The sequence below is a fragment of the Kitasatospora sp. NPDC028055 genome (genome assembly GCF_040637885.1).
Taxonomy (GTDB): domain Bacteria; phylum Actinomycetota; class Actinomycetes; order Streptomycetales; family Streptomycetaceae; genus Kitasatospora.
Map to the genome: position 1 here is coordinate 55,491 of NZ_JBEZXE010000005.1, position 56,447 is coordinate 111,937.

Consider the following 56,447-nt stretch of genomic DNA (forward strand, 5'->3'; position numbering starts at 1 on the left):
GCCGCCGCCGAGCGCCAGCACCCCGTCGTGTCCCTCGGCGGCCGCGCGCACGGCACGGACCTCCAGCTCGCGGAAGTGCGGCTCGCCCTCGTCGATGAAGATCTCCGGGATGGGCTTGCCGGCCAGCGCCTCGATGTCGGTGTCGGTGTCCCGGAAGCCGACGCCCAGGCGCTCGGCCAGGGCCCGCCCGACGGTGGACTTGCCACTGCCGGGCGGGCCGACCAGCACCACGACGGGCTTCGTCATCGGATGATCAGGTTGTCGAGGTAGCCCTGGACGTTGCGGCGGGTCTCGGAGACGTTGTCGCCGCCGAACTTCTCGTTCACCGCGTCCGCCAGCACCAGCGCGACCATCGCCTCGGCGACGATGCCGGCGGCCGGCACCGCGCAGACGTCCGAACGCTGGTGGTGCGCCTTGGCCGGCTCACCGGTGCGCACGTCCAGGGTCTGCAGCGCCCGCGGCACGGTGGCGATCGGCTTCATCGCGGCGCGCACCCGCAGCACCTCACCGGTGGACAGGCCGCCCTCGGTGCCGCCGGAGCGGCCGGAGGTGCGCTTGACGCCCTCGGGGGTCGGGACGATCTCGTCGTGCGCCTGCGACCCGGGGACCCGGGCCAGCTCGAAGCCGTCGCCGACCTCGACGCCCTTGATCGCCTGGATGCCCATCAGCGCGGCGGCCAGCCGCGCGTCCAGCCGGCGGTCCCAGTGCACGTGCGAGCCGAGGCCCACCGGCACGCCGTACGCGAGCACCTCGACCACACCGCCGAGGGTGTCGCCGTCCTTGTGGGCCTGGTCGATCTCGGCGACCATCGCCTTCGACGCGTCCGCGTCCAGGCAGCGCACCGGGTCGGCGTCCAGCCGGGCCTCGTCCGAGGGCAGCGGCACCACGCCGGCCGGCGCCTTGGCGGCGGCCAGCTCGACCACGTGGCTGACGATCTCGATCCCGGCCACCTCGCGCAGGTAGGCGCGGGCGACCGCGCCCAGCGCGACCCGGGCGGCCGTCTCCCGGGCGCTGGCGCGCTCCAGGATCGGCCGGGCCTCCTCGATCGAGTACTTCTGCATGCCGGCCAGGTCGGCGTGGCCGGGCCGGGGGCGGGTCAGCGCCTCGTTGCGGGCCAGGCCCGCCAGCACCTCGGGGTCGACCGGGTCGGCCGACATGACCTGCTCCCACTTCGGCCACTCGGTGTTGCCGACCATGATCGCGACCGGGCTGCCCATGGTCAGACCGTGCCGGACGCCGCCGAGGAAGGTCACCTCGTCCTGTTCGAACTTCATCCGCGCCCCGCGGCCGTAACCGAGCCGGCGGCGCGCCAGCGCGTCGGCCACCACCTCGGTGGTGACCGGTACACCGGCGGGCAGGCCTTCCAGCGTCGCGACGAGTGCGGGGCCGTGCGACTCCCCCGCCGTCAGCCAGCGCAACGTACCCAACGGAGCTCCTTCATCAGCGGGCCGGCCCACGGCACCGCCGGGGCCCGCCCGAGCGTGCCTTCTGTCCGAATCCTTTCATGCCCCGGCAGCCCCTGGGGGCACAGTCCGCGTGACGGACGGCAACCGGTCACTCCACGAAACGATTCGGCCGCGCGCGGCGGGCTCAGGGCCCGGCCAGTGCCCGCTCCCCCGCCTCGCGCATCGCCGCCAGCGGCCCGGGCGCCCGCCCGGTGAAGGCCTCGCTCTGCAGCACCGCCTGGTGGACCAGCAGGTCCAGCCCGCCGAGGACGGTCGCCCCGCGCCCCGCGCAGGCGGCGGCCAGCGCCGTCGGCCACGGGTGGTACAGCACGTCGAACAGCGCCCCCGGGGCCGCCGGCAGCGAGCCGGCGAAGTCGTCGGTCGCCCCGACCGGGGTGGTGGAGACGGTCAGCGGCCGCTCCAGCGCCTCCGCGCCGCGCTCCCAGTCCTCGGTCCGCACCGCCACGCCGAGCCGCTCGCCCAGCTCGGCCATCTCCCGGGCCCGCTCGGCGCTGCGCACGTAGACCGTCACCTCGCCGGTGCAGACCTGGGCCAGCGCGGCCAGCGCCGAGGAGGCGGTGGCCCCGGCACCCAGCACGGCGGCGGCGGACACCTCGGCGATGCCGCGCTCGCGCAGCGCGTTCACCAGCCCGGGGACGTCGGTGTTGTCCCCGGTGCGCCGCCCGTCGGCGGTGAACACCACGGTGTTCACCGCGTCCACCGCGCGGGCCGTGGCACTGACCTCGTCCAGCAGCGGGATGACCGCCCGCTTCAACGGCATGGTCAGCGACAGCCCCGCCCACTCGGCCTCGTCCAGCCCGGCGAGGAACCCGGGCAGGGCTGCCTCGTCGACCTCGAAGCGGTCGTAGCGCCAGCCGTCCAGCCCGAGCGCCGCGAAGGCGGCCCGGTGCAGGTCGGGCGAGAGCGAGTGGGCGATCGGTGAGCCGAGGACGGCCGCCCGGTGCTTGCTGGTCAACACTGCCTCTCCGTGATCTCCGTGAACGACGGTGCCGTGGCGGCTACTTGGTGGTGGCGGCTACTTGGTGGTGCAGTGCAGGCCGACCTTGTCGAAGCCCTGGCCCGCCGCCTTGCAGTACGCCTCGACGTTGGCCGCGTGCTCCTTGTCCGTCTCGGCGAACAGGGTGTTGGTCGGGGACATCGCGATGAAGTACAGCCACTTGCCGTCCGCCGGGTTGAGCACCGCGTTGAGCGCCTCGTCACCGGGGTTGGAGATCGGCGTCGGCGGCAGGCCCGGGTTGATGTAGGTGTTGTACTTGTTGGACCCGTCGTTGATGTCCTTCGACGTGAGCTCCTTGCGGCCCAGCGAGTACTGCAGCGTGGTGTCCATGCCGAGCGTGTGGCGCACGGTGTCGCTGGCCAGCCGGTTCTGGATGGTCCTGGCCATCTTGGCGAAGTCGCCCGGGTTGTTGCCCTCGCGCTGCAGGATGCTCGCCTCGATGACCACCTCGTAGCCGTTCTTGAGGCCCGCCTTGGAGGCCTGGCCGTCGAGGTTGGCGTACTTGTCGGTGGCGGTCTTCACCATCTGCTTGAGCAGGTCCTCGGGCTTCATGCCGTCGGCGATGTTGTAGCGGGTCGGCCAGAGGAAGCCCTCGATGTTGCCGTTCGCGTACGCGGGCAGCCCGAGGTCGTTGACCTGCGCCTTGGCCACGCCCGCCGTGGTGCCCTTCTGGAGCTTCAACTTGCTGTCGATCATGGTGTAGATCTCGGAGGAGTTCTTGCCCTCCGGGAACACGATCGCCGCGCCGCCCGCCTGGTCCAGCAGTTCCTTGACCGCGGCCGCGGCCGGCATCTCCTTCTTCAAGGTGTAGAAGCCGTACTGGATCGTCTGGCACTTGGGCTCGGCGTCGCAGGCCTTGGTGAAGGCGTCGACGCTCTTGACCACACCGGCGGCCTTGAGGGCGGCGCCGATCTGCCCGCCGACCGCGCCCTGCTTGACCTCGATCTGGACGGAGCCGGTGCCCTCGCCGGTGAAGTCCGGCGGCGGGCCGAAGTGGTCCTGGTAGAAGCCGTAGCCCCACCAGCCGGCGCCGCCGAGCAGCCCGAGCAGCACCACGGCGACCACCAGGCAGGCGCCGCCGTTGCGGCGGCCGGCCTTCTTGCCGCTCTCCTTGCGCTTCTTCTTCGCCTCGCGGGAGTCGTCCTGCTCACCGAGGAAGCCGCTCTGCTCGGCCTCGGCGTGCTCGTCGAGGTAGCGGTCGCCCTCGTGGTGCTCCTCCTCGGCGCGGCCGTCCCACTCCCCCTCCGCGGGTTCGTGCGCGCCGCCGACCGGATCGGCGCCGGACTCCAGCGCGGCCGCCTCGGCCTCCCAGTCGATGCCGTCCGGGCCGGGACCGGAGGCGGCCTCGGGCGCCGGGGCCGGGCGGGCGGCCTGCTGCTGGGGCATCCCCTGCTGCATCCCCTGCTGCATCTGCTGCGGCATGCCCTGCTGCTGCATCGGCATCTGCTGCTGCCCGTACCCCTGCTGGGGCATCCCCTGCTGCATCTGCTGCGGGTAGGCCTGCCCCTGCTGGCCCATGCCCTGCTGGCCCATGCCCTGCTGCGGGAACCCCTGATCGTAGCCCTGCTGCGGCATCTGCTGCTGCGGGTACCCCTGCTGCGGCATGCCCTGCTGCTGGTACCCCTGCGGCGCCATCATCTGCTGGGGGTGGCCGCCGTGCATCTGCTGCTGCATCTGCTGCTGCTGCGCGTACCCCTGCTGAGCGTCCCCGTACGGCTGCTGGCCGTGCTGGTCCTGCTGCGGGTACTGCTGCCACTGGCCGTCCTGCTGGCCGGGGATCGGCTGCTGGCCGCCGTAACCGGGATCACCGGGGTGCCACGGCTCGCCCTGGGGGCCGTAGCCCCGACCCAGATCGGTCATTGATCCCCTTAACCGACGGTGACGACCGGAGGATCGGACCGGCCGTCCGGGACGACGCGGTCCCGGCTGATTCTCGAACCGGCGTGCTAGCGCAGCGCCTGGGAGGAGACGTTACCGTACCGCAGCCGTACCCCCGCCCGGGCGGACGCACTGTCAGTGAGCGACCTCACGCTCGGCGTACGGGGCCGTCACGGTGTGGCGGCGCCCGGTGTCGAGGGGCTGGCGGCGGCGGTCGGAGCGGTGGAGTCCGGCGCGCTCGGCTTGGCCGCCCGGGCGGCGTTGAACTCGGCGACGTTCTTCTGCTGCACCTCGAAGCTGTCGGTGAAGCGGGTGTCCCCGGGCTTCACGGTCACGAAGTAGACCCAGTCCCCCGGCGTCGGGTCCAGCGCCGCCATGATCGCCTGCCGGCCCGGGTTGGAGATCGGCGACGGCGGCAGGCCCGGGTGCAGGTAGGTGTTGTACGGGGAGTCCAGCTTGGTGTCGGTGACGGTGGTGTTCAGGGTCGAGCGGCCGAGGGCGTAGTTGATGGTGGAGTCCAGCTGGAGCGGCATCCCCTTGGCCAGCCGGTTGTAGATGACCCGGGCCACCTTGCCCATGTCCTCGGTGTTGTCGGCCTCGCCCTGGACCATGCTGGCGACGGTGACCAGCCCGTACAGGCTCTGCCCGAGGTTCTGCGCGACGACGTTGGCGTCGTCCCGGCTGAACTCCTTGCCCGCCCGCTCGACCATCTGCTTCAACAGGTCCAGCGCGGTGGTCCCGTCGGTGACGGCGTAGGTCGCCGGGAACAGGTAGCCCTCGGGGCTGCCCTTGGCGAAGTCCGGGAGGCCGAGCTCGGCGCTCTGCTCCTGGGCGGCCTTCTGGGTGGTGCCCGCGGGGAGGTTGAGCTTCTTGTCGATCGCCGCGTAGATCTGGTAGCCGCGCCAACCCTCGGGAATGGTCAGGCCGTTGGCGTTGGCCGGGTCGATCAGGACGGACAGCGCGGCGGCGGCCGACATCTTCTGCTTCAAGGTGTACGTACCGGGCTGGATCCGCCCGGCGGCCGCCGCGCTGCCCTTCGCCGCCCGGGTGAAGGCGAGCGAACTGGCCACCACCCCGTTGCGGACCAGCGCGGAGGCGATCTGGGACAGGCCCGCGCCCTCCGGCACCGAGACCTGGACGCTGCCGCTGCCCTGCCCCGCGTAGTCGGCGGCCGCCGCGGGCTTGCGCTGGTGCTGGAACCAGGTGTAGCCGGTGAGCCCGATCCCGCCGAAGACCGCGACCAGGGCGAAGGCGGTGAGGCCGCAGGCCAGTCCGTTACGCCGCCGGTGCGGGTCCGGCGCATCGGAGCGCGGCCGGGGCGCGCCCGGAGGACGGCCCTCCGGCTCCAGCACCGGCGCACCCAGGTGCCCCGGGGTGAGCCCCGGGTGGAAGTCCTGGTCGGTCATGGCTCGCGGCCCCCTCGGCGGTCCCGAATCGCTGAGAATCGCTCCGGTCCGACACGAATCGATGCGGATCGATCCGAAACGGACACGGAAACGAACGAAAGAGGGGTCCGTGCGGACGTGTCCGCACGGACCCCTCTTCGGGACGTTAGATCAGGCCGGTCAGCCGGTCGCCTCGACGCTCTCACCGGGCGGGCGTCCGCTCACCCGTTCGGACTCAAGGGCGGTCTGCAGGATCACCACGGCGGCGGCCTGGTCGACCACCGAGCGGCCCTTCTTCGCCTTGACCCCCGAGGCGCGCAGGCCGTGGGTCGCGGTGACGGTCGTCATCCGCTCGTCCACCAGCCGCACCGTCACCGGGTAGACCCGGTTGGCCAGCCGCGAGGCGTAGGCCCTGACCTTCTCCGCGGCCGGGCCCTCCTTGCCGCTGAGCGAGCGCGGCAGCCCGACGACCACCTCGATCGCGTCGTACTCCTCGACGATCGCGGCGATCCTGGCCTGCGACTTCACGCCGGCCGGAACGGTCTCCACCGGCGTGGCGAGCACCCCGTCGGGGTCGCAGGACGCGACCCCGATCCGGGCGTCACCGACGTCGACGGCGATCCGCCGCCCACGCCGGAAGGGCCTCTCCTCCTGCTCCATCAGCTGGCGCGCTCCGCGACCAGGCCGCGCACCGCGGCGATCGCCTCGCCGACCGCGGCCGGGTTGGAGCCGCCGCCCTGGGCGACGTCGTCCTTGCCGCCACCGCCGCCACCGAGGGTCTTGGCGGCGGTGCGGACCAGCTCGCCGGCCTTGATGCCGCGGCCGCGGGCGTCCTCGTTGGTGGCGATCACGGTCAGCGGGCGGTCGTTCGCCACGGTGAAGGCGGCGACCACGGCCGGGCGCGAGCCGAGCCGGCCTCGCACGTCCAGCACCAGCTTGCGCAGCTCGTCCGCGCCCACGCCGTCGGCGACCTGCGCGGCGACCACCGCGATGCCGTGCACGTCCTCGGCCGAGTCGGCCAGGCCCGCCGCGGCGGCCAGCACCTTCTCGGCGCGGAAGCGCTCGATCTCCTTCTCGGCGTCCTTGAGCTTGGTGAGCATGCCCGAGATCTTCTCCGGCAGCTCCTCCGGGCGGCCCTTGACCAGCTCGGTGAGCTGGGCCACCACGGTGTGCTCGCGGGCCAGGAACTTGTACGCGTCGACGCCGACCAGCGCCTCGACGCGGCGCACGCCGGAGCCGATCGAGGACTCGCCGAGCAGCTTCACCAGGCCCAGCTGGGCGGTGTTGCCGACGTGGGTGCCGCCGCACAGCTCCTTGGAGAAGTCGCCGATCGAGACGACCCGCACCTCGTCGCCGTACTTCTCGCCGAACATCGCGATGGCGCCGGCCTTGCGGGCCTGGTCCATCGTCATGACCTCGGCGGTGACCTCCAGCTCGCGGCCCAGCACGTCGTTGATCTTCTGCTCGACGTCCACCAGCACGCTGCCCGGAACGGCGGCGGGCGAGCCGAAGTCGAAGCGGAAGCGGCCGGGGGCGTTCTCGGAGCCGGCCTGGGCGGCCGTCGGGCCGAGCGCGTCGCGCAGCGCCTGGTGGGTCAGGTGGGTGGCCGAGTGGGCGCGGGCGATCGCCCGGCGGCGCTCGGTGTCGATCGTGGCGTACGCCGAGGCGCCGAGCACGACCTCGCCGAACAGCACGCCGCCCGAGTGCACGATGACGCCCGGGACGGGCTGCTGCACGTCGCGGATCTCGACGACCGCGCCGGACTCCAGCCGGATCCGGCCGTGGTCGGCGAGCTGGCCGCCGCCCTCGGCGTAGAACGGGGTGCGGTCGAGGATCAGCTCGACCTCGTCGCCCTCGGAGGCGGCCGGCGACGGGACGCCGTCCACCAGCAGGCCGACGACGGTGGCCTCGCCCTCGGTCAGGTTGTAGCCGGTGAAGAGGCTCGCGCCGGACTTGTCGGCGACCTCGCGGTACGCGGCGACGTCGGCGTGGCCCATCTTCTTCGCCTTGGCGTCCGCCTTGGCGCGGTCCCGCTGCTCCTGCATCAGGCGGCGGAAGCCGGCCTCGTCGACCTGGAGGCCCTGCTCCTCGGCCATCTCCAGGGTGAGGTCGATCGGGAAGCCGTAGGTGTCGTGCAGCTTGAAGGCCTGGTCGCCGGAGAGCACCGCGCCGCCGGACTGCTTGGTCTCGGTGACCGCGGCGTCCAGCAGGCTGGTGCCGGCCTTGAGGGTCTGCAGGAAGGCCGCCTCCTCGGCGACCACGACGGTCTCGATCCGCTTGCGGTCGGTCTCCAGCTCCGGGTACTGCGGGGCCATCGCCTTGATCGCGATGTCGGTGAGGTCCTTGGCCACCGGCTCGGTGGCGCCCAGCAGGCGCATGTTGCGGATGGCGCGGCGCAGGATGCGGCGCAGCACGTAGCCGCGGCCCTCGTTGCCGGGGGTGACGCCGTCGCCGACCAGCATCAGCGCGGTGCGGATGTGGTCGGTGACCACGCGCAGCGAGACGTCCGACTTGTGGTCGGCGCCGTAGCTGTGGCCGGTGAGCTCGGCGGCGCGGTCGAGGATCATCCGGCTGGTGTCGATCTCGAAGAGGTTGTCGACGCCCTGGAGGATCGCGGCGAGGCGCTCCAGGCCCAGGCCGGTGTCGATGTTCTTGCTCGGCAGGTCGCCGAGGATCTCGAAGCCGTCCTTGCCGTCGCCGTGGCCGCGCTCGTACTGCATGAAGACCAGGTTCCAGATCTCCAGGTAGCGCTCGCCGTTGACCGCCGGGCCGCCCTCCTCGCCGTACGCGGGGCCGCGGTCGTAGTTGATCTCCGAGCACGGGCCGCACGGGCCGGGCACGCCCATCGACCAGAAGTTGTCCTTCATGCCCAGGCGCTGGATGCGCTCGGAGGGCACGCCGATGACGTCGCGCCAGATCTGCTCGGCCTCGTCGTCGTCCTTGTAGACGGTGATCCAGAGCTTCTCCTTCTCCAGGCCGTAGCCACCGTCCGCGACGGGAGTGGTGAGCAGCTCCCAGGCGAACTTGATGGCTCCTTCCTTGAAGTAGTCACCGAAGGAGAAGTTGCCGCACATCTGGAAGAAGGAGCCGTGCCGGGTGGTCTTCCCGACCTCCTCGATGTCGAGGGTGCGCACGCACTTCTGGACGCTGGTGGCGCGCGAGAACTGCGGCTTGACCTCGCCCAGGAAGTAGGGCTTGAACGGCACCATGCCGGCGTTGACCAGCAGCAGGGTGGGGTCGTCGGCGACCAGGGACGCCGACGGAACGACGGTGTGGCCGCGCTCCTCGAAGAAGCGCAGCCAGCGGCGGCGGATCTCAGCCGACTCCATTAGTGGTCCTTCCGGTTCGTTCCGCCCCGCGGCAGGGCTCGGCGGGGCGTTTCTTCAATGGTCTGTGGGACGGTGCGGCCCCCGCCGTCGGGCAGGGCGCGGGCGGGGGGCAGGGCGGCGGCCGGGCGACCGGGCACCGCCGAGATAGCTCGGTACTGCGGCTCGCCGCGCAGCACCCGGCGGGTGCTGCGGGGCTCCGCCACGGCGGTGCCGTGCAGTCCGAGGTCGTCCTTGAGCTGCTCCTCGCGCTCGGCCATGCCGGAGCGCACGTCCTGGGCGAACTGCTTGGCCCGGTCGCCCAGGTGCAGGGCACCGCGCGCGGCGGTGCCGGAGAGGCTGTCCGGGGTGAGCCGCTGCACGGCGCCGTTGGCCTTGTTCATGGCCCACACCGCGGCGCCGGCGCCGACCGCCATCCAGAAGATCCGTGCCATCCGGTCAGCCCCTCACCGCTCGCCGGACCCGGGAGAGCAGGCCGCTCCTGGGCGCGGTCGCGGCGCGCACCTCGGCCCGGATCAGCCGGGCCAGTTCGTCGCGCTCGGCGGGCTGCACCGGCACGCTCGGCAGGGTGCCCTGCTGCTTGGCGACGGCCTGGCGGACGCCGTAGCTGAACGCGGCGACCTTCATCAGCGGGCCGCCCAGCGTGGCGGCCGCGGTGGAGGAGAGCGCCTTGGCGTTGGCGGCGGCGTCCTGGACGTTGGCGGTGATCTCGTCCACCCGGTCCAGCTGCTCGTTGGCGCTGCGCACCGCCGCGCCGGCGTCGGCCAGCAGCGGGACGGCCTGTTCGGTGACCGCGGAGACCAGGACGGTGGCCTCCTTCAACACCCGGGAGAGTCGCACCAGCACCACCGCGAGCAGGGTGACCAGGACCGCCCAGAACACGGCGACGAGCAAGCCGGCCAGCTCTCCCACGGACACTTCTGCGCGCTCCCTCGCCTTGCGGTTCCCAACCGAACCCTATCGCGCCCGGGCCCGCTTTCCGGACCGGGTCACGGCGGTGGCCTCGCCCGGATGTGCGAACCGCGCGCGTAACCTACCGTCCGGTCACCTCGTTCAGCCAGGCGGGCCGTCGCCCGTACGGCCCGACGCACGTCCGGACCGCCGCGGTCCGGGCCGGGAACAACGGGGAGCACCGCTTGGCCGGCGACTGGACAGCACAGCCCGCGGCGTGGCCGCGCGAGCCGGACCCGGGCCGACTGCCGGCCGAGGTGACGGGCTTCGTCGGGCGCGAGCGGGAACTGGCCGAGCTGGCGGGTCTGCTCGCCGGGGCACGGCTGGTGACGGTGACCGGGCCCGGCGGGGTGGGCAAGAGCAGGCTCGCGCTGCGGGCGGCGGCCCGGGCGGCCGAGGCCTTCCCGGACGGGACCTGGCTGGTGGACGTGGCCCCGGTGCAGGACCCGCTACTGCTCGGCCACGCCGTACTGGAGGCGCTGCGGCTGACCGACGGCACCGCCCGGCCGCCGGTGGACGTGCTGGGCGAGCACCTCGCGGGGCGCCGCCTGCTGCTGGTGCTGGACGGCTGCGAGCACCTGGTGGAGGCGTGCGCCGAGCTGGCCGACGCGCTGCTGCGCACGCTGCCCGGGCTGCGGGTGCTGGCCACCAGCCGGGCCGCGCTGCGGGCCTCGGGCGAGCACCTGCTGACGCTGGCCCCACTGCCGGTCGACCCGCTGCCGGAGCGACCGGAGGACCCGGACCAGCTGCCGGACGCCGTGCGGCTGTTCGCCGACCGGGCGCGGGCCGTACTGCCGTCCTTCGCGGTGACGGAGGCGAACGCGGAGGCGGTCGGCCTGCTCTGCCGTCGGCTGGACGGTATCCCGCTGGCCGTGGAGCTGGCCGCCGGGCGGCTGCGCGCACTGTCGGTGGAGCAGATCACGGCCCGGCTGGACGACCGCTTCCGGCTGCTCACCGGCGGCTCCCGGACGGCCCTGCCGAGGCACCAGACGCTGCGCACCACGATCGGCTGGAGTCATGAGCTCTGCACAGTGCAGGAACGTTTACTCTGGGCCCGCCTGTCGGTCTTCGCCGGCGGTTTCGACCTGGAGGCCGCCGAGTACGTCTGCGCGGGCGAGGGCATCGAGCCCGAGGACCTGCTCGACCTGCTCGACGAACTCGTCGCCAAGTCCGTGGTGCTGCGCGAGGACAGCGCCTTCGGCGTCCGCTTCCGCCTGCTGGACACCCTGCGCGAGTACGGCGGCCACTGGCTGCGCGCCGCCGGCGAGGAGCAGCGGCTGCTGCGCCGCCACCGGGACTGGTACCTGGGCGTGGCCACCTGGGGCGAGGTCGAGTGGTTCGGCCCCCGGCAGGCCGAGACCGCCGAGCGCACCCTGCTCGCCCACGCCAACCTGCGTGCCGCGCTGGAGTTCTGCCTCGCCGAGCCCGGCGAGGAGCAGATCGCCCTGCTGCTGGCCGGCACCCTGTGGTTCTACTGGGTCGGCTGCGGCCACCTCGGCGAGGGCCGGCACTGGCTGGACCGCGCGCTCGCCCTGGACCGCGAGCCCACCGAGGTCCGGGCCAAGGCCCTCTGGGTGACCGGCTACATGGCCACCCTCCAGGGCGACCTCGGCGCCGCCCGCCCCGCCCTGGAGGAGTGCCGCCGCCAGGCCCTGGACACCGGCGACGACCGGGCCCTCGCCTACGCCGTCCACCGCCAGGGCTGCGCTGCCCTGATCGGTGACGACCCGGAGCGCGCCGCCGAGCTGTTCGAGGAGGCGCTCTGGCACTACCGGACCATCGGCGAGCTCAACAGCAACGTGGTGATGGCGATGGTCGAACTGGGCCTCGCCTACCTGTTCCAGGGCGACCCGGACAGCGCCGAGCTCTGGTTCGGCCAGGCCCGCGAGGTGTGCGAGGAACACGGCGAGCAGTGGGCGTACGGCTACGTGCTGTACGCGATGGCGTACTCGCACTACCTGGACGGCGCCGTCCAGCCGGCCCGCGCGCTGGCCCGCGAGTGCGTCCGGCTGAACCACCGCTTCCACGACCTGCTCGGCATCGTGCTGGGGATCGACCTGCTGGCGCTGCTGGAGACCGAGCCGGCCGGGCCGGGCGAGCCGGCCGCCCTGCGCGAGGCCCGGGTGCTGCAGGGCGCCGCGCACCGGATCTGGCGGGCGGTCGGCAACCCCTTCCTGGGTTCGCGCTCCTTCTTCGGCACCCACCAGGAGTGCGCCGAGCGCGCCCGGGCCGGGCTCACCGAGCAGGAGTACGAGGACTGCTACCTGGCGGGCGGGCGGCTGGACCTGGACGCCGCGGTCGGCCGGGCGCTCGGCGACGGGGGCTCGCCAGGCGGCCCGGAACCCGGCCCCGCGCCCTGTTCCGTGCCGCCCGCACCGGCCCCGGCACCGGTGCGGAATAGCTGAAGCTTGCGGATTGCTTGAGGAGGCAAGGATCCACCCGGAAGGAGCACCATGGCCGTCCACGACGAGTATCGCCTCGCGAACTTCTACTTCGAGTCCAAGGCGTACACCGACGCCGCCCGCATGCTGGAAGGCGTGCTGGCCGAGGAGCCGGCCAACCTGTCGGTCCGGCTGCTGCTGGCCCGCAGCTACTTCCACTCCGCCCAGCTCGGCCGCGCCGAGGCCGAACTGCGCCGGATCCTCGACCTCGACCCGGCTGAGGACTACGCCCGGCTGATGCTCGGCCGCACCCTGGAGCGCCAGGGCCGCGACCAGGAGGCCCGTCCGCACCTGCGGCTGGCCGCCGCGATGACCGGCGCGGAGCTGTAGCCGGCCTGAGCTGTGGCCGGGCGGAGCTGTGGCCGGAGGGCCGGCCGGCACCGGAAAAGGGGCGAGCCCCCGCCGCCTCGAAAGGCGACGGGGGCTCGCTGCCGGTTCCGCGAAGTGCGAACCGAGCGCGGGTCAGCGCGAGTAGTACTCGACGACCAGCTGCTCGTCACAGATCACCGGGACCTCCTTGCGCTGCGGCGCACGGTCCAGGCGGAAGGCCAGGGCCTTCAGGTTGACCTCGAGGTACTTCGGGGTCTGGCCCTCACCCGCGTAGCCACCCTCACGGGCGACCTGGAAGGGGACCTTCTCCTTGGAGCGCTCGCGGACGGTGACCACGTAGCCCGGCTTCATCTGGAACGACGGCTTGTTGACCTTGCCGCCGTTGACCTCGATGTGGCCGTGGACGACCATCTGGCGGGCCTGGTAGATGGTGCGGGCGATGCCCGAACGCAGGACCAGGGAGTCCAGACGGGTCTCCAGGTCGGCGACGAGCGCCTCACCGGTCTTGCCCTCGGCCTTCTTCGCGCGGTCGAACGCGCGCGCCATCTGCTTCTCGCTCAGGTCGTACTGGGCGCGCAGACGCTGCTTCTCGAGCAGACGGACCTTGTAGTCCGAGTTCTGCTTGCGACCGCGGCCGTGCTGGCCGGGCGGGTACGGGCGGGCCTCGAAGTACTTGACGGACTTCGGGGTCAGCGGCACGCCGAGCGCACGCGCGATCTTGACCTTGGGACGCTTCTGGTTCGCCATGAACCAAACCTTCCTTGCTTACGAATACGGCTTTCACCAGGTGTTGACGGAGGTCGCATGTCGCGACCCGGAGAAAACCCCGACGCCTGCGCGAAGGGATCAGCCGCTCTCCGGAGCCGGGCACATGAAGTGCTGGTCACACGAAGGGCCCGGGGAACCGGGCCGTCCGCGACACCGAAACGGTGCGCGACGCTCCTGCTGCGGGCCTCCCGGAGGAGGCCTACGGCCGATGTCCCGCTGGTGCGGCCGGTCGGTGGGGTCTCCCCCGCCGCCGTCCCGGGACATGGCACTCCGACGAAGTATACCCGTCGATCACTCGCCCTTCGTCCCGGGCTCCTGCTCGGCCTTCCGCTCCGGCTTGCCCGCCGTCTTCTCGGCCTTCCGCTCCGGCTTGCCCGCCGTCTTCTCGGCCTTCCGCTCCGGCTTCGCGGCCTTCGGCTCCGCCTTCTCCACCCGGCGCTCCCCCCGCAGCCGCCCGCGCGTCCACTCCACGGTGTCCGCGTACCGCACCTCGCCGCCGCGCCGGTTCGGCCGGTAGTACTCCCGGCCGTGCACCGAGTCCGGCGCGTACTGCTGGGCGGCGATGCCCTCCGGCAGGTCGTGGGGGTACTGGTAGCCCTTGCCGTGGCCGAGCTTGCCCGCCCCGCCGTAGTGGGCGTCCCGCAGGTGCGGCGGGACGGCCCCCGCCAGCCCCTGCCGCACGTCCGCCAGCGCCGCGTCGATCGCCAGGTAGGCCGAGTTGGACTTCGGCGCCAGGGCCAGCGCGATGGCCGCCTGGGACAGGATGATCCGGGCCTCCGGGAAGCCGATCAGCGCCACCGCCTGGGCCGCCGCCACCGCCGTCTGCAGCGCCGTCGGATCGGCCAGGCCGACGTCCTCGCTGGCCGAGATCATCAGCCGCCGGGCGATGAACCGCGGGTCCTCCCCCGCCTCGATCATCCGGGCCAGGTAGTGCAGGGTGGCGTCCACGTCGCTGCCGCGGATCGACTTGATCAGCGCGCTGGCCACGTCGTAGTGCTGGTCGCCGTCCTTGTCGTAGCGCACCGCCGCCTGGTTCACGGCGGTCTCGGTGGTGGCCAGCGAGATGCTCGCCTCGCCCTTCTCCAGCGCCGCCCCGGCCGCCGCCTCCAGCGTGGTCAGCGCCCGTCGGGCGTCCCCGCCGGCGAGCCGCACCAGGTGGTCCTCGGCCTCCGCGGTCAGCTCCAGCGCGCCCTCCAGGCCGCGCTCGTCCTCCACCGCCCGGCGCAGCAGCGCCCGGATGTCCTCGTCGGTGAGCGACTCCAGGGTGAGCAGCAGCGAGCGGGACAGCAGCGGGGAGATCACCGAGAAGTACGGGTTCTCGGTGGTCGCCGCGATCAGGGTGACCCAGCGGTTCTCCACTGCGGGCAGCAGGGAGTCCTGCTGGGCCTTGGAGAAGCGGTGGATCTCGTCCAGGAACAGCACCGTCTCCCGGCCGGACATGCCGACCGCCCGCCGGGCGCCGTCGATCACCGCCCGGACCTCCTTGACCCCGGCGGTGATCGCGGACAGCTCGACGAAGCGGCCCTCCACGGCCTGGCTGATCACATGCGCCAGGGTGGTCTTTCCGGTGCCGGGCGGCCCCCAGAGGATCACCGAGCTGGTGGCGGCCGGCCCGCGGGAGTTGGCCACCAGCCGGCGCAGCGGCGAGCCGGGCTTCAACAGCTGCCGCTGCCCGGCCACCTCGTCCAGGGTGCGCGGGCGCATCCGTACGGCCAGCGGCGCCCGGCCGGGCTCCCTGGTCTGGAGTTCCTCGGCGGCGGCGGTGAAGAGGTCCGGTTCGTCCACACCGGAAGCCTAGTTGAGGCCGCCGACAGAGCTATTGCGCCGGGGTCCGGCGGTCCAGCAGGACCACCTCGAACTCCTCCAGCGACCGCAGCGTGCCGCCCAGCGCGGCCAACGCCCGCGCCCGGGAGTCGGCCGTCGGCCCCCGCGCGGCGTCGAAGCTCGCCCGGTCCGCGTAGATCGAGCCCACGGACAGCCGGCCGGTCGCGCGGTCGGCCAGCATCGCGCCGGTCACGAAGCCGGCCTTCTTCTCCAGCACCGGCAGCACCTGGTCCCGGAAGATCTCGGCCGCCGTGTCCACCTTGGCCGGGTCGATGTCGGACCTGCTCAGCCGGAACATCGCGCCGGGTCCGGCCACACCGGGCGGCGCCGTCGCCACGGCCTCCCAGACGTCCGTGGTCACGGTGCCGGCCAGCGGCGCCAGCAGCTCGCGTCGGCGCTCACCGAGCGCCGCGTCGCTGTCGCGTTCGGCCTGGGCGGACTCCCACCACGAGCCCATCGTGATCTTGCCGACGGTCCGGTCCACGAACAGGCCGTAGCCGCGGTACCCGGGCTGCCCGGAGAGCAGCTCGACGGCCTCGGTGGCGAGGCCGTCGAGGGTCTCGCCGATCCGGTCCGGATCACCGGTCGCGTAGACGGTACGGACGAACATGAGCGCGCCTCCTGTGCACGCCCGGGCGCCACGCGGGGCCGTTCGGTAGCAGCGCCCGGCCGGGGCCCCGTCTACTCCAGTCTGGCAGCGTGGTCCGGGACGTACTTCTGGAGGTCGCGCGGGGGCCGATGGTAGCCGCGCGGGGCCGGGCGGGGCGGCAGCTCGATCCGCGGCGGGGCGACCTCGTGGTACGGGACGGTGGAGAGCAGGTGGGCGATCATGTTGATCCGGGCCCGCCGCTTGTCGTCGCTCTCCACCACGTGCCAGGGCGACTGCGGGATGTCGGTGTAGACGAACATCTCGTCCTTGGCCCGTGAGTAGTCCTCCCAGTGGGTGATCGACTCCACGTCCATCGGGGAGAGCTTCCAGCGCTTCATCGGGTCCTCCAGCCGGTCCCGGAACCGCTGCTCCTGCTCGGTGTCACTGACCGAGAACCAGTACTTGCGCAACAGGATGCCCGCCTCGATCAGCATCTGCTCGAAGGTCGGGCACTGGTGCAGGAACTGCCAGTACTCCTCGTCGCTGCAGAAGCCCATCACCCGCTCGACCCCGGCCCGGTTGTACCAGCTGCGGTCGAACAGGACGATCTCCCCGGCCGCCGGGAGGTGTTCGACGTACCGCTGGAAGTACCACTGGGTCTTCTGCCGCTCGGTCGGGGTGGGCAGCGCCGCGACCCGGGCGATGCGTGGGTTCAGGTACTCCGTCACCCGCTTGATCGCCCCGCCCTTGCCGGCCGCGTCCCGCCCCTCGAAGATCACCACCAGGCGGGCGCCCTCGACCCGCACCCACTCCTGGAGTTGCACCAACTCCTGCTGCAGCCGCAGCAGTTCCCGCTCGTACGGCTTCTTCGCCAGTCGTTCCGGCTTCGCGGTCCGCTGCTGCCCCTTGGCCACTCTCGGGTCCTCCGTCCGACTCCTGCCGATGACCCTTCACCGTAGGCGCAGAACAGTGACCCCGCAGGTCGGACCGGAGGAACGGGCGAACCCGCTCGCCGGGCGCTCTCTGGACCTCGACGAGGGCTCCGGCTAGGCGTCGACGAAGGGCTCCGGGTAGCGGCACAGCCCGCGCGGGTCGCCGTCGTACGCCGCCAGCGGCAGCACCTGGAAGTACGCCTCCGGCACCTCGAACGGGCCGGAGACCTCGTGCCGCCCGGCCGGGATGAAGCCGAACCGTCCGTAGTACTCCGGGTCGCCGAGCACCACCACCAGCTTCTCCCCCGCCTCCTCGGCGGCCGACAGCGCCGCCCGGACGACGAGTTCGCCGACGCCCCGGCGCTGCCACTCGGGCGCCACCGCCACCGGCGCGAGCGCCAGCGCGTCACCGGACCCGCCGCCGTCACCGACCCGCAGCCGGGTCAGCAGGGCATGGCCGATCACCAGCCCGGCGTCGTCGACCGCGACCAGCGACAGCCCGGGCAGCCAGGCCGGGTCGCGGCGCAGCGCGTCCACCAGGTCCGCCTCGTCCGGCCCGGGGAACGCGGCCATGTGCACGCGCCTGGTCGCCGGGGCGTCCTGCGGACATTCGACTCTCGTGGTGACCTGCATCGGGTCAACCCTCCCTGTGTCACACCACGTTGTGGACCGGCCCCGGACGGTGGGTGGACCGTCCGGGGCCGTTGCAGGTTAGCGCGTATGACGAGGCGTCAGCTCTTGGGCTGCGCCTCGGACTTGGCGTCCTCGCGGACCTTGGGCTGGGCGTCCACGCCGGCCTCGCGGCGCTGCGCCGGGGTGATCGGGGTCGGCGCGCCGGTCAGCGGGTCACCCCCGGTGGACGTCTTCGGGAAGGCGATGACGTCGCGGATGGTGTCGTAGCCGCCGAGCAGCGTGACGATCCGGTCGAGGCCGAAGGCGACCCCACCGTGCGGCGGCGGGCCGTAGTTGAAGGCGTCCAGCAGGAAGCCGAACTGCGAGGCCGCCTCCTCCTCGGAGAGGCCGATCGCGTCGAACGCCCGCTTCTGGACGTCGCGCTGGTGGATACGGATCGAACCGCCGCCCAGCTCCGAGCCGTTGAGGACCAGGTCGTAGGCGTTGGACAGGGCCGAGCCCGGGTCGGTGTCGAAGGTGTCCAGCGACTCCGCGGTCGGGGCGGTGAACGGGTGGTGCACCGCGTGCCAGCCCTGGAACTGGCCCTTGTCGTCCTCGATCGGCTCGAACATCGGGAAGTCGACGACCCAGAGGAAGGCCCACTGGGACTCGTCGATCAGGCCGCAGCGGCGGCCGATCTCCAGGCGGGCGGCGCCGAGCAGCTCCTGCGAGGGGCGCTCCTTGCCGGCCGCGAAGAAGACCGCGTCGCCGTTCTTGGCGCCGGCCGCGGCGGCGAGGCCGGCCAGGTGCTCCTCGGAGAGGTTCTTGGCGACCGGGCCGCGCAGCTCGCCGGTCTCGGCGTCGATCAGCACGTAGGCGAGGCCCTTGGCGCCGCGTGCCTTGGCCCAGTCCTGCCAGGCGTCCAGCTGCTTGCGCGGCTGCGAGGCGCCGCCGGGCATGACCACGGCACCGACGTACGGGGCCTGGAAGACGCGGAACTCGGTGCCCTTGAAGTACTCGGTGAGGTCGGTGAGTTCCTGGCCGAAGCGGACGTCCGGCTTGTCGGAGCCGTAGCGGCCCATGGCGTCCGCGTAGGTCATCCGCGGCAGCGGGTTCGGGATCTCGTAGCCGTGGACCTCGCGCCAGATCGAGCCGACGATCTTCTCGCCGAGGGCCAGGATGTCCTCCTGGTCGACGAAGGAGGCCTCGATGTCCAGCTGGGTGAACTCCGGCTGGCGGTCGGCGCGGAAGTCCTCGTCGCGGAAGCAGCGGGCGATCTGGTAGTACCGCTCCATGCCGGCCACCATCAGCAGCTGCTTGAACAGCTGGGGCGACTGCGGCAGCGCGTACCAGTGACCGGGCTGGAGGCGGACCGGGACGAGGAAGTCGCGGGCGCCCTCGGGGGTGGAGCGGGTGAGGTACGGCGTCTCGATGTCGAGGAAGTCGTTCTCCTCCATCACCCGGCGGATGATGTTGTTGACCTTCGAGCGCAGCCGCAGGCCCTTGGCCGGGCCCTCACGGCGCAGGTCCAGGTAGCGGTAGCGCAGCCGGACCTCCTCGTTGACCGTGCCCGGCTCGTACTCGGCGACCGGGAACGGCAGCGGGGCGGCCTCGGAGAGCACCTCGATGTCGCTGACGACGACCTCGACCGCGCCGGTCGGGATGTCCGGGTTCTCGTTGCCCTCGGGGCGGACCCGGACGTCGCCGACGACCTTGACGCAGTACTCGGCGCGCAGGCCGTGCACCGAGTCGAGGTCGCGCACCACGATCTGCACGGTGCCGGAGGCGTCGCGCAGGTCGATGAAGGCGACGCCGCCGTGGTCGCGGCGGCGGGCGACCCAGCCGGCCAGGGTGACGGTGGTGTCTGCGTGCTCCGGGCGGAGCGTGCCCGCGTCGTGCGTGCGGATCACAGCTGCTTCTCCTTCAAGGTGGTGACGAGTGCGTCGAGGGCGACGGGGGACTGCTCTCCGGTGCTCATGTCCTTGAGCTGGACGACGCCCTCGGCGAGGTCCCGGTCACCGGCGATCAGGGCGAAGCGGGCGCCGGACCGGTCGGCGGACTTCATGGCGTTCTTGATGCTCTTGACGCCGAAGGCGAGGTCGGTGGCGACGCCGGCCCGGCGCAGCTCGATCACCTTGGCGAACAGCAGGTTCTTGGCCTCCTCGCCGAGCGCGACGGCGTAGACGGAGGTGGCGGCCGGCAGGTCGAGGACGACGCCCTCGGCCTCCAGGGCCAGGTAGGTGCGGTCCACGCCGAGCGCCCAGCCGACGGACGGCAGCGCCGGACCGCCGATCATCTCGGACAGGCCGTCGTAGCGGCCGCCGCCGCCGATCGCGGACTGGGCGCCGAGGCCGTTGTGCACGAACTCGAAGGTGGTGCGGGTGTAGTAGTCCAGGCCGCGGACCAGCTTCGGGTCGTCGACGAAGGCGACGCCGGCGGCGGTGAGCAGCTCGCGCACCTTCTCGTCGTACGCCTTGCACTCCTCGCACAGGAAGTCGCGCAGCATCGGCGCGCCGACCAGCTGCTCCTGCACCGACTCGCGCTTGTCGTCCAGCACCCGCAGCGGGTTGATCTCCGCGCGGCGGCGGGTGTCCTCGTCCAGGTCCAGGCCGGAGAGGAACTCGATCAGGGCGGCGCGGTAGACCGGGCGGCACTGCTTGTCGCCGAGGCTGTTGAGCAGCAGCGAGTAGTCGCTCAGCCCCAGCGCGCGGAAGGCGTCGTCGGCCAGGATGATCAGCTCGGCGTCCAGCGCCGGGTCCTCGGCGCCGATCGCCTCGGCGCCGACCTGGGAGAACTGGCGGTAGCGGCCCTTCTGGGCGCGCTCGTAGCGGTAGTACGAGCCCGAGTACCAGAGCTTGACCGGCAGGTTGCCCTGCTTGTGCAGGTTGGCCTGGAGCGCGGCGCGCAGCACCGAGGCGGTGCCCTCGGGGCGCAGCGCGAGCTCGTCGCCGCCCTTGGTGGTGAGGGTGTACATCTCCTTGGAGACGATGTCGGTGGACTCGCCGACACCGCGGGAGAACAGCTTCACGTCCTCGAAGACCGGGGTCTCGACGTAGCCGTAACCGGCCCGGCGGGCGGGCGCGGCGATGCGCTCGCGGATCGCCAGGAAGGTCGCGGAGCTGGGGGGCAGCAGGTCGTAGGTGCCCTTGGGGGCGGTGAAGGTGCTCAACTTCTCTTCCGTCACATTCCTCGTCGCGGGAAAGCCGGGGCGCCGGCCGCCCCCGCTGCCTGTCGGAGGTAGGGGTTGGTGGCGCGCTCGCGGCCGATGGTGGTCTGACCGCCGTGGCCGGAGAGGACCACGGTGGAGTCGTCGAGGGGCAGGCACACCCGGGCCAGCGAGCGCATGATCGCTTCGCCGTCGCCGCCCGGGAGGTCGGTACGCCCGATGGAGCCGGCGAACAGCAGGTCGCCCGAGAACAGCACCGGGGGGAGGTCCTCGGCACCGGGCGTCCGGAAGGTCACCGACCCCCCGGTATGGCCCGGGGCGTGGTCCACGGTGAGCCGCAGGCCGGCCAGCTCCAGCACGCTGCCGTCGGTGAGCTCGCGCACGTCGTCGGGCTCGCCGACGGTGAGCTCGCCCATCAACTGGGTGCCCAGGGAGCGGCCGAGCGCCTTCTCCGGGTCGGACATCATGTACCGGTCCTCGGGGTGGATCCAGGCCGGGACGCCGCGGGCGCCGCAGACCGGGACCACCGAGGCAACGTGGTCGATGTGGCCGTGGGTGAGCAGGACGGCGACGGGCTTGAGCCGGTGCTCACGGATGAGCTCCTCGACGCCCTGCGCGGCCTGGTGCCCGGGGTCGACGATGACGCACTCCTCGCCCGCCGCCGGCGCGACCAGGTAGCAGTTGGTGCCCCAGGCTCCAGCGGGGAATCCGGCGATGAACACGCGCGTCCTTCGGGTGTGTGCGGCGGTGGGCTGCGGTGGCTACCAGTAGTGATGACGTAAGGGAAGCCTACCGGCGGTCCGGGTCCGGTTGCGAACCAGATAGGCGGCGGCGGGCCGGGCCATGACAGGTTCACCGCGTCCTTACGGGCCCGGTCCCTACACTTGGCCGCCGATGGGTGCGATGATCCGCTCCGGAACCCATCCACTTTTCCCGCACATGCTCAGGAGACACGGCCGGTGGTCAGCAGCGAACAGCGGCGGCGGCAGCTCGCCCGCGAGAAGTACGAGCGCCAGATGAAGCGCCGCGCCGAGGCGGCGTCCGCCCGCAGGCGCCGCAACACGATCCTGGGCGCCTCGCTCGCGGTGGTGGTCCTGGCCGGCGGCGGCGGGCTGTTCGCCAGCGGCGCGTTCAGCTCCGACAAGGACAAGAGCACCTCGGCCGCCACCACCCCGCAGGCCGCGCCGAGCCAGGGCGACCCGACCAAGGCCGACCCGGCCGCCACCCCGACCCGCAAGCCGGTCGAGGGCTGCGCCGCCCCGGCGCCGGGCTCGCCCAACGGCAAGCAGTTCAAGGCCGAGCCGGCCATGTCGGTCGACCAGGGTGCCTCGTACACCATGTCGCTGGACAGCAACTGCGGCAAGGTCACCATCGCGCTGGACGCGGCCAAGGCCCCGCACACCGTGAACTCGTTCAACTTCCTGGCGGGCGAGCAGTACTTTGACCACACCAAGTGCCACCGGCTCACCACCGACGGCATCTTCGTGCTCCAGTGCGGCGACCCGACGGCCAAGGGTTCGGGCGGCCCCGGCTACCAGTTCGCGGACGAGAACCTGACCGGCGCGACCTACCCGGCGGGCACCGTGGCGATGGCCAACGCCGGCCCGGGCACCAACGGCAGCCAGTTCTTCCTGGTGTACAAGGACACCCAGCTGCCGCCGAACTACACCCCGTTCGGCAAGATCACCGGCGGCCTGGACGTGGTCCAGAAGATCGCCGCCGCGGGCACCCTGGAGGGCGCCGGCGACGGCCACCCGATGGCCGACGTCACCCTCAACTCGGTTACGGTGTCCAAGGGTTGACCGGCCCAGGGACCACCGGCGGCGGGCGCGCGGAGCGCCCCCCGCCCGGTCCCGGACCGAAATCGCCCGGCCCGGATGCGGACAGCACCGGTCCTGGTCGCCTATGTTGGCGTTGTATAGGGTGCCCGGACCCGCCTAGCCGTCACCCTCGGCAGCAAGGCACGGCGGACGGGGACGGCGGACTCATCGGTCCGCCGCACATCAACTGTGGACGACGGTCGTGCGCCGCCCCGGCGCGGGCGCGACGTCATGTGGAGGACGCGCTATGAGCAGCGACCCGTGGGGCCGTGTGGACGAGCAGGGCACGGTGTACGTCAGGACGGCCGACGGCGAACGCGTCGTGGGTTCCTGGCAGGCCGGCTCGCCCGAGGAGGCCCTCGCCTACTTCGAGCGCAAGTACCAGGGCATCGAGGTGGAGATCGGCCTGCTGGAGAAGCGGGTGCGCACCACCGACCTGGCCGCCAAGGACGCCCAGACCGCGCTGGAGCACCTCCGTGCCCAGGTGACCGAGGGACACGCGGTCGGCGACCTGGACGCACTGGCCAAGCGCCTGGACACGCTCAGCGGTGAGATCGAGAGCCGGCGGGAGGAGCGCAAGGCCGCCCGCGCCAAGGCGCAGGACGAGACCCGCACCGCCAAGGAGGCGCTGGTCTCCGAGGCCGAGCAGCTCGCCGAGTCCACCCAGTGGCGGGAGGCCGGGGACCGGCTGCGCGCCCTGGTGGACACCTGGAAGGGCCTGCCGCGGCTGGACCGCAAGAGCGACGACGAGCTGTGGCACCGCTTCTCGCACGCCCGCTCGGTCTTCTCCAAGCACCGCAAGGCGCACTTCGCCACCCTGGACGCCGAGCGCGAGCAGGCCCGGCAGACCAAGGAGGCGCTGGTCGCCGAGGCCGAGGCGCTCTCCTCGTCCACCGACTGGGGTAGCACCGCGGCCGCCTACCGCGACCTGATGGCGCGCTGGAAGTCCGCCGGCCGGGCGCAGCGGGACGTCGAGGACGAGCTGTGGGCGCGGTTCCGCGGCGCCCAGGACGTGTTCTTCCAGGCCCGTTCCGCGGTGTTCAGCGAGCGCGACGCCGAGCAGGTGGAGAACCAGAAGCTCAAGGAGGCGCTGGCCGCCGAGGCCGAGGCGATCCTGCCGATCACCGACCTCAAGGCCGCCAAGGCCGCGCTGCGCGAGGTCAACGAGCGCTGGGAGGCCATCGGCCACGTCCCGCGCGACATCCGTCCGAAGCTGGACGGCCGGCTGAACGCGGTCGAGCGGGCCATCCGCGAGGCCGAGGACGCCGAGTGGAAGCGCTCCAACCCGGAGGCCAAGGCCCGCGCGGCCGGCATGGTCGGACTGTTCCAGGCCAAGGCCGACAAGATCCAGGCCGACCTGGACAAGGCCCGCGCGGCCGGCAACAGCAGCCGGATCGCCAAGCTGGAGTCCGAGCTGTCCGGCGTGCAGACCCTGCTGGAGCAGGCGCACAAGAGCCAGGAGGAGTTCAGCGGCTGATCCGGCCCGCTGAACGGCGATGGCCCCCGGGGTGCTCCCCGGGGGCCTTCCTCATGCGCCGGTCCTCACGCGCCGCGCCTCATGCGCCGGGCCTCCTCGCGCCGGGCCTCACTTGCGGGCGGAGGTGACCCGGTAGACGTCGTACACGCCCTCGACGCCGCGGACCGCCTTGAGCACGTGGCCCAGGTGCTTCGGGTCGCCCATCTCGAAGGTGAAGCGGCTCATCGCCACCCGGTCCCGGGAGGTCTGGACCGCCGCCGACAGGATGTTGACGTGCTGGTCGGAGAGCACCCGGGTGACGTCCGAGAGCAGCCGGGAGCGGTCCAGCGCCTCGACCTGGATGGCCACCAGGAAGACCGAGGACTGGGTGGCCGCCCACTCGACGTCGATCATCCGCTCGGGCTGCTGGCTCAGCGACTCGACGTTGACGCAGTCGGCGCGGTGCACCGAGACGCCGTTGCCGCGGGTGACGAAGCCGACGATCGGGTCGCCCGGCACCGGGGTGCAGCAGCGGGACAGCTTGACCCAGACGTCCTCGACGCCCTTGACGATCACGCCCGGGTCGCCCTTGGCCCGGCGGCGCACGGCCCGCCGGTTGTCGTGGGTCGGGGTGGCCGTCTCGGCGAGGTCCTCGGTGGCCCCCTCCTCGCCGCCCAGCGCCTGGACCAGCTTCTGGACGATGTTCTGCGCGGCGACGTGCCCCTCGCCGATGGCGGCGTAGAGCGAGGAGATGTCGGGGTAGCGCATCTCGTGGGCCAGGGTGACCAGCGAGTCGCCGGTCAGGATCCGCTGGATCGGCAGGCCCTGCTTGCGCATCGCCCGGACGATCGCCTCCTTGCCGTGCTCGATCGCCTCCTCGCGGCGCTCCTTGGAGAACCAGGCGCGGATCTTGTTGCGGGCGCGCGGGGACTTGACGAAGCCCAGCCAGTCCCGGGAGGGTCCGGCGTTCTCGGCCTTGGAGGTGAACACCTCGACGGTGTCGCCGTTCTCCAGCGTCGACTCCAGCGGCACCAGGCGGCCGTTGACCCGGGCCCCTATGGTCCGGTAGCCGACCTCGGTGTGCACCGCGAAGGCGAAGTCGACCGGGGTGGCGCCGGCGGGCAGGGCTATCACGTCACCCTTGGGGGTGAAGACGAAGACCTCGTTGCTGGCCAGGTCGAAGCGCAGCGACTCCAGGAACTCGCCCGGGTCGGCGGTCTCCTTCTGCCAGTCCAGCAGCTGCCGCAGCCAGGCCATCTCGTTGACGGCGCCGGCCTTGTCGTCCTTGCGGACCTGGGTCGGGGTGTCGGTGCGGACCTTGGAGGCCCCGGCGACGGCGCGCTGCTTGTACTTCCAGTGCGCGGCGATGCCGTACTCGGCCCGCCGGTGCATGTCGAAGGTGCGGATCTGGAGTTCGACGGGCTTGCCGCCGGGACCGATCACCGTGGTGTGCAGCGACTGGTACATGTTGAACTTGGGCATCGCGATGTAGTCCTTGAACCGCCCCGGCACCGGGTTCCACCGCGCGTGGATGGTGCCCAGCGCCGCGTAGCAGTCGCGGACGGTGTCGACCAGGACCCGGATGCCCACCAGGTCGTAGATCTCGGCGAAGTCCCGGCCCCGGACGATCATCTTCTGGTAGACCGAGTAGTAGTGCTTCGGCCGGCCGGTGACGGAGGCGGTGATCCGGGCGCCGCGCAGGTCCGCCTGGACCTGGTCGATGACGGTCGCCAGGTACTCGTCCCGCTTGGGGGCGCGCTCGGCGACCAGCCGGACGATCTCGTCGTACATCTTGGGGTAGAGGATCGCGAAGGCGAGGTCCTCCAGCTCCCACTTGATGGTGTTCATGCCCAGCCGGTGCGCCAGCGGGGCGTAGATCTCCAGCGTCTCGCGGGCCTTCTTCTCCTGCTTCTCCCGCTTGAGGTAGCGCATGGTGCGCATGTTGTGCAGGCGGTCGGCGAGCTTGATCACCAGGACCCGCGGGTCCTTGGCCATCGCGACGACCATCTTGCGGACGGTCTCGGCCTGCGCGGCCTCGCCGAACTTGACCCGGTCCAGCTTGGTGACGCCGTCGACCAGCAGGGCCACCGAGTCGCCGAAGTCCTTGCGCAGGGTCTCCAGGCCGTAGTCGGTGTCCTCGACCGTGTCGTGCAGCAGCCCGGCCATCAGGGTCGGGGCGTCCATGCCGAGCTCGGCCAGGATGGTCGCGACCGCCAGCGGGTGGGTGATGTACGGGTCGCCGCTCTTGCGCTTCTGCCCGCGGTGCCACTTCTCGGCGACGGCGTAGGCGCGCTCGATGTCGCGCAGCAGCGCCGGGTCGGCCTTGGGGTCGTTCGCCCGGATCGAGCGGAACAGCGGCTCCAGGACGGGGTTCAGCACGCTGGAGCGCTGGCCGCCGAGGCGGGCCAGCCGGGCGCGCATCCCGCTGCCGGAGCCGCGGCCGAGCGGGGCGAGCTGGCGCGAGGAGGCCGGCGTCGGGCGTGCCGGGGTGGCCCCCGAGGGCGTGGGGCGGTTCTCGGGGGCGGCCGCTGCGGCCGTGGGCACAACCTCGTCGGGCAAGGACACTCCTCGGGGCACCGGGGCCGACCCCCGCCGAGGCCCGTGCGGTCCGGGCACAACCGGGAGGGGATGAATCTTCATGGTACCGAGCCGGGCGGCCCGGTGTTCATCGGGCCGGGCCCGAAAGCAGAAGGACGGCGATCGGATGATCCGACCGCCGTCCTTCCGTCCTGCCTCTCAGACCGTGACCAGCGTCTCCAGCGGCGCGTCGCCCAGGTGCCCGGACAGCCGCTCGCGGCCGTCCAGGAAGCCCAGCTCCATCAGCACCACGACGCCCGCCAGCTCGGCGCCGGCCTCCTTCACCAGGTCCAGCGAGGCACCGATGGTGCCACCGGTGGCCAGCACGTCGTCCACCACCAGCACCCGCTCACCGGGCGCGAAGGCGTCGCACTGCACCTCCAGCGTCGCCGAGCCGTACTCCAGCTCGTACGAGCGCCGGAACACCTCGCCGGGCAGCTTCCCGGCCTTGCGGACCGGCACGAAGCCGAGCCCGGCCGCGAAGGCCGCCGGAGCCGCCAGCACGAAGCCGCGCGCCTCCAGGCCCACCACCTTGGTCGCCCCGAGCTCCAGCGCCCGGTCCGCCAGCGCCCGGGTGAGGGCGCCGAAGGCCTCGGCGTCGGCGAGCAGCGGCGCGATGTCCTTGAACAGCACACCCGGCTTCGGGTAGTCCGGGACGTCCCGGATCCGGCTGTTCAGCAGCTCGGCCAGTGCGGTGTCGGCGGTGGTCACGGTGTTCTGTCCTCAGGGTCGGGTGCGGTTCAGCGCTTGGTGGACGGACGGCCCTTGGCACGCGTGGTGCCGGCCGACCGGCCGCGCTGACCGACCATACCCGCAGGCTGGTCGTCCTCCGCACCCTCGTCCGACGCCGTCGCATCGGCGGCCTCGCCCTTGGCCGCCGCGGCGGCCCGGTGCTGCAGGACGCGCTTGCGCAGCGCCTTCATCTCCGGCTGCTCCTCCTTGAGCTGCGCCAGCAGCGGGGTGGCGACGCAGATCGAGGAGTAGGCACCGGCCGCGAGGCCGATGAACAGCGCGAGCGAGATGTCGTTCAGGGTGCCGGCGCCCAGCAGGCCGCCACCGATGAACAGCAGCGCGGCGACCGGCAGCAGCGCCACCACGGTGGTGTTGAGCGAGCGCACCAGGGTCTGGTTGAGGCCCGCGTTGGCCGCCTCGCTGTAGGTGAGCTTGTTCTGCTTGGTGATCCCCTTGGCGTTCTCCTTCACGGTGTCGAAGACGACGACCGTGTCGTAGAGCGAGTACCCGAGGATGGTCAGGAAGCCGATCACCGTACCGGGGGTGACCTCGAAGCCCACCAGGGCGTAGACGCCGATGGTGATCAGGAGGTCGTGGATGAGGGCGACCAGGGCGGCCACCGCCATCCGCCACTCGAAGGCGATCGCCAGGTAGACCGTCACCAGGACCATGAAGACGACCAGGCCGGTGAGCGCCTTGTTGGAGATCTGCTTGCCCCAGCTGGGGCCGATCACCTGGGCCTCGACGGTGTCCAGCGGCACGCCGAGCTTCTGCGAGAGCTGCGAGCGGATCTCGTCCGAGCTCTTCGTCTCGTCGGTGCTGACCTGGATGCGGATCTTGTCGTTGTCCGTCGACTGCACCAGCGGGTGCGAGGAGACGATCCCGTCGGCGGTGTCCTGGGCCTGGGAGACCGTCAGGCCCGGCTTGGTCACGGTGTAGACCGAGCCGCCCTTGAACTCGATGCCCAGGTGCAGGCCCATCGCCAGGCCGATCGCCGCGACCAGCACGATCACGCCGGAGATCGAGTACCAGAGCTTGCGGCGGCCGACGAAGTCGAAGCTGACCTCGCCCTGGTAGAGCCGGTGACCCAGATTGGAGAAGCGCGACACGGTGTCAGGCCTCCTTCACGGCGGCAGAGGAGGGGTTACGACGACGGGTGCTGCGCAGCGGCGGGCGGGCGCCCAGCCGCTTCGGGTCCAGGCCGGACCACGGGTGGCCGTCGGAGAAGAACTTCCGCCGGGCCAGCAGCGTGATCATCGGCTTGGTGAAGAGGAAGATCACCACGACGTCCAGCGCGGTGGTCAGACCCAGGGTGAACGCGAAGCCCTGGACCTTGCCGACCGAGACCACGTAGAGCACCGCGGCACAGAGGAAGGAGACGAAGTCCGAGACCAGGATGGTGCGTCGGGCCCGCGGCCAGGCCCGCTGGACGGCCGGGCGCAGCGGGGCGCCCTCGCGGACCTCGTCGCGGATGCGCTCGAAGTACACGATGAAGGAGTCGGCGGTGATGCCGATCGCGACGATCGCACCGCAGACCGCGGGCAGGTTCAGCGCGAAGCCGATCCCGCCGCCGAGCAGGCTCATGATCGAGTAGGTCAGGGCCGCCGAGACGACCAGACCGGCGATCGAGACCAGGCCGAGGCCGCGGTAGTAGATCAGCGAGTAGGCGACCACCAGCAGCATGCCGATCGCGCCGGCGACCAGACCCGCCTTGAGCTGGTCGCTGCCGAGCGCCGGGGAGACGGTGGTGACGTCGCCCTTGTTGAACTCCAGCGGCAGGGCGCCGTAGCTCAGCACATTGGAGAGGTCCTGCGCCTCGGCCTGGCTGAACTGGCCGGTGATCACGGCGCTGCCGCCGGGGATCGGGCCGTTGACCTGCGGGTGCGAGACGACCTGGTTGTCCAGCACGATCGCGAACTGGTTGTTCGGCGGGGTCTGGGAGGCGAGCTGGCCGGTGACCTTGGTGAAGGCGTCGGTGCCGGTGCCGTTGAACTGCAGCTGGACCTGCCAGCCGGCACCCGTCTGGGTGTCGAGGCTGGGCTGGGCCTTGGAGACGTCCGAGCCCTTGACCGCGACGGGGCCGAGCGCCAGCTTCTCGTAGTAGCCGCCCTTGACGGGCTTCTGCGAGCAGACGACGACGGCCTTGTCCACGGCGCCGGTCTGCGCCGCGCGCTCCTCCGGCTTGGTGCAGTCGAGCTTGGCGAACGCGGCGGCCAGCTCCGGCGGCACGGTGCCCTGGGTCATCGCCGCGGACACGTCGGCGGCGCTCGGCTGGGTGGCCTGGGCGCTCGGGGTGCCCGAGGCGGACGGGGCGGCCGACCCGGTGGCGGGGGCGGACGGGGTGCCGCTGACGCCCGTGGCGGCGGCGCTCGGGGAGGAGCCCTCGGCGGCCAGGGCCTCACCGACGGAGCGGCCCTGCTTGGTGGCGCTCGCACTGGCGGACGCGGTGGGTGCGTGGCTCGCGGAGCCGCTCGCACCGGCCGTGGGGGTCGCGCTGCCCGACGGGGCGGCGCTCGGGGTGCCCGAGGCGCCCGCGGACGGGGTGCCGGTGGGCACGGGCGGGGTGAAGCCGCTCGGCGCGACCGCCAGGACCGGACGGAAGAACAGCTGGGCGGTGGTGCCGACCTGGTCCGCCGCGTTCTGCTTGTCGCCGCCCTTGGAGATGTTCACGATGATCGTGTCCGAGCCCTGGGTCTGGACCTCCGCCTCGGAGACACCCATCCCGTTGACGCGGCGCTCCATGATCCCGACGGCGATGTCCATGTTCGCCTTGTTGATCGCCTTGGGATCCTTCGACTTCGCGGTCAGCGTGATGCTGGTGCCGCCTGCGAGGTCGATACCGAGCCGGGGCTTGGTGTTGCCCGTCCCGAACATGAGGGCGACCAGTCCGACGGTGACGACCAGGATGAGGGCCAGCGCCCGCCCTGGGTAGCCGTCGCGCGGGCGCGACTTGGGTGTTGCCACCTTGCTCGTTTCTCCCTGTCCATGCCACTTCGCCGACCGGACCCCCGTCCGGCTCGTGGCGGAACGGGGGCATGGCGGGTCTGCGGCCCTGAGGTCCTGTGGGCTCGCGGCACTGCGCCGCGCGACCGGGCGGGTTGCCCGGCCGTACTACTTGCTCGCGGGAGCCCCGCCCTCGACATCCCCCTTGACATCGCCCTTCTCGGCGCTGTCCTTGGTGAGCGTCAGCGGCTTGTCCTCGACCGGCGCGGCGTCGGCGTCCTCGGCCTCCGGCTCGGACAGCTCGTCGTCGGCGGGACGACCGTTGATGATCGCGTCGTACTCCTGGGGGTCCAGGACGGCCGCGATGGCGCTCTTCGTGAAGTGGGAGACCACGCCGGGCGCGAGCTCCAGCTCGACGGTCTCGTCGTTGACCGCCTTCACCTGGGCGTACAGGCCGCCGATGGTGCGCACCCCCGCCCCGGGCTCCAGCGACGTCTGCATCTGCTGCATCTGCGACTGGCGCTTCTTCTGCGACCGGAACATGAGCACGATCGCGATGATCGGGAGGAGGAGGATGATGAGGTTCACAGCAGCCAGGGTCCTTTACGGGCCGCCGGCCGGCGGCCTGTGTGGTATGGGTCGGCCCGTCAGGTGAGAGGGGCGGTCCGGCGGAGTCTAGGCGACCCCGAACTGATCGGACAACGCCAAGCATCGCATCCTGCCGCCGAAAGTGGCGACCCTCCGCCTGCACCGATTCCCGGGACTTCTCCCCTGCCCCCTCCCCGGGGCACCGCACCGGGGAGGGGTGGGAACCGACGGCCAGGTCTCACCCGTTCGGCCGAGAGCGGTCAACTTCCGTCCGGCCGGAACAGCTCCGGCTGGGGCGGCACGCTGCCCCGAGTGGTCTGGACCGGCGGGGTCAGGCCCAGGTGCTGCCAGGCGGCGGCGGTGGCGATCCGGCCGCGCGGGGTGCGGGCGAGCAGGCCCTCGCGGACCAGGAAGGGCTCGGCCACCTCCTCGACCGTCTCGGCCTCCTCCCCCACCGCGACGGCGAGGGTCGACAGGCCGACCGGGCCGCCGCCGAACAGCCGGAGCAGTGCGTCCAGCACCGCGCGGTCCAGCCGGTCCAGGCCGCGGGCGTCCACCTCGTAGACGTCCAGCGCCCGGGCGGCGATCCCGGCGCTGACCACGCCGTCGTGCCGGACCTGGGCGTAGTCGCGGACCCGGCGCAGCAGCCGGTTGGCGATGCGCGGGGTGCCGCGCGAGCGCCCGGCGATCTCGGCCGCACCGGCCGGGTCTATCTCGACGTCCAGCAGCGCGGCCGAGCGGTGCACCACCCGCTGGAGCTCGGCCGGGGCGTAGAACTCCATGTGCCCGGTGAAGCCGAAGCGGTCGCGCAGCGGCGGCGGCAGCAGCCCGGCCCGGGTGGTGGCGCCGACCAGGGTGAAGGGCGGCAGCTCCAGCGGGATGGCGGTGGCGCCCGGACCCTTGCCGACGATCACGTCGACCCGGAAGTCCTCCATCGCCATGTAGAGCATCTCCTCGGCGGGCCGGGACATCCGGTGGATCTCGTCGAGGAAGAGCACCTCGCCCTCGGTGAGCGAGGAGAGGATCGCCGCGAGGTCCCCCGCGTGCTGGATGGCCGGGCCGGAGGTGATCCGGATCGGGGCGCCCAGCTCGGCGGCGATGATCATGGAGAGGGTGGTCTTGCCCAGTCCGGGCGGGCCGCTCAGCAGCACGTGGTCGGGCGCGCTGCCGCGCTGGCGGGCCGCCTGGAGCACCAGGGACAGCTGCTCGCGCACCCGCTCCTGGCCGATGAACTCGTCCAGCGCCTTGGGGCGCAGCGCGGCCTCGACCGCCTGGTCCTCGCCGTCGGCGGCGGCGGTCACCAGCCGGTCGGCGGGTTCCGAGTCGTACATCCTCGCGGGCTCCAGAGTCTCCGGTGTCGGTGTCGACAAACGGACAGGTCGTCAGGTGGATTCAGCGGGCGCGGTTGAGGCCGCGCAGGGCCAGCCGCAGCAGGGCGCCGACGTCCGGCGTCTGCTGGGCCTCCGCCTCCGGGGCGACGGCGGCGACCGCGTCGTCCGCCTCGCGCGGGGCGTAGCCGAGGCCGGTCAGCGCGGCGTGCAGCTGCTCGCTCCACGGCGCGGGGCCGGCGGCGATCGGCTTCTGCGCGGGCACCGCGCCGTGCGGGGCGCCCAGCTTGTCCTTGTACTCCAGCAGCAGCTTGGCCGCCTTCGCCTTGCCGATGCCCGGCACCGCGACCAGCGCCTTCTCGTCCCCGCCCGCCACCGCGGCGCGCAGCGCGTCGGGGCTGTGCACGCCCAGGATCGCCTGCGCCAGCTTGGGGCCCACGCCGGGCGCGGCCTGGAGGATCTCGAACACGGCCCGCTCGTCGTCGTCGGCGAAGCCGAACAGGGTCAGCGAGTCCTCCCGGACCACCAGCGAGGTGGCCAGCCGGGCGGGCTCACCGAGCCGCAGGCCGGCCAGGGTGTTCGGGGTGCACTGGACGGCCATGCCGACCCCACCCACCTCGACCACCGCGATGCCGGAGGCGATGGCCGCCACCGGTCCTTGCACGAAGGCGATCACCGACTACTGCCTTTCACGGAGAAGGGGCGGCCCTGCGCGGGCCCGGAGCGGGCGGCCTGGGCGGCGGCCTGGGCCGCGGCCTGCAGCCGGTTGGTCGTCCCGCCGCGCCAGATGTGGCAGATCGCCAGCGCCAGCGCGTCGGCCGCGTCCGCGGGCTTGGGCGGGGCGTCCAGCCGCAGCAGGCGCTGCACCATGGCCGTGACCTGGGCCTTGTCCGCCCGGCCCGAGCCGGTGACGGCGGCCTTGACCTCGCTGGGGGTGTGCAGGGTGACCGGGATGCCGCGCCGGGTGGCGCAGAGCATCGCGACCGCGCTCGCCTGGGCCGTGCCCATCACGGTGCGGACGTTGTGCTGGGCGAAGACCCGCTCGACCGCGACCAGGTCGGGCCGGTGCTCGTCCAGCCAGCTCTCCAGCCCCTGTTCCACCAGCAGCAGCCGCTGCCCGATCTCGGCGTCGGCCGGTGTGCGCACCACGCCCACCCCGGCCATCCGCAGCGGCCGGCCCGGCGTGCCCTCGACCACACCGACCCCGCACCTGGTCAGCCCCGGGTCAACACCCAGCACCCGCACGCCACGCCCCGTCCCTCGCCGATCCGCCACTCACGGCGAGCGGCCTTCGCGAAGGCTACCGCCCGGGTCCGACAACCCCGCCGACGACACCGGCCCGGCGGTCCTGGGACCACCGGGCCGGGCAGTGAGAACGATCACTCACCGACGTACGGGCGACGCCGGGTCACTCGGAGTCGAGCTGCGCGCCGACCTCGTCGGAGATGTCGAAGTTGGCGAAGACGTTCTGCACGTCGTCGCTGTCCTCCAGCGCGTCGATCAGCTTGAGGATCTTGCGGGCGCCCTCGACGTCCAGCTCGACCTGCATGCTCGGGAGGAAGTTGGCCTCGGCCGAGTCGTAGTCGACACCGGCGTCCACCAGCGCGGTGCGCACGGCGACCATCTTGGAGGCCTCGGAGACGATCTCGAAGGAGTCGCCGAGGTCGTTGATCTCCTCCGGCTCCTGGTCGAGGACGACCTCGAACAGCTTGTCCTCGTCCACGCCGTCGGCCTTGGGGACGATCACGACGCCCTTGCGGTTGAACAGGTACGACACCGAGCCCGGGTCGGCCATCGAGCCGCCGTTGCGGGTCATCGCGACGCGCACGTCGGAGGCCGCGCGGTTGCGGTTGTCGGTGAGGCACTCGATCAGGACGGCGACACCGTTCGGGCCGTAGCCCTCGTACATGATGGTCTGGTAGTCGGCGCCGCCGGCCTCCAGACCGCCACCGCGCTTGACGGCGCGGTTGATGTTGTCGATCGGGACCGAGCTCTTCTTCGCCTTCTGGATGGCGTCGTAGAGGGTCGGGTTGCCCGCCGGGTCGGGACCGCCGGTACGCGCCGCCACCTCGATGTTCTTGATCATCTTGGCGAAGAGCTTGCCGCGCTTGGCGTCGATCACGGCCTTCTTGTGCTTGGTGGTAGCCCACTTAGAGTGGCCGGACATCGCCAGCTCCTTTACGTCGCCAAATGGAAATGAAACAGCTGAGATCTTACCGGTGTCGTCACGGGTGGGACGCACACGGCCACCACCGCCTAGCGGGCGGCGAGGTGCTCCTCGACCATCCGCACGAAGTAGGCGTGCACGCGGTGGTCGCCGGTGAGCTCCGGGTGGAACGAGGTGGCCAGCAGGTTGCCCTGGCGCACGGCCACGATCCGGCTCTCCGGGCCGTCGGCGCCGGGCAGCTCCGCCAGCACCTCGACGCCCGCGCCGACCGCCTCGACCCAGGGGGCGCGGATGAAGACGCCGTGCACCGGCTGCTCCTCCAGGCCCTTGAAGGCGAGGCCGGACTCGAAGGACTCGTTCTGCCGGCCGAAGGCGTTGCGGCGCACCGTCATGTCGATGCCGCCGACGCTCTCCTGGTCCTCGCGGCCGTCGAGGATCTTGTCGGCCAGCATGATCATTCCCGCGCAGGTGCCGTACACCGGCATGCCGGCCGCGACCCGCTCGCGCAGCGGCTCCATCACGCCGAACAGCAGGGCCAGCTTGGACATGGTGGTGGACTCCCCGCCGGGGATCACCAGCGCGTCGACCTCGGCCAGCTCCTCGGCGCGGCGCACCGGACGGGCCAGCGCGTCGGCCTCGGCCAGCGCCACCAGGTGCTCGCGGACGTCGCCCTGGAGGGCGAGGACGCCGATGACTGGAGTGCTCACGGTCTTCAACCTCTATCGATCGTTACTACGGAAGGACGCGGCGCGGCCCGCCGCACACCGAGGCGCTGCGGCGGGCCGGGCGAAGGGCGGAGGTGGTTACCAGCCGCGGTTGGCGTAGCGCTCGGTCTCCGGCAGGGTGTCGCAGTTGATGCCGACCATGGCCTCGCCCAGGTTGCGGGAGGCGTCCGCGATGATCTTCGGGTCGTCGAAGAAGGTGGTGGCCTTCACGATGGCGGCGGCACGCTTGGCCGGGTCGCCCGACTTGAAGATGCCGGAGCCGACGAAGACGCCCTCGGCGCCCAGCTGGCGCATCAGCGCGGCGTCGGCCGGGGTGGCCACGCCACCGGCGGAGAACAGCACGACCGGCAGCTTGCCGAGCTCGGCGACCTCCTTGACCAGCTCGTACGGGGCGCGCAGCTCCTTGGCGGCGGCGTACAGCTCGTTGTGGTCCAGTGCCCGCAGCTGGCCGATCTCGTTCTTGATCTGGCGCAGGTGGCGGACGGCCTCGACGACGTTGCCGGTGCCGGCCTCGCCCTTCGAGCGGATCATGGCCGCACCCTCGGCGATGCGGCGCAGGGCCTCGCCCAGGTTGGTGGCGCCGCAGACGAAGGGGGTGGTGAAGGCCCACTTGTCGGAGTGGTTGACCTCGTCGGCCGGGGTCAGCACCTCGGACTCGTCGATGTAGTCGACACCCAGCGACTGCAGGACCTGGGCCTCCACGAAGTGCCCGATGCGGGACTTGGCCATCACCGGGATGGAGACCGCCTCGATGATCTCCTCGATCATGTTCGGGTCGGACATGCGGGCCACGCCGCCGTCCTTGCGGATGTCGGCCGGAACCCGCTCCAGCGCCATGACGGCCACCGCGCCGGCGTCCTCGGCGATCTTCGCCTGCTCGGCGTTGACCACATCCATGATCACACCGCCCTTGAGCTGCTCGGCCATGCCGCGCTTGACCCGGGCGGTACCGATCTGCGGCTGGTCTGCGGTGGTGGGGGTGGTGGACACGTGAGACCTCACTCGAAGATTAACCAGTGCTATCGCCCTATGGTAGGCAGATCGGATGGCCCAACCATGCGCCACCAAGTCCAGCCCGGACGACGGGATGCGACAAACGGGCCGTATCCGAGGACAGCCTAAGCAGGCGCTCCCTCGGGCGTAAGGGCGGGCGGCGGGGCGTCGTCCATCTCGAAGGCCAGCGGGAACGGCGCCTTGCCCGCCAACCGGAAGTACCGCACCAGCCGGTGCTCCCGCACCGCCCGCGCCGCCCGCACCGCGTCGTTGTGGAACCGGCGGGCCATCGGCACCCGCCGCACCGCGGCCGTCAGATCACGAACCGCCTCGTCGCCCCCCGGCTCCGCGACCAGCGCCGCCACCTGCTCCGACTCCTCGAACACCGCCCGCAGCGCCAGGCTCAACTGACTCTCCGCCACCTCGCGTTGCTCGTCCTCGGCCTGCCGGGCCGCGTGCGCCGCGTCCAGCAGCAGCAGCGAGGCCGCCGGGTCCAGCAGCGAGGACGTCGCCAGCTCCATCGCCACCGACGCCCGCCGGACCAGCTGCGCGTCCAGCGCCGCCCGCGCGGCGTCGATCCGGGCGTGCAGCCGGTCCAGACGGCCGGCCGTCCAACTCAGGTACATGCCGAACAGCACCACGGCCACGCCGGCCCAGATCCAGGTAGTCACGGTCCGCTACGTTACCGGGTGTCACCGGCCGACCCGCCCGGTGTCAGCCCTGGACGACTCCGCCGCGGTAGCTCTCCCGGTCGATGTCCGCGATGTTCACCGCGGTGAACAGCCGCGTCCCCGGCGCCGGCCGCACGTGCTGCGCCAGCAGCGCCAGCACGCCCTCGCTCAGCGCCGCCTTCGCCTCCGGCGTACGGCCCGGGAACACCTGGAACTCGACGTACACCTGGGCGTCGCCCACCGGCCCGTCGGAGCCGACCACCAGGTCCTCGCTCTGCCGGAACAGCGTCTTGCAGGACCCCGGCTTGGCGTCGATCGTCTCCTCCGCCAGCCGGTTGATCGCCAGGCCCAGCGCCCGGCGCTCGAAGGACCCGGCCAGGCCGGACGAGTAGTCGACGGAGATCTGCGGCATCGTTTCCCCCAGGGGTCACAGTGGTGCGGTCGGCCCGACCCTAACCCCACCGACACCGGGCGCCACGCACGCCCCGGCCGTCAGTCCCGAGCCAGGCCGAACCGGCCGCGCCGCCTGTGACTCGCTCCTCGCTTTCGTCACCGGCGCGTCCTTCGGCTCGGAGCGCTGCGCTCGTCCTCCTCGACCACCGCCGCCGCCCCGGCCGTCACCGTCTCGTACACCGCCAGGATGTCCGCGCCGACCGTCGACCAGTCGAACCGCCGCACGTGCCGCGAGGCCGCCTTGCGCAGCTCCTCCAGCCGCCCCGGGTCCCCCAGCAGCCGCAGCGCCGTACGGGCCAGCGCGTCCGCGTCCTCCACCGGGAACAGCTCCCCGGCGTCCCCGCCGTCCAGCACCTGCTTGAACGCGTCCAGGTCGCTGGCCAGCACCGGGGCGCCCGCCGACATCGCCTCGACCAGGATGATCCCGAAGCTCTCGCCCCCGGTGTTCGGCGCCACGTACAGGTCCACGCTGCGCAGCAGCCGGGCCTTCTCCCGGTCCGAGACCATGCCCAGGAACTCCACCTGCGCGCGCACCTCGGGCGCCAGGCCGGCCACCGCCTCCTCCTCGTCGCCCTTGCCGGCGACCAGCAGCCGCACCCCCGGCCGCTCCGCCAGGATCCGCGGCAGCGCCGCCAGCAGCGTCGGCAGGCCCTTGCGCGGCTCGTTGATCCGGCCGATGAAGCCGATCGTGCCCGGCTCCCCCGCCGCCGCACCGCCCGTCCACCGCTCGTCCGGCTCGGCCTCCGCGAAGAACCCCACGTCCACCCCGTTGGGGATCACCACCGCGTCCCCGCCCAGGTGCTCCACCAGGGTCCGCCGGGCGTACTCCGACACCGCGATCCGGGCCCGCATCTTCTCCAGCCCCGGCTGGAGGATCGGCGAGGCCGCGATCATCGCCCGCGAGCGCGGGTTCGAGGTGTGGAAGGTGCCCACCATCGGCCCGGTCGCCGACCAGGCCGCCAGCATCGACAGGCTCGGCGAGGCCGGCTCGTGCACGTGCAGGATGTCGAAGCGCCCCTCGCGCAGCCACCGCCGCACCCGGGCCGCCGACAGGATGCCGAAGCTCAGCCGGGCCACCGACCCGTTGTACGGCACCGCCACCGCCCGCCCCGCCGAGACCACGTACGGCGGCAGCGCCTCGTCGTCCTCGGCGGGCGCCAGCACCGACACCTGGTGCCCCAGACCGATCAGGTGCTCGGCGAGGTCCCGGATGTGGAACTGCACCCCGCCGGGGACGTCCCAGTCGTACGGGCAGACGATGCCGATCTTCACGGGTTCCTCAAGCTTCCTTCGGGCAGTCGTACGGGCCGGACTCAGGCGCCGGAGGCCTCGGCGGCGGGCTCCTTCGCGGCGGCGCGCACCGCCGCGGACTCTCCCCGCACCGTCTCACGGGCCGGCAGGTCGGCCAGCCAGAACTTCTGCAGCATGTGCCAGTCCTGCGGGTGCTCGCCGATCCCCTTCTGCCACACGTCGGCCATCGCCTGGGTCATCGCCAGCGTCCGCGCCTTGCGGTCGCCCTCCTCCGGCACCCGCACCTCCGGGTGGATGACCCCCCGCAGCACCGGACCGTCGTACCAGAGCGTCACCGGCAGCAGCGCCGCGCCGGTGCGCTGGGCCAGCGCCGCCGGCCCGGCCGGCATTCGGGTCGCCTCACCGAAGAAGGACACCTCGATCCCCGCCTCCGAGAGGTCCCGGTCCCCCACCAGGCACACCAGCTTGCCCGCGCGCAGCCGCCGCGCCAGCGTGCCGATCACGTTCACCCCGCCGCCGGACAGCGCCAGGACCTCCATGCCCTGCCCCTCCCGGAACTCGACGAACCGGTCGAACAGCCGCTCCGGCTTCAACCGCTCCGCGACCGTCGTGAAGGGGTGGCCCAGCTGCGCTATCCAGGTGCCCGCCAAGTCCCAGTTGCCCATGTGCGGCAGCGCCACCACCGCGCCCCGCCCGGAGTCCAGCACGTCCCGCAGGTGCTCGTAGCCGTCCACCTGGACGTCCCGCAGGACCCGCTCCCGGCTCCACACCGGCAGCCGGAAGGATTCCATCCAGTACCGCAGGTAGGAGCGCATCCCGGCCCGCGACAACCGCCGCAGCGCCGCCTCGTGCAGGCCCGGACGCACCCGGCGCAGGTTCGCCTCCAGCTGCCGCACCCGCGGCCCGCGACGACGCCAGGCGTAGTCCGCCAGCCGGTCGAACAGCCACCGCGCCACCGGCTCCGGCAGGTGCTTCAACACCGCCCAGCCCAGCGCGTACGCCCAGTACACCAGTCGGTCCGTCACCGCAGAACGCCCCCCATCAGCTCCCGGCCGCCGCTCGGTCGGCCTCGAACGCCTCACGGCGCACGGTCACCATCCGCTGGACCACCGTCACCAGGCTGCCCGCCGCCACCAGCCACAGCGCCACCGGCAGCAGCCACTCCACGTACGGCACCCCGAACACGTGCAGACCGGCCACCCCGGCCGCCACCAGGCTGATCACCAGCCGCTCGGCCCGTTCCACCAGCCCCGACACGTCGCACGGCAGGCCCTGGCTCTCCGCCCGCGCCTTCGTGTACGACACCACCAGGCCGCTGGCCAGGCAGAAGATCGCCACCGCGCAGAGCAGGTCGTTGTCACCCTTGCCCGCGTACCACATGGCCAGACCGCCGAAGATCGCCGCGTCCGCGACCCGGTCCAGCGTGGAGTCCAGGAAGGCGCCCCACTTGCTGGTCCGGCCCAGCTGGCGGGCCATGTTCCCGTCCACCAGGTCCGAGAAGATGAACAGCGTGATCGTGATGGTGCCCCAGAAGAACTCCCCGCGCGGGAAGAACACCAGCGCACCGGCCACCGAACCGGCCGTACCGATCAGCGTCACGGCGTCCGGGCTCACGCCCAGCCGGATCAGGAACGCGGCGAACGGGGTCAGAACACGTGTGAAGAAGGCACGCGCGTATTTGTTGAGCATGGCCTTCCCAGCCGCTCCGATCTCCCAGGTACCCGCCTGGCGCAACAGACGCGGCAGACGGCCGGACGAATGAGCCCGCCCGGCGCACCCATCGTAGCCACGCCCGGGACACGCGCCGACGCACGCACCGCCGGACGCCCCCCGGCTGCGACCCCCCGCACGACACGCGCCCGACAGGCCCCGACCCTAAACTGCCAAGGACAGCTTCGGCGCCACGGGAGGAGACCCCGATGCCCGACCGCAGCACCGCACGAGCCGGCCAGGCACCCGCCGTCACCGGCCCCACGGACCTGCGCAACGTCGTCCTCGTCGGCTCCAGCGGTGTGGGCAAGACCACCCTCGCCGAATCCCTCGCCCTCGCCGCCGGGGCCACCGGCCGCCCCGGCCGCGTCGCCGACGGCACCACCGTCTCCGACCACGAGGACATCGAGCACCAGCAGCAACGCTCCGTCCAGCTCTCGCTGCTCCCCCTCGAGTGGAAGGGCGTCAAGATCAACCTGATCGACCCGCCCGGCCACCCCGACTTCGCCGCCGACCTGCGCGCCGCCCTGCACGCCGCCGATGCCGCCGTCTTCGTGGTCTCCGCCACCGACCCGGTCACCGCCCCCACCCGCGCCCTCTGGCGCGAGTGCGCCGCCGAGGGCATCCCCCGCGCCATCGCCGTCGCCAAACTCGACCTCGCCCGCGCCGGCTTCGACGACATCCTCACCAGCTGCCACGACGCCTTCGAACTGGGACCGGACACCCTGCGCCCGCTCTTCCTGCCCGTCCTCCACGACGGGCACCCCGACGGCAGCGTCGACCTCCTCACCGGCGACACCTACGGCGACGCCGCCCCCCTCCCCGACACCGGCCCCGCCCACGACAGCCTCGTCGAAGCCATCTCCGGCCAGGACGACACCCTCATGGAGCGCTACCTCTCCGGCGACCCCCTCGACGCCGACTCCCTCGAAGCCGGGATGCGCCGCGAAGTCCTCGACTGCACCCTCCACCCCGCCGTCCCCACCAGCGACAACGGCCTCGGCGCGGCCGAACTCCTCGACCTGATCGCCCACACCTTCCCGAACCCCACCGAACGCACCCGCCCCGCCCCCGCCTGCGACCCCGACGCCCCGCTCGCCGCCCAGGTCGTCCGCGTCACCGGCGACGCCTACGTCGGCCGGATCAGCCTGCTGCGCCTCTACGCCGGCACCCTGCGCCCCGACAGCCGGATCCACCTCGCCGGCCCCGCCCACACCGCCGACCAGAACGGCGACGAACGCGTCACCGGCCTCACCAGCCCCTTCGGCAAACTCCAGCGCCCCGTCCCGCACGCCGTCGCCGGAGACCTCGTCTGCGCCGCCAAGCTCACCACCGCCCGGGCCGGCGACACCGTCCACGACCCCGGCCACCCCGTCGAACTCGACGGCTGGACCCTCCCCGAACCCCTGCTGCCGATCGCCGTCGAAGCCCACAGCAAGGCCGACGACGACAAGCTCTCCCAGGCCCTCACCCGGCTCACCGCCGAGGACCCGGCCCTACGGCTGGAACAGAACGCGGACACCCACCAGCTCGTCCTCTGGTGCACCGGCGAAGCCCACGCCGAGGTCGTCCTCGACCGGCTGCGCACCCGCCACGGCGTCCACGTCGACACCGTCGAGCCCAAGGTCGCCCTGCGCGAGACCTTCGGCACCGCCGCCGCCGGCCACGGACGGCTCGTCAAACAGTCCGGCGGCCACGGCCAGTACGCCATCTGCGACCTGGAGGTCGAACCCCTCCCGGCCGGCTCCGGCTTCGAGTTCCAGGAACACGTCGTCGGCGGCGCCGTCCCCAAGCACTTCATCCCCTCCGTCGAGAAGGGCGTCCGCGCCCAGCTCGCCAAGGGCGTCGCCACCGGCTTCCCGCTCGTCGACATCCGGGTCACCCTCACCGACGGCAAGGCGCACTCCGTCGACTCCTCCGACGCCTCCTTCCAGAACGCCGCCGCCCTCGCCCTGCGCGACGCCGCCGAGCACGCCGTCATCCGCCTGCTCGAACCCGTCGCCGCCGTCAGCGTCCTGCTGCCCGACGAGTACCTCGGCGCCGTCCTCGGCGACCTCTCCGCGCGCCGCGGCCGCGTCCTCGGCACCGAGACCGGCGGCCAGGGGCTGACCCTGCTGCGCGCCGAGGTCCCAGAACTCGAACTCGTCCGCTACCCGGTCGACCTGCGCTCGCTCACCCACGGCACCGCCGAGTTCTCCCGCGCCTACCTGCGCCACGAGCCCATGCCCGCCGCCCTGGCCGAGCGCTACACCGACTGAGCGGCCTTCCGGTTCGGCAGCGCGCACGCCGCCGTGCCCCCCGGCATCCGGTGCCGGTTGCGCGACACCCAGCGGTACACCACACCCGCCACCGGCCGCACCGGCGCCAAGGTCAACAGCGCGCCCAGGTACGCCCACGCGCCCCCGGTGCGCAGCAGCAGCCGCGCCACCGCCTGCGCGCCCCCGTACACCCGGCCGGCCGGCGTCACCCACAGCACCTCGCGCTCGGCCCGCTCGGCCGACACCTCGCCGCGACCGCCCGCCACCGCGTCCAGCTCCGCCAGGTCCGCGAACTGGAACGGCACCGAATCCCAGCCACCCGAGGCCAGCGTCTGCCGCAGGTACCGCTCCCCCCAGCGCACGCAGGACGAACAGAACGCGCAGTCCCCGTCGAAGACCAGCACCGGATCCTTCACCACGACAACCCCCTTCATCGCCTTCACCTCCCATCCTCCTCCACCCCCACGCCGTCGGCCCGGGCGGGTATCGACCCGGCCGAACCTGGGCATCATGCCCCTCGAGCCCGGGTGCGGCCGGAACGCACCGCTTCGTGACGGTAGTTCAGACGATCATCCGCGCAGGGGTGCCACGGCACGGTAACCTGCCGCTGACAAGGGGAGGAGCAGACGCCACCGTGGCCACACTCGACATGACCCCGGGTGCGCAGATACCCCGGACCGACACCGGCCCGCAGACGGCCGTCACCCAGGCGCTCTCCTCCGCCGCCTACCGCGACGGCGAGATCGACAAGTTCGTCACCGACGTCCCCGAGGCCAAGCAGAAGAAGGGCCGCTTCGCGCTCTTCCGCCCCAACCTCGGCGAGGCCTACAGCAAGGCCCTGATCTCCCGCGCCCTCGGCGGCGACCGCAAGCCCCTCGTCCCCTCCTTCGGCGTCGACACCCGCCAGGTCGTCGAGCACTGCCTGGCCGCCGAGGAACTCCGGCACGCCCGCGACCGGCAGCTCAGCACCGTCACCGTCGTCACCGGCCTGCTCTTCCTCCCCGGCACCCTGATCTGGCTCGGCGCCTTCCAGCTGCGCGCCTGGCTCAAGCGGGACAACGCCCGGGGAGCCGACACCTACGGTGCCCTCGCCCTGATCGCGGCCGCCGTCCTGGCCGGGTTCCTGCTGCTCCGGCCCCCGGCGGCCGGCTTCCTCGGCATCTACCTGCGGATCACCATGCTCGCCCCGGTGCTCGGCTGGTACCTCGCCCGCCGGATCGTCGAGCGCTCCGCCACCGACCTCCGCGGCCGCTGGCAGGCCCTGGTCGAGGGCAGCGCCGTCGCCGCCACCGTCGCCAAGGCCGTCCCCCGGGACGACCTGGACAAGAAGGCCAACGAGCTGCGCGACAAACTCGGCCGGCTGGACACCGAACAGGAGACCAACGTCCACCACTACGCCGGCCCCAAGGGCATCCTCGGTGCCGGCCGCCGCTGGGGCGAGTGGCGTCTGGCCGACACCCTGCACCCCGCCGAGGGCCACGCCGACTTCCGGGCCTTCCACCCGTGGGACCTGATCCGCCGGATCTCCGCCCACCTCAAGGGTCTCGGGATCAGCCACGTCGCCAACAGCGGCATCCCCAACGTCGCCGTCAAGCAGTGGGCGGTCTTCGACATCAGCGAGGGCGCCGACGAGATCAGCCGCCCCGGCGGCGCCGACATGGACGGCGAGCGGATGCGCGACTTCGCCGTCCAGAGCCTCGCCGACAAGCAGACCTTCCCCGGCGGCCCCCGGCACTACCTGGCCACCCAGTTCATCACCCACGACGGCAAGCTGATCATCACCTTCACCGTCACGGTGACCCTGCTCGCCAACGTGCTCACCATCTCGGTGGCCGGCTACGCGCTCGGCCCGGTCAAGGGCGTCTTCTTCGACAAGCCCAAGGACAAGGAGAAGTCGGTCGCCAAGACGGTGAAGTTCTGGGAGGAGCGCACCGTCAAGCTCCCCCTGATCGACAACGACGAGGTGGTCCGCCAGGCCGTCCGCGCCCCCTTCCACAAGATGCCCGGCCTGCTCGGCTGGCTCGGCGGCGGCCTCGTCCTGCCCGAGCCGTTCGGACTCCGGCACTCCTGGGTCGGCACCGCCTGGAACAACCGCTCGATGGTCGACAACGCCCTCAACGCCTCCGTCCCGGTGCTGAACGCGGTGCACACCGCCACCCTGGAGTTCCTCCAGGAGCACGACCTGGACGCCGACCGGTTCTTCAAGAACCGCACCTCGATCATCAAGTCCGAGGCGCAGGGCACCCGCCCGTACAAGGTCGACGAGTTCAGCGCCGACTGACCGGGAACGAGAACGACGTGCGAAGAGGGGCCCGCCACCGGAACTCCCCGGTGGCGGGCCCCTCTTCGCGCGTCCGGCCGGCTCAGCCCTGCGGCCAGGCCTCGGCCAGCATCTTGCGGGTGTCCGCCAGCAGCTGCGGCAGCACCTTGGTGTGGCCGACCACCGGCATGAAGTTGGTGTCCCCGCCCCAGCGCGGCACCACGTGCTGGTGCAGGTGCGCCGCGATCCCGGCCCCGGCCGCCGCACCCTGGTTCATCCCGATGTTGAACCCGTGCGCCCCCGAGGCGGCGCGCAGCGCGGTCATCGCCTTCTTGGTGAAGTCCGCCAGCTCGGCCGTCTCCGCCTCGTCGAGGTCGGTGTAGTCGGCCACGTGCCGGTACGGGACCACCATCAGGTGCCCGCCGTTGTACGGGTAGAGGTTCAGCACCGCGAACACGGCGCTCCCCCGGGCGATGACCAGCCCCTCCTCGTCGCTCAGCGACGGGATCGAGCAGAACGGACAACCGTCGTCCGGAGCCGGGCCGGTGGGCTTGTTCTCACCCTGGATGTACGCCATCCGATGGGGGGTCCACAGGCGGCGGAAGCCGTCCGGCTCACCGACACCCCGCTGCAGTTCCGGCTCAGTCGTCATGCTGATCAGCATATTCGCCCGAAGGTGCTTGCAAAGCCGTGCGGGGCAGACTCTTGAAGAGCCTGCCCCGCGCGTCAACGGTCCGACTACGGCGTCACACCTGGATGCGGTTCTTCACCGCGTCCACGATCTCGGCCACGGCGTCCGCGACCGGCACGCCGTTCTTCTGCTCGCCGTTGCGGTAGCGGAAGGACACCGCGCCCGCCTCGACGTCGTCGTTGCCGGCGATCAGCATGAACGGGACCTTGGAGCGCTGGGCGTTGCGGATCTTCTTCTGCATGCGGTCGTCCGAGGTGTCCACCTCGACCCGGATCCCGTGCTTCTTGAGCTCGGCCGCGACCTCCAGCAGGTACGGCACGTGCTCGTCGGTGATCGGGATGCCGGTCACGGTGACCGGGGCCAGCCACGGCGGCATGGCGCCGGCGTAGTGCTCCAGCAGCACCGCGAAGAACCGCTCGATCGAACCGAACAGCGCGCGGTGGATCATGACCGGCCGCTGACGCGAGCCGTCCGCCGCGGTGTACTCCAGGTCGAAGCGCTCCGGCAGGTTGAAGTCGAGCTGGATGGTCGACATCTGCCAGGTACGGCCGATGGCGTCCTTCGCCTGCACCGAGATCTTCGGGCCGTAGAAGGCCGCGCCACCCGGGTCCGGGACCAGCGGCAGGCCCTGCTTCTCGGCCACGCTCGCCAGGACGCGGGTGGCCTCCTCCCAGGTCTCGTCGCTGCCGACGAACTTCTCCTCGTCCTTGGTCGACAGCTCCAGGTAGAAGTCGGTCAGACCGTAGTCACGAAGGAGGTTGAGCACGAAGGTCAGCGTGGAGTCGAGCTCCTCCGCCATCTGCTCGCGGGTGCAGTAGATGTGGGCGTCGTCCTGGGTGAAGCCGCGGGCCCGGGTCAGGCCGTGCACCACGCCGGACTTCTCGTACCGGTACACCGTCCCGAACTCGAAGAGGCGCAGCGGCAGTTCACGGTACGAGCGGCCGCGCGCGTCGAAGATCAGGTTGTGCATCGGGCAGTTCATCGGCTTGAGGTAGTAGTCCACGCCCTCGTCGAGCTGCATGGGCGGGTACATACCGTCCGCGTACCAGTCCAGGTGGCCGCTCTTCTCGAAGAGCTTCCCCTTGGTGGCGTGCGGGGTGTAGACGAACTCGTAGCCCTCTTCCTCGTGCCGCTTGCGCGAGTAGTCCTCCATCGCGCGGCGGATGATGCCGCCCTTGGGGTGGAAGACGGCGAGGCCGGAGCCGATCTCCTCGGGGATGGAGAAGAGGTCGAGCTCGTTGCCCAGCTTGCGGTGGTCGCGCTTCTCGGCCTCGACCAGGAAGTCCAGGTGGGCCTTGAGCTCGTCCTTGGTCGGCCAGGCGGTCCCGTAGATGCGCTGCAACTGCGGGTTCTTCTCGCTGCCGCGCCAGTAGGCCGACGCGTTGCGCATCAGCTTGAACGCCGGAATGTGCCGGGTGCTGGGCAGGTGCGGGCCGCGGCAGAGGTCGCCCCAGCACTGCTCGCCGGTCTTGGCGTCCAGGTTGTCGTAGATGGTGAGCTCGCCGGTGCCGACCTCGACGTCGGCGCCCTCGCCGGCGGTGGCGGCGGAGCCCTTGAGGCCGATCAGCTCCAGCTTGTACGGCTCGGCGGCCAGCTCCTCGGCGGCGGCCTCGTCGGTGACCACGCGGCGGGAGAACTTCTGCCCGCGCTTGATGATCTCCTGCATCTTCTTCTCGATGGCCTTGAGGTCATCGGGGTGGAAGGGCTTCTCGACGTCGAAGTCGTAGTAGAAGCCGTCCTTGACCGGCGGGCCGATGCCGAGCTTGGCCTCGGGGTAGAGCTGCTGCACGGCCTGGGCCATGACGTGCGCGGTGGAGTGGCGCAGGATGTCGAGGCCGTCCTTGCTGCCGATCGCGACCGGCTCGACCTCGTCGCCGTCCTGGACGGCGTACGCGAGGTCCTTGAGCTGGCCGCCGACGCGGGCGGCGATGATCGAGCGGTCGTCGGCGAAGAGCTCGGCGGCCGTAGTGCCCGTGGTCACCACGCGCTCTTCCCGATCGGGTTCGCGGTTGATGATTACCCGGACGTCCGTCACCGGTCTCTCCTGACGTGCTGGATTCAGAGGACGCAACACTGCGCTGCGCGTGACGATGGTACCGAGAGCGTCACCCGCACCGCGCACTCAGGACCGCTCTCCCCCGTCCTGGAGCCCCTTGAGCAGCCGGTCGCGGTCGCCCTCCCCCCAATCGCACAGCTCCAGGCCGTGCGGCCGGGTCAGTCGGCGGAAGCCGTCGCGCCGCTCCAGGCGGCCGGAGACCCGGACCGGGACGCCGGTGAGGTGGGCCTCGGCGGCGAGCCGGTAGTCGGGGTCGGGCAGCCTGACCTTGAGTTCGCGGACCTCGGCGCCGCCGAGCACCCGGAGCCGGACCGAGCCCGGTCCGGCCGGGTCGGCGCGCTTGAGCCGGACGACCACGCCGACCACGGTGACGTCGACGGCGGGCTCGATCCGCTCCAGCAGTTCGGCGGCCTCGGCGAGGGCGGGCAGGTCCCCGGGGGAGAAGTCGAGCTCGATCCGGCGGTCGCCGAAGCCGCCCGGGGTGCCGGCGGCGGGCGACCAGGCGACGGTGAGCCGGGCGGCGGTGGCGCCGCGGACCAGGTCCTCGACGGACCGGACGAGTTCCCGGCTGACCCCGGAGCCGACGGCGTTCTCGAAGGCCTCGGGCCCGCCGCTGACCCGGCGGTAGTCGACCGCGTCGCGCAGCGCCTCCAGGGCGCGGACCAGGGTGGTCACGGCGGTGCGGCCCTCGGGGGCGGGGGTGTACGCGGTGAGGGCGGCGCCCTGGTCGACGGCGCCCTGTTCGACCAGGAGGACGCGGTCCAGGAACTCCCCGGCAAGGCCGTCCAGCCGGGCGCCGAAGTAGCCGGCGGTGGTCCGGCCGGCCTTGGCCCCGGCTGCGAGCATCGAGCGCGCGGCCCGCTGGAGCCGTTCGGCGTCGTCCCAGGGGGTGGCGTCGGCCGGGCCCGGCAGTTCACGGCGCCAGTTGAGTTCGTCGCCGGGGACGACCAGGGCGAGGAGGATCGAGCGGGCGGAGGGGGTGCGGGAGCGGGAGAGCGCGGTGACGGCGTCGGTGAGGAGTTCGACGGCGTCGTCGAAGCCGTCGGCGGTGGGGACGAGGAGGCTGGTGCCGGGTTCGCCGTCCGGCGGGGTCCAGCGGCCGTACCGGGCGGCGGGGCCGCCGCGCCGTACCCAGCCGTGCCGGGCGAGCAGGGTGGCGAGCACCGCGGGGTCGACGGTGGCCGGGTCGGGCAGGGCCCGGGCTCGGTCCTCCGGTCCGTGCGGCAGGGTCATGGGCGTGCTTCCTCGCTGCCGGGGCCGGGCCGTCACGGGCTGCCGCCCGCGCCGACCCGGGCCATGATGTCGCAGAGCGCGCGGTCGTCGAAGACCTTGTCGGTGGGCACCCGGACGTTGGTGCGCCGCTTCCCGGTGACGGGGTGGCCGGCCAGGTTGACCCAGTAACAGCAGTGCCGCAGTTCGAGGGCGTCCGGGCGGGCCCGGAGCCAGTGGTCGACCCGGCGCGGCAGCAGCATCACGACCAGGATCCGCGGGACGGCGACCCGGGCCCGGGCGAGCTTGCGCAGGTGGTCGTTGTCCAGGGTGAAGCTGAAGAACGGCCCGGCCGGACCGGGCGCGATCTGCTGGGTCGCCTTGAGCTGGATCTTGATGGTGACCTCGTCGTCCACGTCGTGCTCCCGGGAGCCGTGGCTGACCTGCCAGTCGATGCCGTTGTCCGGGAACGGCTGGGAGAGCGAGCAGCCGGCCGCCGCGGCGACCGCGTGCAGGTAGCCGACCTGCAGCGTCTCCATGCAGGCGGTGACCGCGAGGTTCCCCCTGAGTGTGGTCGCCGCTCCGTCGGGCTGCGGCTGTGTCAGTGCCATCGCCCCGTGGCCTCCCCCGGCTCCGGGCCCGTCCGATACTCGCCCGCTCGCCGGACGGCGCTTCCTTGGGCAGGATCCCCGGTCAGGGCTGGGCCAAACGGGTTGAGCGACCGTCAGAACCGGGTATCACCAGGGCGCGGAACGCACGCCTGAGGGGCAGTCATGCAGCAGCACTGGTACACCGGCCCACTCGCTTCCTTCGACACCGAGACGACCGGCGTGGACGTGGAGTCCGACCGCATCGTCTCCGCCGCCCTGGTCGTCCAACTCACCCCGGGCGCACCGGCGCAGACCACCACCTGGCTCGCCGACCCGGGCGTGCCGATCCCGGACGGGGCCCGGGCGGTGCACGGCATCACCGACGAGCAGGTCCGGACGTACGGCCGCCCGGCCCGCACGGTGGTGGCCGAGGTCACCCGCGCGCTGGCGGCCCAGGCGCGGGCCGGCCGCCCGGTGGTGGTGATGAACGCCCCCTACGACCTGACCCTGCTGGACCGGGAGTTGCGGCGCCACCACGGCCTGCCGCTGAGCACCGGGCTGGACGGGGCGGGGCTGGTGGTGCTGGATCCACGGGTGCTGGACAAGCACGTGGACCGCTACCGCAAGGGCCGGCGGACGCTGACCGACCTGTGTGCCCACTACGGGGTGGACCTCGCCGGGGCGCACGACGCGGCGGCGGACGCGACGGCGGCCCTGTCGTTGATCCGGCGAATAGGCGCCCGCTATCCGGCGGCGCTCGGCGGACTGACGGCGGCGGAGCTGCACCTGCGGCAGGCGGTCTGGCACGCGGCGCAGGCCCGGGGGCTGCAGGCCTGGTTCGACCGCTCGGGAACGCCGGAGCGGGTGGACCTGTCGTGGCCGCTGCGGCCGGCCCGGTGCGGCTGCGGTCGTCGGCTGGAGCCGGAGCACGGGTGCCGGGCGGCGGCGTAGCCGGCCCGGAACGCGCCGCAGGCCCCGACCGGTTTCCTGGTCAGGGCCTGCGTGCTGTCCGGTGGGCGATACTGGGATCGAACCAGTGACCCCTTCGGTGTGAACGAAGTGCTCTCCCGCTGAGCTAATCGCCCGGGCAACGAGAAGAACTGTAGCACCATTCGGGGGCGGTCGTACAACTCGCTCATCCGGGGTACGGCCGACGCATCCACAGAACTCGCGCTCCGCACGGAAGATGACTGGCCCTCAGCCGGATTCGGCGCCGGTTCTTCGGATGGATTCCGGAAATACATGTGAGGCCCAGCCGATAATCGACTGGGCCTCACATATCACAATGCATTCCGGTGGGCGATACTGGGATCGAACCAGTGACCCCTTCGGTGTGAACGAAGTGCTCTCCCGCTGAGCTAATCGCCCGGGTGCAGGGAAAACATTACCGCATCCCGGAGGGTGCTCCGAACACCCTGCCCGTGGGCGCCCTCGCCCCGGCCCCTGGGGGCCGGGGCCTCCCCGCCGCCCGTCCCTGTCCCATCCCGTCCCCTCCCGCCCGCGCGCACGACTCGTCGGACCCGGCGGCACCACCCGCTCCCCTGTTCCCGGCCCGCCCACCACTCCGACGGGCCGCGTGCACGGTGATCCGGAATCCCCCCGAGAAGAACCACCGGTAATGCCCCGGGCGGGTACTCCGGGGCGATTCCGCAATGCGCCGTAAGGGGTACGACTCGCGCCCGAATCGGGACAGAGGGGTTTACATCGGTCTTGGGGGTGGGATGGTCCGTTCGCCGACGTGCGATTCCCCGAGCGCACACTGAGCGAAAGGCCATGGCGCTTATGAACACCACGGTCAGCTGCGAGCTGCACCTGCGCCTCATCGTGTCCAGCGAGTCATCACTGCCCGTCCCCGCGGGCCTGCGCTACGACACCGCCGACCCCTACGCCGTGCACGCCACGTTCCACACGGGCGCCGACGAGACCGTGGAGTGGGTGTTCGCCCGAGATCTCCTCGCGGAGGGGCTGCACCGACCCACCGGTACCGGCGACGTCCGGGTGTGGCCGTCGCGCAGCCACGGGCAAGGGGTGGTCTGCATCGCCCTGAGTTCTCCGGAAGGAGAAGCCCTGCTGGAGGCCCCGGCCCGGGCGCTTGAGTCGTTCCTCAAGCGGACGGACGCCGCGGTGCCCCCCGGCACCGAACACCGTCACTTCGACCTCGACCGGGAGCTGTCCCACATCCTCGCCGAAAGCTGACCCCGACCGGAGGTGGTCCAGCCCCGCTGTCGGCGGGGCCGTACTTCCTGCCGTCATCGCAGCCGTCCTACTCGGGGGCACGGCTGCGGACTCAGCCGCGCACCACGCGGTCTCGGGGCCGGTGAACGGCCCGCTCCCACCGGAGCGGGGCCACAGCACCGCAGGCGCCCGGCACCGGAGCCGGCCATCCGTACGGGTGGCCGGCTCCTGCTGCCGGGCGCCACCGTCGTTTCCGGGCCGTACCCAGACCGGGACACTCCACCGGAATCCGTACAGGCCTTCGAACGAACCCGCCGCCCTTATGCCGCAAGGGCCGGTATGGTCTGGGGTAACCGTGGACGCGGGGTATCGGAGTCCCCCTGCGCGAGGAGTCCCAACGTGCTGATCACCCATGACACCGAGTGCGCGCTGAGCATCCTCGTGGACCTGCTCAACACCGCACCCGAGGTGTGCGGCGACGAGCGACTGCCGGACGTCGCCGCGCTGGACGCCTTCGTGGGCCGCCAGGAGATCAGCGAGATCGACTCGCTGACCGAGGACGACCTGCGCCAGGTGCAGGAGCTGCGCACCCGGCTGCGCGAGGTGTTCTGGACGGAGTCCACCGAGGCCGCCGCCGAGCTGGTCAACGCGATCGTCGCGGCCGCCGGGACGACGCCCCGGCTGGTCAACCACGACCACCACGACTGGCACATCCACTACTTCGCCCCGCACGCCGCGCTCGGGCCCCACCTCGCGGCGGAACTGGGCATGGCGCTGGCCTTCATCCTGATGGCGGGCGAGCGGGAGCGGCTGCGCCGGTGCGAGGCGCCGGACTGCGCGCGGGTCTTCGTGGACCTCTCCCGGAACCGCTCCCGGCGCTACTGCGACAGCCGCACCTGCGGGAACCGGCTGCACGTCGCCGCCTACCGGGCGCGGCAGCGGTCGGCGGAGGCCGTCGCCCCCGCCTGACCGGCGCCGCACCTCCCGCCCGGTTCAGATGCCGCGCTTGCGGAGGATCTCCTCGATGTCGGCGAAGTCGCCGAGGCCGTCGTCCCGCTTGCCCGCCTGCGGCTTGCCGGACGCCTTCGGAGCCTTCGACGCCTGGGGAGCCTGGGCCACCGCCGGGCGCTCCGGGGCCGCTCCGGCCGCGGCCGGACGCTCCGCGGAGGACTCCACCTCAGCGCGCCGGCCCGGCCAGCGGCTGGCGAACAGCAGCGCGGCGGAGACGCCGAGCAGCACCAGGCCCGTCCACACCCGGGGGTCAAAGACCAGCTTGGCCGCCCAGTCGGCGAACTCCCGGCCGATCGTGCTCGCCAGCGGGAACAGCCCGGTCAGGTAGAGCCCGGCGGGCAGCAGGGCGACCGCGAACCAGCGGGTCGCCGAGCGGAAGCGCCGCCGCCGGGCGCGCAGGCCCGCGACGGCCACGCCGCCGGCCGTGAGGAGGAAGCTGATCGTCGCGGTCAGCACGGGCGCGCCCCTTCGCTTCCGGTGGTCCTTGACATCGGTGCCTCCCTCTCGGTCCGCCCTCGGGCGCACCGCCGGGCGGGGGCGGGCACCCACTAGTGGAACACTGGGGGAATGATCGATGGTTCCCTCCCCCGCCTCGAGTTCTGGTGCGACCTCCAGTGCCCGGACTGCCGCACCGCCCTGGACGACGTACGGGCGCTGCGCGCGCAGTACGGCGACGCCCTGCCCGTCGAGCTGCGGCACTTCCCGCTGGAGAAGCACAAGCACGCCTACGCCGCGGCGGAGGCCGCCGAGGAGGCGTTCGCCCAGGGGCTGGGGTGGCCGTTCGTGGAGGCGCTGCTGGCCCGGGTCGAGGAGCTGGACGCCCGGGGGCAGCAGGTGCTGCTGGAGGTGGCCCGGGAGGTCGGGGTGGACGCCGAGGAGGTCGACACCGCGCTGGTCGACGGCCGGCACATGCTGATCGTGGACTCCGACCAGGCCGAGGGCAAGGCGATCGGGGTCACCGGGACGCCGACGTACGTGATCGGCCGCGAGCGGCTGGACGGTGGGAAGAGCCAGGACGGGCTGCGCGAGCGGATCGTCGCCGCCATCGAGGCGGCGAAGGCCTCCTGACGCACCCGGCGCCCCGTCGACCTGACGCCCAGTCGACCTGATGCTGCGTCAACTGCTCACAGTGGCTTGCCGTAACAGCGGTTGACGACCCGGTAGCCGAGCGAGGCGTAGAGCCGGAGGGCGGCCGCGTTGCCGGAGAAGACGTTCAGGCCGAGTTCGCGCGCTCCGGCGGCCAGGCACTCCCGCTCGGCGAGCAGCATCAGGGTGCGGCCGTGGCCCCGGCCGCGGTGGGCCTGGTCCACCTCGACCACCATGACCCAGGCGAGCGGGGTGCCGTCCGGCAGGTCGCGCAGGTGGAGGTTCACCCAGAGCGAGCCGAGCGGCCCGGCGCCGCCCGGGCCGTGGAGTCGGCGCAGCGCGACGCCGGGGGTCTCGGCCCCTTGCGGGAGGACGTTGCGGTGGTCCAGGCGTGATTTGGCCCGGGCCTGCGCGTCGGTGAGGCCGGAGTTCCGCAGGGATTGGACGTACTCCCGCGCGGCCCGGTCGATCCAGGCCGGGAACTCGGCGGCGTCGATCGGGCGGGCGGTGACACCGGGGGGCAGGGGCGGGGCGGTGGTCAGGCTCTTGCCCAGGTTCCGCATCCGCTCGGTGTAGCCGAGGGCGGCGACGAGCCCCCGGGCGATCGGGGCCGACTCGGGGACGACGACGTCGACCCGGGTGCAGCCCCAGGCGCGCAGCACCTCCTCCGCGGCCAGCGCACCGAAGGTGCCGCGGCCCCGGCCGCGGCCCTCCGTGATCTCCAACTCCGCTATCTCGCCCCAGAGTTCGCTGTCGTGGCGGGCGGAGGTGGTGCGCAGGGCGCCGACCTGGTGGCCGTTCGCGAGGATCCGCCAGCGTCTGGTGCGCCCGCCGGCGGTGGTGGGTGTCTCCGGGCCCTCGGGGCGCAGCGTGGTGGTCATGTGGTGGTCCCTTCCCCTCGCCGGGGAGGTTATCCGCGCTGCCCCGGGGCGTCGCCCCGGCCCGGGATCAGGGGTCGAGGTCGTCGCCGCTGCGCTCGGCGAAGACAGCCATGGCCTTGGCGGTGACCGGGCCGGTGCCGGGCAGCCGGCGGTCGTCGACGCGGGTGACGGCCTGGACGTCGCGGGTGGTGGAGGTCAGGAAGATCTCCTCGGCCTCCTCGAGGGCGCCGAGCGGGAGGTCGGCCTCCTCGGCGCCGCACCAGTCGATAACCAGCTGCCGGGTGATCCCGGCCAGGCAGCCGGAGGCGAGGGGCGGGGTGAGCAGGCGGCCGCCGAGAACCACGAAGACGTTGGAGCCGGTGCCCTCGCAGAGCCGGCCCGCGGTGTTGGCGAACAGGGCCTCGGAGGCGCCGGTGCGGTGGGCGGCGGCGAGGGCGACCACGTTCTCGGCGTACGAGGTGGTCTTGAGGCCGGCGACGGCGCTGTGCTCGTTGCGGCGCCAGGGGACGACGGCGACGGCGGTCTCGTCCGGGCGGGGGCCGATGGCGTTGAAGGCGACCACCAGGGTGGGGCCGGTGGTGCCGCGCTCCGAGCTGAGCGGGGCGTCGCCGCCGGTGTAGGTGACGCGCAGGCGGCCGAGCGGGGCCGGGTTGGCGGCGAGGACCTGTGCGCAGGCCTCGCGGACCACGGCGTGGTCGGGGTCGGGCAGGCCGAGGCCGCGGGCGGAGCGGGTGAGCCGGTCGAGGTGGCGGGTGACCGCGAAGGCCCGGCCGTCGACGGACTTCATGGTCTCGAAGACGCCGTCGCCGGTGGTGAGGCCGTGGTCGAGGACCGAGACGGCGGCGTCGGCGGAGTCGACCAGGGTTCCGTTGACCCAGCTCGTGGTGCGGGTGTTCATCGAAGGCTGCTCCTAGACATGCTTCCTAGACACGGTGCGGCTCGGGGGCGGTGTCGATGCCGGGCTCGCCGCCCGACGCTATCGCGACGAGCCGGGCGGCCTTGAGCTCGGTTTCCGCCCACTCGCGTTCGGGGTCGGAGCCCCAGGTGATGCCGGCGCCGGTGCCGAAGCGCAGGACGGGTACCCGCGGGTCCTGCCGGTCGAGCCAGAAGGTGCGGATGCCGACGGCGAGTTCGCCCTCGCCGCGGTCGGCGTCGACCCAGCCGACCGCGCCGCAGTAGGGGCCGCGGGGGGCGGTCTCCAGGGCGTCGATGATCCGCAGGGCGCTGGACTTGGGGGCGCCGGTGACCGAGCCGGGCGGGAAGGTCGCGTCGAGCAGTTCGGGCCAGCCGGCGCCGTCGCGCAGGGTGCCCTCGACGGTCGAGACCAGGTGGACCAGGCCGGGGTGCTTCTCGACGACGCAGAGGTCGGGGACGGTGACGGTGCCGGTCCCGCAGACCCGGCCGAGGTCGTTGCGGACCAGGTCGACGATCATCACGTTCTCGGCGTGGTCCTTGTCGAGGAGGTCGTCCTCGGTGCGGCCGGTGCCCTTGATCGGGCCGGAGGAGACGGTGCGCCCGGTGCGGTACAGGTAGAGCTCCGGGGAGGCGGTGGCGATCTCGACGCCGTGGTCGGGCAGCCGGACGGTCCCGGCGTAGGGGGCGGGGTTGCCGCGGGCGAGGAGGCCGGTGAGGGCGTCGATGTCGCTGCGGTCGGGGTCGGGCAGCGGTGCGGAGAGCACCCGGCAGAGGTTGGCCTGGTAGACCTCGCCGGCGGCTATGTGCGCGCGGATGCGGCGTACGCCCGCCGTGTAGGCGGCGCGGTCCAGGGAGCTGTGCCAGCTGCCGGCGTCCGGGCCGTGCCAGCCCGCGCCGGAGGGCGGAGCGGGTGCGGGGCGGACCTCGTCGAAGCGGGCGCAGGTCAGCCGGCCCTCGAAGTCGTAGGCGACGGCCCAGTAGCCGGAGGAGTCGAGCGCGGCCGGGTCCGAGGTGACGTCGCGCAGTCCGGTGGCCAGGCGGCCACCGAAGCGGGCGAGCGGGGTGCGGGGGTCGGGGTGGCCGGACACGGTTCTCCTGCGCGGTGGTGCTGGGGGTGGCGGTGCTTGAAGTGTAGGTCGGGGGGTGCGCCCCGGGTCGGGTCCGAGCCCGCCGCGCCCCCGCGTACGAGCAGCTGGGTGCGTCGCGCCGGTGTGCGCCGGGTGGCCTGCGGATGAT

Annotated in this window: 52 protein-coding genes and 2 tRNA genes (1 of these 54 only partly in view); 10 read left to right on the forward strand and 44 right to left on the reverse strand. The window is 72.4% G+C overall.

Going from position 1 to position 56,447, the window contains the following annotated elements; genetic code table 11:
• From AB0F71_RS08820 to AB0F71_RS08860, 9 genes are all read right to left on the reverse strand, one after another.
• Positions 1-246, reverse strand: the 5' portion of a protein-coding gene (locus AB0F71_RS08820) for a shikimate kinase (RefSeq protein WP_360230071.1). It extends 276 nt beyond the left edge of the window; the window shows 246 of its 522 coding nt (coding positions 1-246); its start codon is at positions 244-246; its stop codon lies off the left edge, out of view.
• Positions 243-1,427, reverse strand: coding sequence for a chorismate synthase (gene aroC / locus AB0F71_RS08825; protein WP_360230073.1), 1,185 nt, complete (start codon positions 1,425-1,427; stop codon positions 243-245). The genes AB0F71_RS08820 and aroC overlap by 4 nt, the downstream gene beginning before the upstream one ends.
• 163 nt (positions 1,428-1,590) lie before the next feature.
• The gene (locus AB0F71_RS08830) at positions 1,591-2,421 is read right to left on the reverse strand and encodes a shikimate dehydrogenase (RefSeq protein WP_360230075.1); all 831 of its coding nucleotides are present in this window, start codon (positions 2,419-2,421) and stop codon (positions 1,591-1,593) included.
• Positions 2,422-2,481: 60 nt separating this feature from the next.
• Positions 2,482-4,323, reverse strand: a complete 1,842-nt coding sequence (gene mltG / locus AB0F71_RS08835) for an endolytic transglycosylase MltG (protein WP_360230077.1) — start codon at positions 4,321-4,323, stop codon at positions 2,482-2,484.
• A 188-nt stretch (positions 4,324-4,511) separates the two neighbouring features.
• The gene (gene mltG, locus AB0F71_RS08840) at positions 4,512-5,747 is read right to left on the reverse strand and encodes an endolytic transglycosylase MltG (RefSeq protein WP_360230079.1); all 1,236 of its coding nucleotides are present in this window, start codon (positions 5,745-5,747) and stop codon (positions 4,512-4,514) included.
• Between the two features lie 159 nt (positions 5,748-5,906).
• On the reverse strand, positions 5,907-6,386 hold the full coding sequence (gene ruvX, locus AB0F71_RS08845; protein WP_360230081.1) for a Holliday junction resolvase RuvX: 480 nt from the start codon (positions 6,384-6,386) through the stop codon (positions 5,907-5,909).
• Positions 6,386-9,055, reverse strand: coding sequence for an alanine--tRNA ligase (gene alaS, locus AB0F71_RS08850; RefSeq protein WP_360230083.1), 2,670 nt, complete (start codon positions 9,053-9,055; stop codon positions 6,386-6,388). The genes ruvX and alaS overlap by 1 nt, the downstream gene beginning before the upstream one ends.
• A complete protein-coding gene (locus AB0F71_RS08855) occupies positions 9,055-9,486 on the reverse strand; it encodes a DUF6167 family protein (protein WP_360230085.1) in 432 nt (143 codons plus the stop codon). Before AB0F71_RS08855 ends, alaS begins: the two co-directional genes overlap by 1 nt.
• 4 nt (positions 9,487-9,490) lie before the next feature.
• On the reverse strand, positions 9,491-9,955 hold the full coding sequence (locus tag AB0F71_RS08860) for a DUF948 domain-containing protein (protein WP_360230369.1): 465 nt from the start codon (positions 9,953-9,955) through the stop codon (positions 9,491-9,493).
• A 233-nt stretch (positions 9,956-10,188) separates the two neighbouring features.
• Here AB0F71_RS08860 and AB0F71_RS08865 point away from each other — a divergent pair, with 233 nt between their 5' ends.
• Together AB0F71_RS08865 and AB0F71_RS08870 are read left to right on the forward strand one after the other, a co-directional pair.
• On the forward strand, positions 10,189-12,408 hold the full coding sequence (locus AB0F71_RS08865) for a regulator (RefSeq protein WP_360230087.1): 2,220 nt from the start codon (positions 10,189-10,191) through the stop codon (positions 12,406-12,408).
• Between the two features lie 48 nt (positions 12,409-12,456).
• Positions 12,457-12,774 (forward strand): tetratricopeptide repeat protein, encoded by a 318-nt coding sequence (locus tag AB0F71_RS08870; protein WP_360230089.1) that lies wholly within the window; start codon positions 12,457-12,459, stop codon positions 12,772-12,774.
• Between the two features lie 132 nt (positions 12,775-12,906).
• On the opposite strand, the gene rpsD is transcribed toward AB0F71_RS08870, so the two are convergent.
• From rpsD to AB0F71_RS08910, 8 genes are all read right to left on the reverse strand, one after another.
• Positions 12,907-13,521, reverse strand: coding sequence for a 30S ribosomal protein S4 (gene rpsD, locus AB0F71_RS08875; RefSeq protein ID WP_030056230.1), 615 nt, complete (start codon positions 13,519-13,521; stop codon positions 12,907-12,909).
• A gap of 312 nt (positions 13,522-13,833) precedes the next feature.
• Complete coding sequence (locus AB0F71_RS08880; protein WP_360230091.1) at positions 13,834-15,327, reverse strand: replication-associated recombination protein A; 1,494 nt, start codon at positions 15,325-15,327, stop codon at positions 13,834-13,836.
• Positions 15,328-15,358: 31 nt separating this feature from the next.
• Positions 15,359-15,976, reverse strand: a complete 618-nt coding sequence (locus tag AB0F71_RS08885; protein WP_360230093.1) for an antibiotic biosynthesis monooxygenase — start codon at positions 15,974-15,976, stop codon at positions 15,359-15,361.
• A gap of 71 nt (positions 15,977-16,047) precedes the next feature.
• Positions 16,048-16,869 (reverse strand): polyphosphate kinase 2, encoded by an 822-nt coding sequence (gene ppk2 / locus AB0F71_RS08890; RefSeq protein WP_360230095.1) that lies wholly within the window; start codon positions 16,867-16,869, stop codon positions 16,048-16,050.
• 132 nt (positions 16,870-17,001) lie between these two features.
• Positions 17,002-17,520 (reverse strand): N-acetyltransferase, encoded by a 519-nt coding sequence (locus AB0F71_RS08895; protein WP_360230097.1) that lies wholly within the window; start codon positions 17,518-17,520, stop codon positions 17,002-17,004.
• Positions 17,521-17,618: 98 nt separating this feature from the next.
• Complete coding sequence (gene aspS, locus AB0F71_RS08900; protein ID WP_360230099.1) at positions 17,619-19,409, reverse strand: aspartate--tRNA ligase; 1,791 nt, start codon at positions 19,407-19,409, stop codon at positions 17,619-17,621.
• Positions 19,406-20,668 carry a histidine--tRNA ligase gene (hisS, locus tag AB0F71_RS08905; protein ID WP_360230101.1) on the reverse strand — a complete coding sequence of 421 codons (1,263 nt, stop codon included), beginning with the start codon at positions 20,666-20,668 and terminating at the stop codon, positions 19,406-19,408. Before hisS ends, aspS begins: the two co-directional genes overlap by 4 nt.
• An 11-nt stretch (positions 20,669-20,679) precedes the next feature.
• On the reverse strand, positions 20,680-21,387 hold the full coding sequence (locus AB0F71_RS08910; protein WP_360230103.1) for an MBL fold metallo-hydrolase: 708 nt from the start codon (positions 21,385-21,387) through the stop codon (positions 20,680-20,682).
• 237 nt (positions 21,388-21,624) lie between these two features.
• Between AB0F71_RS08910 and AB0F71_RS08915 the strand changes: the two genes are divergently transcribed.
• Together AB0F71_RS08915 and AB0F71_RS08920 are read left to right on the forward strand one after the other, a co-directional pair.
• Positions 21,625-22,467 carry a peptidylprolyl isomerase gene (locus AB0F71_RS08915; protein ID WP_360230105.1) on the forward strand — a complete coding sequence of 281 codons (843 nt, stop codon included), beginning with the start codon at positions 21,625-21,627 and terminating at the stop codon, positions 22,465-22,467.
• 265 nt (positions 22,468-22,732) lie between these two features.
• Positions 22,733-23,962 (forward strand): DUF349 domain-containing protein, encoded by a 1,230-nt coding sequence (locus tag AB0F71_RS08920; protein ID WP_360230107.1) that lies wholly within the window; start codon positions 22,733-22,735, stop codon positions 23,960-23,962.
• A gap of 108 nt (positions 23,963-24,070) precedes the next feature.
• On the opposite strand, the gene AB0F71_RS08925 is transcribed toward AB0F71_RS08920, so the two are convergent.
• The 16 genes from AB0F71_RS08925 to pgsA all read right to left on the reverse strand — a co-directional run bounded on the left by AB0F71_RS08925 (position 24,071) and on the right by pgsA (position 40,058).
• Complete coding sequence (locus AB0F71_RS08925) at positions 24,071-26,485, reverse strand: bifunctional (p)ppGpp synthetase/guanosine-3',5'-bis(diphosphate) 3'-pyrophosphohydrolase (protein ID WP_360230371.1); 2,415 nt, start codon at positions 26,483-26,485, stop codon at positions 24,071-24,073.
• Between the two features lie 192 nt (positions 26,486-26,677).
• Positions 26,678-27,229 carry an adenine phosphoribosyltransferase gene (locus tag AB0F71_RS08930; RefSeq protein WP_360230109.1) on the reverse strand — a complete coding sequence of 184 codons (552 nt, stop codon included), beginning with the start codon at positions 27,227-27,229 and terminating at the stop codon, positions 26,678-26,680.
• A gap of 29 nt (positions 27,230-27,258) precedes the next feature.
• Entirely contained in the window at positions 27,259-28,359 is a 1,101-nt protein-coding gene (gene secF, locus AB0F71_RS08935; RefSeq protein ID WP_360230111.1) for a protein translocase subunit SecF, read from the reverse strand.
• 4 nt (positions 28,360-28,363) lie between these two features.
• Complete coding sequence (gene secD / locus AB0F71_RS08940) at positions 28,364-30,124, reverse strand: protein translocase subunit SecD (protein ID WP_360230373.1); 1,761 nt, start codon at positions 30,122-30,124, stop codon at positions 28,364-28,366.
• Between the two features lie 237 nt (positions 30,125-30,361).
• Complete coding sequence (yajC, locus tag AB0F71_RS08945; RefSeq protein ID WP_360230113.1) at positions 30,362-30,781, reverse strand: preprotein translocase subunit YajC; 420 nt, start codon at positions 30,779-30,781, stop codon at positions 30,362-30,364.
• Between the two features lie 260 nt (positions 30,782-31,041).
• Positions 31,042-32,112 carry a Holliday junction branch migration DNA helicase RuvB gene (gene ruvB, locus AB0F71_RS08950; protein ID WP_360230115.1) on the reverse strand — a complete coding sequence of 357 codons (1,071 nt, stop codon included), beginning with the start codon at positions 32,110-32,112 and terminating at the stop codon, positions 31,042-31,044.
• Between the two features lie 61 nt (positions 32,113-32,173).
• The gene (gene ruvA, locus AB0F71_RS08955; RefSeq protein ID WP_360230117.1) at positions 32,174-32,785 is read right to left on the reverse strand and encodes a Holliday junction branch migration protein RuvA; all 612 of its coding nucleotides are present in this window, start codon (positions 32,783-32,785) and stop codon (positions 32,174-32,176) included.
• Positions 32,782-33,354 (reverse strand): crossover junction endodeoxyribonuclease RuvC, encoded by a 573-nt coding sequence (ruvC, locus tag AB0F71_RS08960; RefSeq protein ID WP_360230119.1) that lies wholly within the window; start codon positions 33,352-33,354, stop codon positions 32,782-32,784. Before ruvC ends, ruvA begins: the two co-directional genes overlap by 4 nt.
• Before the next feature lie 163 nt (positions 33,355-33,517).
• Positions 33,518-34,276 (reverse strand): YebC/PmpR family DNA-binding transcriptional regulator, encoded by a 759-nt coding sequence (locus AB0F71_RS08965; RefSeq protein ID WP_360230121.1) that lies wholly within the window; start codon positions 34,274-34,276, stop codon positions 33,518-33,520.
• An 89-nt stretch (positions 34,277-34,365) separates the two neighbouring features.
• Entirely contained in the window at positions 34,366-34,983 is a 618-nt protein-coding gene (gene pdxT / locus AB0F71_RS08970) for a pyridoxal 5'-phosphate synthase glutaminase subunit PdxT (RefSeq protein ID WP_360230123.1), read from the reverse strand.
• A 96-nt stretch (positions 34,984-35,079) separates the two neighbouring features.
• The gene (gene pdxS, locus AB0F71_RS08975) at positions 35,080-35,991 is read right to left on the reverse strand and encodes a pyridoxal 5'-phosphate synthase lyase subunit PdxS (protein ID WP_360230125.1); all 912 of its coding nucleotides are present in this window, start codon (positions 35,989-35,991) and stop codon (positions 35,080-35,082) included.
• Between the two features lie 128 nt (positions 35,992-36,119).
• Positions 36,120-36,665, reverse strand: coding sequence for a hypothetical protein (locus AB0F71_RS08980; protein WP_360230127.1), 546 nt, complete (start codon positions 36,663-36,665; stop codon positions 36,120-36,122).
• Between the two features lie 43 nt (positions 36,666-36,708).
• Positions 36,709-37,077, reverse strand: coding sequence for an isomerase (locus tag AB0F71_RS08985; protein WP_360230128.1), 369 nt, complete (start codon positions 37,075-37,077; stop codon positions 36,709-36,711).
• A 137-nt stretch (positions 37,078-37,214) separates the two neighbouring features.
• On the reverse strand, positions 37,215-38,390 hold the full coding sequence (locus AB0F71_RS08990) for a glycosyltransferase family 4 protein (RefSeq protein ID WP_360230130.1): 1,176 nt from the start codon (positions 38,388-38,390) through the stop codon (positions 37,215-37,217).
• A 41-nt stretch (positions 38,391-38,431) separates the two neighbouring features.
• Entirely contained in the window at positions 38,432-39,394 is a 963-nt protein-coding gene (locus AB0F71_RS08995) for a phosphatidylinositol mannoside acyltransferase (RefSeq protein WP_360230132.1), read from the reverse strand.
• Positions 39,395-39,410: 16 nt separating this feature from the next.
• Positions 39,411-40,058 (reverse strand): phosphatidylinositol phosphate synthase, encoded by a 648-nt coding sequence (pgsA, locus tag AB0F71_RS09000; protein ID WP_360230134.1) that lies wholly within the window; start codon positions 40,056-40,058, stop codon positions 39,411-39,413.
• A gap of 230 nt (positions 40,059-40,288) precedes the next feature.
• Between pgsA and AB0F71_RS09005 the strand changes: the two genes are divergently transcribed.
• On the forward strand, positions 40,289-42,337 hold the full coding sequence (locus AB0F71_RS09005; RefSeq protein ID WP_360230135.1) for an elongation factor G-like protein EF-G2: 2,049 nt from the start codon (positions 40,289-40,291) through the stop codon (positions 42,335-42,337).
• On the opposite strand, the gene AB0F71_RS09010 is transcribed toward AB0F71_RS09005, so the two are convergent.
• Entirely contained in the window at positions 42,325-42,771 is a 447-nt protein-coding gene (locus AB0F71_RS09010; RefSeq protein WP_360230137.1) for a DUF393 domain-containing protein, read from the reverse strand. The two genes, AB0F71_RS09005 and AB0F71_RS09010, sit on opposite strands and share 13 nt — an antisense overlap.
• A 200-nt stretch (positions 42,772-42,971) precedes the next feature.
• Here AB0F71_RS09010 and AB0F71_RS09015 point away from each other — a divergent pair, with 200 nt between their 5' ends.
• Positions 42,972-44,618, forward strand: a complete 1,647-nt coding sequence (locus AB0F71_RS09015; RefSeq protein WP_360230139.1) for a hypothetical protein — start codon at positions 42,972-42,974, stop codon at positions 44,616-44,618.
• A gap of 82 nt (positions 44,619-44,700) precedes the next feature.
• Here the strand turns inward: AB0F71_RS09015 and AB0F71_RS09020 are convergent, their stop codons facing one another.
• The 4 genes from AB0F71_RS09020 to AB0F71_RS09035 all read right to left on the reverse strand — a co-directional run bounded on the left by AB0F71_RS09020 (position 44,701) and on the right by AB0F71_RS09035 (position 49,164).
• Positions 44,701-45,261, reverse strand: a complete 561-nt coding sequence (locus AB0F71_RS09020; protein ID WP_350507180.1) for an HIT domain-containing protein — start codon at positions 45,259-45,261, stop codon at positions 44,701-44,703.
• 82 nt (positions 45,262-45,343) lie between these two features.
• Positions 45,344-47,323: a threonine--tRNA ligase gene (gene thrS / locus AB0F71_RS09025; RefSeq protein WP_360230141.1), complete on the reverse strand. Its 1,980-nt coding sequence runs from the start codon at positions 47,321-47,323 to the stop codon at positions 45,344-45,346.
• Positions 47,324-47,410: 87 nt separating this feature from the next.
• The gene (locus tag AB0F71_RS09030) at positions 47,411-48,577 is read right to left on the reverse strand and encodes a hypothetical protein (RefSeq protein WP_360230143.1); all 1,167 of its coding nucleotides are present in this window, start codon (positions 48,575-48,577) and stop codon (positions 47,411-47,413) included.
• A 32-nt stretch (positions 48,578-48,609) separates the two neighbouring features.
• Entirely contained in the window at positions 48,610-49,164 is a 555-nt protein-coding gene (locus AB0F71_RS09035) for a DUF4365 domain-containing protein (protein ID WP_360230145.1), read from the reverse strand.
• Between the two features lie 162 nt (positions 49,165-49,326).
• Between AB0F71_RS09035 and AB0F71_RS09040 the strand changes: the two genes are divergently transcribed.
• Positions 49,327-50,094 carry an exonuclease domain-containing protein gene (locus AB0F71_RS09040; protein ID WP_360230147.1) on the forward strand — a complete coding sequence of 256 codons (768 nt, stop codon included), beginning with the start codon at positions 49,327-49,329 and terminating at the stop codon, positions 50,092-50,094.
• A 62-nt stretch (positions 50,095-50,156) separates the two neighbouring features.
• Here AB0F71_RS09040 and AB0F71_RS09045 read toward each other — a convergent pair.
• Both AB0F71_RS09045 and AB0F71_RS09050 read right to left on the reverse strand, forming a co-directional pair.
• Positions 50,157-50,228 (reverse strand) — tRNA-Val (locus tag AB0F71_RS09045).
• 211 nt (positions 50,229-50,439) lie between these two features.
• A tRNA-Val gene (locus AB0F71_RS09050) sits at positions 50,440-50,511 on the reverse strand.
• Positions 50,512-50,925: 414 nt separating this feature from the next.
• Between AB0F71_RS09050 and AB0F71_RS09055 the strand changes: the two genes are divergently transcribed.
• Together AB0F71_RS09055 and AB0F71_RS09060 are read left to right on the forward strand one after the other, a co-directional pair.
• Positions 50,926-51,339, forward strand: coding sequence for an SsgA family sporulation/cell division regulator (locus AB0F71_RS09055; protein WP_030056266.1), 414 nt, complete (start codon positions 50,926-50,928; stop codon positions 51,337-51,339).
• A gap of 378 nt (positions 51,340-51,717) precedes the next feature.
• Positions 51,718-52,287 (forward strand): CGNR zinc finger domain-containing protein, encoded by a 570-nt coding sequence (locus AB0F71_RS09060; RefSeq protein ID WP_360230149.1) that lies wholly within the window; start codon positions 51,718-51,720, stop codon positions 52,285-52,287.
• 24 nt (positions 52,288-52,311) lie between these two features.
• On the opposite strand, the gene AB0F71_RS09065 is transcribed toward AB0F71_RS09060, so the two are convergent.
• Complete coding sequence (locus AB0F71_RS09065; protein ID WP_360230151.1) at positions 52,312-52,785, reverse strand: hypothetical protein; 474 nt, start codon at positions 52,783-52,785, stop codon at positions 52,312-52,314.
• A gap of 111 nt (positions 52,786-52,896) precedes the next feature.
• Between AB0F71_RS09065 and AB0F71_RS09070 the strand changes: the two genes are divergently transcribed.
• Positions 52,897-53,397 carry a DsbA family protein gene (locus AB0F71_RS09070; protein WP_360230153.1) on the forward strand — a complete coding sequence of 167 codons (501 nt, stop codon included), beginning with the start codon at positions 52,897-52,899 and terminating at the stop codon, positions 53,395-53,397.
• Positions 53,398-53,453: 56 nt separating this feature from the next.
• Here AB0F71_RS09070 and AB0F71_RS09075 read toward each other — a convergent pair whose 3' ends face one another.
• The 3 genes from AB0F71_RS09075 to AB0F71_RS09085 form a co-directional block, all read right to left on the reverse strand.
• Positions 53,454-54,296 (reverse strand): GNAT family N-acetyltransferase, encoded by an 843-nt coding sequence (locus tag AB0F71_RS09075; protein ID WP_360230155.1) that lies wholly within the window; start codon positions 54,294-54,296, stop codon positions 53,454-53,456.
• A 67-nt stretch (positions 54,297-54,363) separates the two neighbouring features.
• Complete coding sequence (locus AB0F71_RS09080) at positions 54,364-55,194, reverse strand: aminodeoxychorismate lyase (RefSeq protein ID WP_360230157.1); 831 nt, start codon at positions 55,192-55,194, stop codon at positions 54,364-54,366.
• Between the two features lie 25 nt (positions 55,195-55,219).
• Positions 55,220-56,299 carry a chorismate-binding protein gene (locus AB0F71_RS09085; protein WP_360230159.1) on the reverse strand — a complete coding sequence of 360 codons (1,080 nt, stop codon included), beginning with the start codon at positions 56,297-56,299 and terminating at the stop codon, positions 55,220-55,222.
• Between the last annotated feature and the right edge of the window lie 148 nt (positions 56,300-56,447).

Excerpts from the sequence above, each read along its gene's own strand:
- AB0F71_RS08895 (WP_360230097.1), bottom strand. The coding sequence starts at position 17,520 with ATGCAGGTCACCACGAGAGTCGAATGTCCGCAGGACGCCCCGGCGACC.
- AB0F71_RS08885 (WP_360230093.1), bottom strand. The coding sequence starts at position 15,976 with ATGTTCGTCCGTACCGTCTACGCGACCGGTGATCCGGACCGGATCGGC.
- ruvB (WP_360230115.1), bottom strand. The coding sequence starts at position 32,112 with ATGTACGACTCGGAACCCGCCGACCGGCTGGTGACCGCCGCCGCCGAC.
- AB0F71_RS09040 (WP_360230147.1), top strand. The coding sequence starts at position 49,327 with ATGCAGCAGCACTGGTACACCGGCCCACTCGCTTCCTTCGACACCGAG.
- AB0F71_RS08965 (WP_360230121.1), bottom strand. The coding sequence starts at position 34,276 with ATGTCCGGCCACTCTAAGTGGGCTACCACCAAGCACAAGAAGGCCGTG.
- AB0F71_RS09005 (WP_360230135.1), top strand. The coding sequence starts at position 40,289 with ATGCCCGACCGCAGCACCGCACGAGCCGGCCAGGCACCCGCCGTCACC.
- secD (WP_360230373.1), bottom strand. The coding sequence starts at position 30,124 with ATGTTCGGGACGGGCAACACCAAGCCCCGGCTCGGTATCGACCTCGCA.
- AB0F71_RS08855 (WP_360230085.1), bottom strand. The coding sequence starts at position 9,486 with ATGGCACGGATCTTCTGGATGGCGGTCGGCGCCGGCGCCGCGGTGTGG.
- AB0F71_RS09055 (WP_030056266.1), top strand. The coding sequence starts at position 50,926 with ATGAACACCACGGTCAGCTGCGAGCTGCACCTGCGCCTCATCGTGTCC.
- AB0F71_RS09035 (WP_360230145.1), bottom strand. The coding sequence starts at position 49,164 with ATGGCACTGACACAGCCGCAGCCCGACGGAGCGGCGACCACACTCAGG.
- pgsA (WP_360230134.1), bottom strand. The coding sequence starts at position 40,058 with ATGCTCAACAAATACGCGCGTGCCTTCTTCACACGTGTTCTGACCCCG.
- rpsD (WP_030056230.1), bottom strand. The coding sequence starts at position 13,521 with ATGGCGAACCAGAAGCGTCCCAAGGTCAAGATCGCGCGTGCGCTCGGC.
- AB0F71_RS09070 (WP_360230153.1), top strand. The coding sequence starts at position 52,897 with ATGATCGATGGTTCCCTCCCCCGCCTCGAGTTCTGGTGCGACCTCCAG.
- AB0F71_RS09010 (WP_360230137.1), bottom strand. The coding sequence starts at position 42,771 with ATGAAGGGGGTTGTCGTGGTGAAGGATCCGGTGCTGGTCTTCGACGGG.
- mltG (WP_360230077.1), bottom strand. The coding sequence starts at position 4,323 with ATGACCGATCTGGGTCGGGGCTACGGCCCCCAGGGCGAGCCGTGGCAC.
- AB0F71_RS09020 (WP_350507180.1), bottom strand. The coding sequence starts at position 45,261 with ATGCTGATCAGCATGACGACTGAGCCGGAACTGCAGCGGGGTGTCGGT.
- AB0F71_RS09075 (WP_360230155.1), bottom strand. The coding sequence starts at position 54,296 with ATGACCACCACGCTGCGCCCCGAGGGCCCGGAGACACCCACCACCGCC.
- AB0F71_RS08985 (WP_360230128.1), bottom strand. The coding sequence starts at position 37,077 with ATGCCGCAGATCTCCGTCGACTACTCGTCCGGCCTGGCCGGGTCCTTC.
- AB0F71_RS08920 (WP_360230107.1), top strand. The coding sequence starts at position 22,733 with ATGAGCAGCGACCCGTGGGGCCGTGTGGACGAGCAGGGCACGGTGTAC.
- ruvX (WP_360230081.1), bottom strand. The coding sequence starts at position 6,386 with ATGGAGCAGGAGGAGAGGCCCTTCCGGCGTGGGCGGCGGATCGCCGTC.
- AB0F71_RS08870 (WP_360230089.1), top strand. The coding sequence starts at position 12,457 with ATGGCCGTCCACGACGAGTATCGCCTCGCGAACTTCTACTTCGAGTCC.
- alaS (WP_360230083.1), bottom strand. The coding sequence starts at position 9,055 with ATGGAGTCGGCTGAGATCCGCCGCCGCTGGCTGCGCTTCTTCGAGGAG.
- mltG (WP_360230079.1), bottom strand. The coding sequence starts at position 5,747 with ATGACCGACCAGGACTTCCACCCGGGGCTCACCCCGGGGCACCTGGGT.
- AB0F71_RS09080 (WP_360230157.1), bottom strand. The coding sequence starts at position 55,194 with ATGAACACCCGCACCACGAGCTGGGTCAACGGAACCCTGGTCGACTCC.
- AB0F71_RS09030 (WP_360230143.1), bottom strand. The coding sequence starts at position 48,577 with ATGACCCTGCCGCACGGACCGGAGGACCGAGCCCGGGCCCTGCCCGAC.